The following is a 41,497-nucleotide window of genomic DNA, read 5'->3' as shown; positions in this document are numbered from 1 at the left end:
TTAGTTAGTAAACTTTCGAGAAAAGTTGCTAACCAAAGACAGAACTTTGTTCACCAAGAAACTACACGAATAATCAGCGGTAATAGCACGGTAGTTACTGAAAAATTAGAAGTCAAAAACATGAGTGCCAAAGCTAAGAAAGGTAAACGTAAAAAACAAAAAGCGGGTCTAAATAAATCAATTCTTGATGTGGGAATGGGGATGATAAAGGATGCTCTAAAAGCGAAATTATCAGACATTGGTGGCTTGTTTGTAGAAGTACCTACTCGCAAAGCGAAACCATCTCAAACCTGTCCAAAATGCGGAAATCAAGAAAAGAAGAGTTTAGCCGCAAGAACTCATGTTTGCCATAACTGCGGGTATACCCAACAGCGCGATATCGCCGCCGCAGAAGTAATGCTACTTTGGTACTCAAATAATCTACAGGGGTTAGGAACTAGCCTCTCAGACGTAGATGATTCTAGCTCTACTTCAAATACCAGCAAACGCAAGAATGCTGGAAGTATGAAGCAACTCGGTCAAAAGAAACGTCAAAAATCTCAACTTACTGACGGGGATGTAGAAACCCCATCTTCAACGAAGTAAGATAGGGTAGTTCATATCACTATGTTGTATATTAAATCTGGAGAAAAAAATTAGAATAGACAATTACCAAAAACCAGCAGGAAATAATAATGGATAATTTTTCGTTTTTGACCAATGTATTCCCATCAGTTGATATTTTTATAGGATTTAAACCAGCTTTAAAAAGAAATACAAAAGGCAAAACAATTTTTACTTTTTCTGATGTTGATGACAATTTATTAGGGAGTCGGGTATTAAAAGAAGCAAGAGGTCTAAAAAAACTCGCAGTTCCTTCCATAACTCATAAGATACATATTAAATCATTCAATGAAGATTACTATCTCGCTGATGTCAAATTAATGATTGAGGACTGCATTAAAGATAAAATTGCCTATGTCAAGAGAGATTATGGGTTAACACCTGAAGAATATTATCAAGAAATACTAGAAACTCGTGCAAAAGCAAATTTAATTAAAGAGGCTGCTTTAAAAATTGATAGGTCTAAATTTCCCAGTGGTGAGGAATTTGAAGTTGAAACTGAGTAGTTGACACTCTCAAGGTATTGTCTCTATGCTGTACTGATAAATCCAAACTAAATAGTTGCCATAATTACACGCCCAAAGAGGGTGCTAGGGCTAATGTTTTTGTCAGATCAGCAAGGAGAACGAGATCGCAGAGGTTAAACAGTTCTACCTCAGTCTGCGCCCGTCTCATCAGCCGCAGGAAATTACCTTCAGTGTCAACACTTAAAGCAATATAGTTAAGGAACATTTTCAGGTAGCCTACCCGCGCTCGCTCTGGCATAGTTGAGGCTGTGGGAGTTTGACATAAACGATCAATATAATTGCGTACATCTACTAAAGGAACAGGTGTGATCTGTTCTCCTCGCAAAGCCTGGCGAATTTGATTAAACAGCCAAGGATTGCCAATTGCCCAGCGTCCCACCATCACACCCGCTGCACCCGTTTGCGAAAGCACTTCCAGGGCAGTTGTCGCCGAGTTGATATTACCATTGGCAAGCACTGGACAATCCACCCGTCTTACCGCTTCCGCAATCAAATCATACTTAACTTCCCCGTGATACATATCTTTCACCGTGCGACCATGTAAACTGAGCAAATCAATATTGTGGCGATTGATTATATCGAGAATTTCGGAAAAGTTATCTGTATTTTCAAAGCCTACACGCATCTTCACGGTTAAAGGTTTATCATTCACAGCAGCACGCAGTTCTCCCAAAATCCGCTCGACTTTTTCCGGTTCTCTCAGCAATCCACCGCCAACATTTTTGCGATAGATTCTCGGCGCGGGACAGCCCATGTTTAAATCTACTCCCGCGATATTATATTTGCAGAGTTCCTTTGCTGTTCTCACTAAATCGGGAATACTTTCGCCAATCATTTGTGCAAAAACAGGGCGACCGGTATCATTTTCGGTAATTGCTGCCAGAATTTTAGAATTGAGCCGTGAGGTATCATTGACGCGGAAATACTCGGTAAAGAAGTAGTCAGGACTGCCGTAGTGGGCAATAACTTTCATGAACCACAGGTTTGTCACATCTTGCATGGGCGCAAGAGCAGTGAAGGGTAGGTTTTTCTGAAGCGATTGGGGGAGCGATACCTGGAACATAGAGATGAAGAGCTTTCAACAAAGCATCACTGGATCAAAAAATGGTGACTTAGCTTCTTCAACATAACGCATAAAAAAAATTAAAATAGATTATAGTTTCCCAATTCGGTTAAGCAGTTGACTTTTAATTCTTCAGTTATCAACAAGCCTACATTCATCTTAATTGATGGACACTCACTAGCTTTTCGTTCCTATTTTGCTTTTGCTAAAGGTAGAGATGGTGGACTTCGTACAAAAGCTGGCATTCCTACCAGTGTTTGTTTTGGTTTTTTTAAATGTTTGTTAGAGGTAATCGCTACACAACAGCCCCAAGCAGTAGCTGTGGCTTTTGATTTAGGTTCACCTACTTTTCGTCATCAAGCTGATGATACTTATAAAGCTGGACGTGCAGAAACTCCAGAAGACTTTATTCCCGACTTAGAAAATCTCTATGAGTTACTGCAAAGCTTGAATTTGCCTATACTTACTGCACCTGGTTATGAAGCAGATGATGTATTGGGAACATTAGCACAAAAAGCCGCAGCGTCTGGGTATCGAGTTAAAATACTTTCTGGGGATAGAGATTTATTTCAATTAATTGATGCTGATAAAGAAATTACAGTTTTAAATTTTACTCCAGAAGCCTTAAAACGTTCTACAAATAGTATTGCTGAATTTAAAGCAGAAGAAGTTAAAGAAAAATTAGGAGTATTCCCGACACAAGTTGTTGATTTTAAAGCCTTATGTGGTGATAAATCAGATAATATTCCGGGAGTAAAAGGAATTGGTGAAAAGACAGCAGTACAACTATTAAATACTTATAATTCCCTGGAAGAAATTTATGCAGCTATAGATGATATTAAAGGTGCAACTCAGAAAAAACTAATTACTGGTAAAGAAGACGCGGAAAAATCTCGCTATTTAGCCAAGATAGTTTGTAATGTTCCTTTAGAAATTGATTGGGAAGATTGTCAATTAACAGGTTTTGATAATAGCTTACTCATCCCAATTTTAGAGAAATTAGAATTTAAAAGATTTTTAGAGACAATTAATGAGATTCAACTAAAGTTTGGTGGAGAAGTTGTAGAAAATAAAGTATCGGAAATAATCGCCGAAACAGACGATGATTTGTGGTTTTTTAGTGCAGAAGACACAGCACAAGAAATAAAACAAAATGCTTCACCAATTCAACCACGCATTATTAATACAGAAGCTAAATTAACGGAATTGGTAGAACTTTTAAGAAAGTTCACAAATCCAGAAAATCCCGTTGCTTGGGATACAGAAACTACTGCACTAGAACCACGAGATGCAGATTTAGTGGGAATTGGTTGCTGTTGGGGAACAGAACCAAATGAACTTGCTTATATTCCTATTGGTCATAAAAACGGTGATAATTTAAATCGAGATTTGGTATTAGCAGCACTGCGGCCAATTTTGGAAAGTGCTGATTATCCTAAAGCTTTACAAAATGCTAAATTTGATCGGTTAATTCTGCGGTGTCAAGGCATTAATTTGGCTGGAGTGGTGTTTGATACTATGTTAGCCAGTTATTTGATTAATCCCGATAGCAGTCATAATTTAACTGATTTATCTTTGCGATATTTGGGATTAAGTGGAAAAAGTTATGGAGATTTAGTTCCCAAAGGGAAAACTATTGCTGATATTAGTATTTCTGCGGTTGCTGATTATTGCGGAATGGACGTTTATTCCACATTTGGCTTAGTACCAAAATTACGGGAGAAGTTAGCAGAAACGCCAACTTTATATAAACTGTTGAATGAAGTTGAACAACCGTTAGAAGCAGTTTTAGCGGAACTTGAATATACAGGAGTTCGCATTAATTCAGCTTATCTCAAAGAACTTTCACAGCAGTTAGAAATAGAATTAGCAAGGTTAGAAATAACAGCTACCGAAATTGCTGGGGAAAAATTTAATTTAGGTTCTCCTAAACAACTGAGTCATATTCTCTTTGAGAAATTAGGTTTAAGTACGAAATATTCTCGCAAAATTCAAACTGGTTATTCTACAGACGCTGCAACTTTAGAAAAACTTCAAGAAGTTGATAATACTGGTTTTGTAGAAGCGATTATTGAAAATCGGACTTTATCAAAATTAAAATCTACCTATGTAGATGCTTTACCAGCTTTGGTACATCCCAAAAGCCAAAGATTACATACTGATTTTAACCAAACTGCAACTTCTACGGGTAGGTTATCTTCTTCTCATCCCAATTTACAAAATATCCCCATTCGGACTGCTTTTAGCCGACAAATTAGAAAGGCGTTTTTACCGGAATCAGGTTGGTTAATGGTAGCTGCTGATTACTCACAAATTGAGTTAAGGATTTTGGCGCATTTGAGTCAAGAACCTGTATTAATTCAAGCCTATCAGCAAAATGAAGATATTCATACTGTAACGGCAAAATTAGTCTTTGAGAAAGAAGATATTAGTTCAGATGAAAGACGTTTTGCGAAGACGATTAATTTTGGGGTAATTTATGGTATGGGAGCGCAAAAGTTTGCCAGAGAAACGGGAATAAATCCGATAGATGCGAAATTGTTTATTGAGCGATTTAATGAAAGATACGCCAATGTTTTTGCATATTTGGAGAAAGTGAAAAAAGAAGCTATTGCTTATGGTTATGTGGAAACTATTTTGGGTAGAAGACGTTATTTTGAGTTTACTAGTAATAGTTTACGGCAGTTAAAAGGTAGTAAGTTAGAAGATATTAATTTGCAGAAATTAAAGAATTTAGGTCAATATGATGCTGGGTTACTCCGTTCTGCTGCCAATGCACCAATTCAAGGTTCTAGTGCGGATATTATCAAAATAGCAATGGTGCAATTACATGAAGTTCTGAAGAACTATCAAGCGCGGTTATTGTTACAAGTTCATGATGAATTAGTCTTTGAAGTTCCTCCCCAAGAGTGGTCCCAATTGCAACCACAAATTAAGTCGGTAATGGAAAATGCTGTTTCTTTATCTGTTCCTTTAGTCGTTGATATTCATGCGGGGGATAATTGGATGGAAACTAAGTGAACTACCTATATCCCACATTCCGTAATCTCACTTTCACAATTGGTAATTATTGCCGAAAAAATGTAAATCAAGCATAATTAACCCTCAATACCTTGGCCATTTTTCTGCTTTGTTGGGTTTGATGCTATTGCTTTGTAAACGTTCCACAACCCAATCCATAAATCAATATTTTTTTCAATTTGGCAAAGGTATTGATATAATAGTAGTTTTATCTGAAAATTTAGGTTTATGCCGCTTTACTAAACTAACTATGAACACACAACCAACAAACCAACCTATTCGCGTCGGAGTTCTGGGATTTGGTGGACTCGGACAAGCAGCAGCAAAACTCCTCGTCAGCAAACGAGAAATGATCTTAGTTGCAGCCGCAGACCAAAAGGGCTACGCTTATTCCACCCAAGGCTTAAATACCCAAGCTTGTATTACCACTTACCAAAATCAAGGGACAGTCGGTTATTTAGAACCAGTTGGGACATTAAGCAATAGCAGTATTCAGGATTTAATCGCCACCGGTCAACCTGTAGATGGTTATTTTCTGGCTTTACCCAACCTTCCTAATGACTTTATTCCCTCGGTAGCCAAAGAGTTCATTAAAGCAGGTTGGCGCGGTGTTCTGGTAGATGCCATTAAACGCACCAGTGCAGTCGAACAACTCCTGGCCATGAAAGACGAACTGCAAGCAGCGGGAATTACATACATGACTGGCTGTGGTGCTACTCCTGGACTGTTAACCGCCGCCGCCGCTTTAGCTGCCCAAAGTTACGCCGAAATTCACAACGTGGAAATTACCTTTGGTGTGGGAATTGCTAACTGGGAAGCCTACCGCGCCACTGTTCGGGAAGATATTGGTCATATGCCAGGTTATAGTGTAGAAGCCGCTAGAGCCATGACTGACGCAGAAGTAGAAGCATTACTCGATCAAACTAATGGTGTGTTAACTTTGGTAAATATGGAACACGCCGATGATGTCATGCTAGAAGTCGCGGGAATTTGTTCACGGGATAGAGTCACAGTTGGTGGTGTTGTTGATACCCGCAACTCCAAAAAGCCCCTAAGTACCAATGTGAAAATTACAGGACGTACCTTTGAGGGGAAGATATCCACTCACACCTTTACATTAGGCGATGAAACCAGCATGGCCGCTAATGTCTGTGGTCCTGCCTTTGGTTATCTCAAAGCCGCTCAGGAATTGCATCAACGCGGCATTTCTGGCTTATTCACGGCTGCGGAAATCATGCCTAAATTTGTGAAATAGGTCAGTTGTCAGTTGGAGAAATCTACCATCTACTCCCTGCGGCTGCTTCTGCTTCTTTCTCTAAGGGGGTGTTTGAAAAGTCTAATTTATTACACCCCTAGGTGTAGTAGCGATTTATAATCGCCGGCAACTTTTCAAACACTTTCCGGTGTGATGAGTTAGTTATGTAGCGGGCAAGATGCCCGCACTACAAGAGTTTCATAATTCAAGTTTGTATCTCATTAGAGTGTCAATCAGCAGTTACCAATTCAGTGCTACCTTTTGTCCGTTTCCGAGTCATGGCATTGTAAACCATGATGCCAATCGCTTTAATCAAATTACCTTCCAACTCTTGGAACATCTTCATGTTCACACCAAAAGCGGCATTTGCTTCTTCAGTAATGCGATCGCCTGTAGTATCATCAATAGGCATAGCATCTAAATTGGCTCTATACTTAGCCTTAAATGCCTTCTCATCGGTAATATCTGCAAATTCATAAAAAGCAGTTCCTTCACCTTCACCCAATTTCATCGCCGTTTGGGCAATATTTTTGAGGATTTGTCCCCCGGATAAATCACCTAGATAACGGGTATAGGAATGAGCAATTAATAATTCTGGTTCAGTCGCAGAAATTTCCCGAATCCGGTTTACATAAGCCGCACCCGCAGCAGATAATTTGATTTCCTCTCGCCAATTGTAACCATAGTAGTAAGTTAAGTCTTGCTCCAAGGTATGCTTGCGGTTAAGTTCAGGAAAGTAAATTTTGCTCAAAATTGGGTGATGCTTGTGTTTTTCCATTTCCTCTTCCATAGCCGAGTAAATGAAGTAAAAGTTAGCAACCAACTTGCGGTAGGAGTTTTTTTCCACAACTCCCTTCAAAAAACACTTGACAAAACCCACATTTTCTGCCATTGTGTGTGCTTTCTTCGTACCCACGCGTAATTTGCTTGCTAAATTGCTGTTCATATTATTAAAATTCTCAACTGTAAAAAAATTAACTGTGGGAGTTTTTTGTCCGTAATGGTGAAAAAACCCCATTAAAACGTAAGATTAAAACTATTTGATGAGAATTTATATTAAAAATAATTAAGCAATGAGTTTCTTTGGCGTTTTATTAACGTCAAGGATAATGGAAGAAAGTGCTATTGTCCTGTGTGATTGTGTGGAGTTTTTAAATTTATGGTTTCATCAATGGCTCGAACTCAAGACTGCATTTCCGAAGTTGAAAATAGTGGGATGTTCAATTCCATACCACTACCAACCAATGCTTTATTTGGTACAGATGGCATTCGCGGCAAGGTGGGAGACTTACTGAATGCGCCTTTGGCTTTACAAGTGGGTTTTTGGGCGGGAATTGTCCTCCGTAATTATGCCACTGATCTAGGACCAATTATCCTAGGACAAGACTCCAGAAACTCCAGTGATATGTTAGCCATGGCTTTGAGTGCTGGGTTAACCGCTGCTGGTTTAGAAGTGTGGTATTTGGGATTATGTCCCACTCCTTGTGTAGCCTATCTGGCCAGCATCACTAATGCCATTGGGGGAATCATGATTTCCGCCAGCCACAATCCCCCAGAAGACAATGGAATTAAGATATTTGATGCCCAGGGTGGAAAGTTATCCAAAGCCCTACAAGGGGAAATTGAGGCGGGATTACGAGGTCAATTATCCCCCGATTTGAACATAAATAATTGCGGCAGACATTATTCACGAACAGAGTTAATTAAAACATATAGCCAGTCTATCCAAACACCTTTAGCATCTGGACTGACTCTCCAAGGCATGAAGATTGTTTTAGATTTAGCTTGGGGTGCAGCGGTGGGTTTAGCACCGGCGGTATTTACGGAAATGGGTGCGGAGGTGATTTGTTTACATAATCAGGCAGATGGCGATCGCATTAATGTCAATTGCGGTTCTACACATCTGGATATTCTCCAAGCCGCTGTAGTCGCCAATCAAGCCGATATGGGTTTTGCTTTTGACGGCGATGCAGATCGGGTTTTAGCTGTGGATAATACGGGCAGATCCGTTAATGGTGATTACATTCTTTACCTTTGGGGTCGCCATTTACAACAAAAACAACAACTCCCAGATAACTTGATAGTTTCCACTGTTATGGCTAATTTAGGCTTTGAAAGAGCTTGGCAACAAATAGGTGGTAAATTAATTCGTACCGCTGTGGGTGATCAATATGTGCAAGCGGAAATGCAGAAAACTGGGGGAATGTTGGGAGGAGAACAGTCAGGACATATCCTGTGTAGTCATTATGCCATGACTGGAGATGGTTTATTAACAGCTTTGCATATTGCAGCGGTGGTGAAAGAGGCTAATCTTTCCTTGGGAGAAATGGTAGATCAAAGTTTCCAAACCTATCCCCAAATCTTACGGAATGTGCGAGTATTAGATCGGGAACGACGCTTAGGATGGGAAAGTTGTCAACCTGTGCAACAAGCGATCGCTAAAGCCGAAGTAGCAATGGGTGATCATGGTAGAATCCTAGTTCGGGCTTCGGGAACAGAACCCGTAATTAGAGTTATGGTAGAGGCCGCTAATGCTGAACTTGTCCACCATTGGACAAATGAATTAGTCTCAAAAGTTCAACAACACCTGGCTTAAACTTAAAATTTTGTTGCAAACCGCGACAGCCCGATGGGGTAATCGGTCTTTTGTGTCATACTGTGACGGTAGAATATAGATGTTTTCTTAAAATACAGGGAATCTTACATGACTCTTCGTCTTGGTGATACAGTACCTAACTTTACTCAAGCCTCTACTCATGGGGAAATTGACTTTTACGCCTGGGCTGGTGATAGCTGGGTGGTACTATTTTCTCATCCTGCTGACTTTACACCAGTTTGCACCACCGAACTCGGAACTGTTGCCAAACTCAAACCAGAATTTGATAAACGCAATGTGAAAGCGATCGCTCTCAGCGTTGATGATGTAGACTCTCATAATGGCTGGGTTGGTGACATTGAAGAAACCCAAAGCACCACTCTCAATTACCCAATTTTGGCAGATCCAGATCGTAAGGTTTCCGAACTTTATGATATGATTCACCCCAACGCAGCGGCTACTGTCACTGTGCGTTCTGTGTTTGTCATTGACAATAATAAAAAACTCCGTCTGACTTTCACCTATCCTCCCAGCACTGGCCGCAACTTTGATGAAATCTTGCGCGTCATTGACTCTCTGCAATTAACCGATAATTACAGTGTTGCTACTCCCGCAGACTGGAAAGATGGTGAAGATGTGGTGATTGTCCCTTCTTTAAAAGATCCTGAAGTCCTCAAAGCCAAGTTTCCTAAAGGTTATGCAGAAATTAAGCCTTATTTGCGGATGACTCCTCAACCTAACAAGTAGGTTTTCATAACAATGAATATGTCTCACGCAGAGGCGCAGAGGCGCAAAGAGTAAATATTACAAAGTAGGGGCGGGGTCTCCCCGCCCTCCATTGTATTGCTTTAATTTACAAGGTTGATGACATTAATATTTAAGCCTGTAACGCCACTCAAGATAGCTAGAGTTCTGTTACCAAAGATGATATCAGTATCGCCAGCCGTTTGATTCAATACTAAATTAGTGGCAGAAATACCAAGTGCTTTAGCACCAAAGATACTTATAGTATCAATACCTGTCTGAAAATCTAAAATCCTATTAGGAGTTTTAGGGAGTTCAAGAGTCACAATCTGGAAATTATCAGCGCCAGCACCACCACTGATTAAATTATTACCACCTGTTTGGATAAAGAAGGTGTCGTTACCATCACCACCCAAAGCGCGGTCATTACTACCCAAGAAAAAGGTATCATTACCAGCGCCACCGGACATCCGATTACCACCTTTACCATCAGTAGCATAAAAAGTATCATTACCTAAATCGCCAAAAGTGCGATCGCTTTTACTGACATCTATCACGTCATTACCACTACCTAAGAAGACGTTATTATCACTTGCATAGGTTTTGATAGCCAGATCAACTTTGTCATCACCAGCACCAGTAAATACAATATCTGCAACTGCTTCTAAATCTTTACCCGCAACCAAGTCATCGTTTCCAGTAGTTCCAGATACCAACTGATTTTCTGTAGGGAAAAAAGTTATCCCCACAGGACGTTCAAGAACCGGGTTTGTAGGAACTAAAACCTGAAATGGACTAACAACTGAACTACTCTCACTTTCATAGCTGAGAATAGCCCCCTGTGTAGTGCTAACATTAAAACCCACAGTGAGTAAATTACCATTAGGCGCAAAAGCAAGTCCGCCAATAAAATTATTACTGGGTGACTGACTAGTTGTATAATTTGTAGAAAGAGTATTGACTAAATTCCCAGTTTCCAAATCATAGCGTTGAATACCGTTAGCAAAATCACTCACATACAAATCATTATCTTCACCCACCGCTAAACCCAGCAAACTGACAAAGTTAAAACTATCAGGTGATGGTGTGGGAGTAGCAAAGACTGTGGGAGTTGTTCCCGCTGCTAGGGAGTCGTAACGTAAAACTTGACTAGACAAACCTGCACTAAAATCAGCCTTAACCTCTCCAGTTTGAGGATTAACAGTGGCTACACTTCCTTGGGTGGTAACATAAAGACTATTTTTGATAAAGAGTAGCCCATTTGGTCCATTTAAGCTATCTTTTTTACCATTTCCTTGGGCAAAAACATCAATAAATGCCCCCGTTGCGCCATTATAGCGTAATATTTGGTCGGTTAAGAAGCTGGAAACGTAAAAATTACCATCTGATCCATAAGCAAGACCATAGGGACGAATTAAACCACCACTTTCATCTAAACTTGTATTGGGATTATCTCCCACAAATACATCAATAAAACTACCAGTTTGTCCGTCAAACCTCAATATAGAGGAACTGCCTTTTTTTGTACCACTGGCTATGTAAAGGTCACTTTTACCATCACCATTTCCGTCTGGTCCGAAGAGTAAGGTGTCAGGGTTATCAAGTCTACCCTTTTCGATAAATGTCCCCAGGGGACTGCCTGTATAGGCATCAAACATCAGAACGTTATTGCCTCTGGTGTTACCAACTAGAAACCGACTATTTTTGTTTTGCATATCTCTATAAAACTATCATGGGCTACCTCTGTAAGAATTTACCATGATATTACTGAAAAATAGGTAAATTAGTCATTAGACTCTGATATTTGATGATTTGAAAATTTTATTGCTAATCTATTTATTAAATTTAGTAATACTAATTCATCTTTGATTTTTTCTTTGTCTTCAGATTCTTGCATATTAATTTCAGTAAATTTTGTATTCGATAATAAAGTTATATAATCTGTTTTATCTGGTAATAAATAATTAATATAAATCCCTTTTCTATCCCTCTTAATTACAAAATTTCTGGAATAATAGTCATCTTCTATACGTTTTGGTAATGCTATTTTTGTTAAAATCTCTTCAATCAATAAAGCCATTGATTCAGTAATTTCTTGATGATTATATTTGTCTGTTATTTTATTTGGCTTTGAAACATAAGGATATAACTCGGCTTTATGATCATATTGAATAGGTAAAATAATAAAACCATTTGCAGCTAACTCCGCTATTTTTTTAAATGGAATTTGTGAATTGTAGGGAGTTAATAAAATTCCTTGACATTTAATTTTGAATTTAGTTGGTAAATGATCAGATATTTCATTTTGTAAAATTTCTTTCAATTTTAAAATTTGTTCAATTCCATTTTCTAAAGAGTTGTGATTCTTTCCTTTCATTTCAATAATTGTGCAAATACAAGAATTAGAATCAATATAAACAGACATATAATCTGGACGCTTTAATGCTTGATTTCTAATAAGAGGATCATTTCTTCTATCTATTTCAAACAAAATACATATAGCTTGATTTTCAGAATCTAAAGTTATCCGAAAATGTACTCCACTTTCTTTAGGAACACTTCTTCCTGGTACTGTACAGAAAACTAGGAGATTTTCTAAAAAGTTAAAATTTTGCCAGTCAAGTTTATCTTTTTTATCCTTAAGATTAGAACTATTCTTCTGTTTCATCTGCTTTTTCTTGTCCTGCTTCATAAATTTCAAAAAACTTTTGTTGAATATCTACAGAAACATCACTTAAAGTATCCCATCTAATGCCATAATCTGGATCATTTAATGAAACTAATTTATTATCTTTCATTTCATAGGCACTAACTTTATCTATAGGTAAAAATGCTCTTTCATCTTGAAGGTATAAAGATGAAGATTGACGTTTTAATATTTCAGGATTTTCATGATTACCATTAACTAAATTATTCAGATGTGCCATAACATAAGGACTATGGGTTGTGAGTAAAATTCTCACACCAAGATTGACAAGAATAGATAATGCTTCCAGCAGCTTTGCTTGTGATTCTGGGTGTAAGTTCATCTCTGGTTCATCTATTACCAGAAAATGACCTTTACTTGCACGATATCTTAAATATAACAGTAATGGTGCAAGTTGTTTAATGGAAGAAGAAGCATTATATATATCAATTTCCAAACCTTTTTTAACTAAAACTTTTATTTCTTTTCCACCTAATTTAGTAGGTTTTAAATTAGTTTTATTTTTGTTTTGTAGCTGTTTTTCAATCTCATCTGCTAACTTCTGAAATTCATTTTTATTGCTGGAAGTTATTTTTACTGTTTTTTCAAGTTCTATCTCAGATAAAAAATCTAAGAAATCTTCTACTGGTTGTGGATAACGAATATCACCTTGTTCTTTTAGTAGTTCGAGTCGTTTTTCTGAACTACTACTAAATAATTCTCTTTGAGTTTGCTTAAGAAGTTTATAACGTCTATTCGCCAGCATTTTATAGGTATTTATAAACGCATTTCTTTCGGCAGGAAATGGAAAAACATCAGAAAAAAGTATTTTTTTTACAATCACTGTAAATAATAATTTTATTTTTTCATCGTTTTTTACATCATTTAAGAAATCCTCAAATAAATCAACGAAATTACCATCTATTATTATATTTTCTCCTATTCTTTCTTCACTATTTATCTTCAAAAATTCAAAAAACAACCTATTGTCTTCGCGATTAATTTTTAGAGAAGTTCCACCTATTACAATAAAAGATTCCCGTTGAGTTAATTGATTTATGGCATTTTCCACTTCTTGACGGGAAATTAATATTTCAAATGACGTTTGCAAAAAAAGCTTGCGACTTGAATCTTGAGAAAATGATTCTAAAGCACTTGCTTGAAAGTTTTTTGCTGCTTCTTCCGCATCTTTTACAAATAAATCAAGTAGATCATTATCTATTATCAAAGACCAATTACCTTCTCCTTGTTGAGTAACTCTTAATTTGCTGATTATAGCAAATGAGGCACTTAATATTGTACCAGCACACTGCCACAAACCGTAGGTAGAATAGGCAATATAGGTTTTATTTGAATTATTCGGTCCAATAATTACTGTCAGAGGACGCAAATCTAACTCTGTTTCTTGAATACTACCTAAATTTGAGAATTTGATTTTCATTTTTCGCCTATATTCCAAATAGAAAATACCATTTTAGTATTAACAGCGTTCATGCAGCATCTCCCGTGTGAAACGAGGTGCATTTAATGGAATCGGATTTTGTTGCATTCGTGAAATTAGAGATTTGAGAAACCGTTGTTTACTTTCTACATCGGAAATAGGAGGTGAAACCACAGAACTTGATTGAATGAGTAATTCCACCTTAGAACCTTCAGATAAATTACAGGCTGTTTCCAAAATGAATGTGCCGTTACGATAGATTGCTTTTAGTGTAGGGGGCATAATAGAAAACTTCATAATTTAATTATTGTAGAGCAAGTTAAGCCAATAATCAGAATCACCCATCAATTAACAAGTTAATATTGCATTCAAACACAACCATTTCTCTCCTACCTATCACATTGTCCCTAGCAGTAATAGAATAATACGATATCCTTGTAAAGCCTACCAAGAAGAGAAGGTAGAGGTTAAGTAGCAGATTTGACAGAATTGGATCACCAAAACTCTGTATCCAGAAGACATTAGTAGCATTTTAGAAGTTAGTAAGATTTTTATGGTTTCCCAAATTCGGTTTTTGATGTGCGCTCCTGACCATTATGATGTGGATTATGTGATTAATCCTTGGATGGAAGGGAATATTCATAAGTCCTCACGCGATCGCGCCGTAGAGCAATGGAATAAATTATACAATGTCATTAAAAATCACGCCATTGTTGATTTAGTGCCTCCCGAAAAAGGCTGGCCTGATATGGTATTCAGTGCCAATGCGGGTTTAGTCCTTGGTGAAAATGTGGTTCTTAGCCGCTTTTTGCATAAAGAACGCCAAGGAGAAGAACCGTATTTTCAACAGTGGTTTGAACAAAATGGTTTTAATGTTTACACACTTCCTAAAGACCTCCCCTTTGAAGGTGCTGGTGATGCACTCCTCGACCGAGAAGGACGCTGGTTATGGGCTGGATATGGTTTCCGGTCAGAATTAGATTCTCACCCCTACCTGGCTAAATGGCTGGACATTGAGGTGATTTCTCTGCGCTTAATGGATGAGCGTTTTTATCATCTTGATACCTGCTTCTGTCCTTTGGCGAATGGTTATTTACTGTATTATCCTGGTGCGTTTGATTCTTACTCTAACCGCGTGATTGAAATGCGCGTCGCACCGGAAAAGCGGATTGCTATTGAAGAAGCTGATGCTGTTAACTTTGCTTGTAATGCGGTGAATGTGGATAGCATCGTGATTATGAACAAAGCCAGTGAGAGTTTAAAATCACGATTGTCTGAAGTTGGTTTTCAAGTCATTGAAACGCCTTTAACAGAATTTCTCAAAGCCGGTGGGGCGGCTAAATGCTTGACTTTGCGGGTAACAGAACCTATTGGCGAGGAAATTCACGCTAATGCTTCTGTAGAAAGTCGTGTCATTCGCATGGAAGGACACTTGCTAGATGCAGGTTTAATTAACCGCGCTTTAGATCTAATTGTGGAAATGGGGGGAAGTTTCCAAGTTCTCAAATTCAACTTGGGAGAACAACGTCAAAGTACATCTGCGGCTGAGGTGAGGGTATCTGCACCATCTCACGAAGTGATGGAAGAAATTATCTCCCAGTTAATTGATTTGGGTGCGGTGGATTTACCCCAAGATGAGCGCGATTCTAAGTTAGAACCTGTGATTCAAGCGGGTGTTGCTCCTGATGATTTCTATGTCAGCACGATTTATCCTACTGAAATTCGTGTAAATGGAGAATGGCTGAAGGTGCAAAATCAACGCATGGATGGGGCGATCGCTATTTCCACAACTCCTAATGGTATAGTAGCAAAATGCAAACTCCTTCGGGATTTAGAAATCGGTGACAAAGTAGTTGTTGATGTTTTAGGTATCCGCACTGTCCGCAAAGCCGAATCCCGTGAACAACGTAACAGCCAGGAATTCAGCTTTATGTCTTCTGGTGTTTCCAGCGAAAGACGGGTGGAATTAGTTGTGGAACAAGTGGCTTGGGAATTACGTAAAATTAAGGATAGCGGCGGTAAAGTAGTTGTAACGGCAGGTCCTGTGGTGATTCATACAGGTGGGGGTGAACATCTCTGTCGCTTAGTGCGAGAAGGCTATGTACAGGGTCTTTTGGGTGGAAATGCGATCGCTGTTCATGATATGGAACAAAATATCTTGGGTACATCCCTGGGTGTGGATATGAAGCGGGGTGTAGCTGTGCGTGGTGGACACCGACATCATTTAAAAGTCATTAATACCGTCCGCCGTTTTGGTAGCATTGCTAAAGCTGTAGAAGCGGGAGTGGTGAAAAGTGGGGTGATGTATGAATGTGTGAAAAATAACATTCCCTTTTCCCTCGCTGGTTCAATTCGGGATGATGGTCCCTTACCCGATACCCAAATGAACTTGATTTTAGCACAACAGGAATATTCCCAAATCATCCAAGGTGCAGACATGATTTTGATGCTGTCTTCCATGCTGCATTCTATTGGGGTGGGAAATATGACTCCCGCAGGTGTGAAGATGGTTTGTGTGGATATTAACCCGGCTGTGGTGACAAAATTGAGCGATCGCGGTTCAATAGAATCTGTAGGTGTGGTGACTGATGTGGGTTTGTTCCTCAGTCTGTTAACTCAGCAATTGGATAAGTTGACTAGTCCTTATGTTGCTAATGTAGGATAAAGAATACATCCTTTAAGATTCTCAATCTTGTGGTGCGGGCATCTTGCCCGCTAACATTTCAATATAATTGTTATTGAGGTAGGAATTATGGGAAAAATACAAATAATTGACTCTAATCAATCCTACACATTTGCTGATTATTTCAAATTGAATTATGAACCAGATGAAATTATAGGATATTTTGGCTATAACTTTCAATCACAATCTCTAACTTTACCAACAACTCAACAAAACTTAGAAAGATTAACAGACCTAAAAAATCGTATTGAAGAAAGTTTACCCTATATTAGTTTAACCAGTGAAACCGCCAGAAGAGAATTTTTAATTGCTCCTGTAATTATGGAACTAATTCACTATACCCATGCTAAAGTTAGAGTAGAGTATGGGTTAAATATCAATAATCAATTAAAAGGAGTTGTTGATTATTATATTAAAGCTGATAACCAATTATTAGTTATTGAAGCTAAAAATGCCGATTTAGAAAGGGGAATTGTCCAATTAGCCGTAGAATTAATTGCCTTTGATAATTGGTCTCCTATTGATAATCCTATCCTGTATGGTGCAGTTTCTATTGGTAATATTTGGCAATTTGTAATTTTACATCGGGAATCAAAAGAAATTACTCAAGATTTAAACCTTTATCGTGTCCCCAATGATTTAGAAACTTTAATGAAAATTTTAGTAGCTTTAATGAAAAATTTATAATTATAAAATAGGTTGGGTTGCAAAACCCAACACCACAAATTATTAGTTCTGATGATCTTGTTGATTTAACCAAATTACTAAATCAGCAACTTCAGAAATATTAAACAACGCAGCCCCTAAATTTTCTAGCTGTTCTACAGGTAAACCTTTGACTTTTTCAACTATTAAAGAGTCAATTTCTCCAAACCGTTGATTAAGTAAAAATAAGCAAAATTTCAGTTCTCCTTTCAGTTCTCCTCTTTGTTCTCCTCTTTGTTCTCCAATTCTTTCTCCCTTCTGCAAAATATCCTGATAAATGACTGATTCTTGCATAATATCCTCACTTAACAATTGACGAATAAAGTCTTTCTCAAATCGCAAACCTGCTAAAATCTCTGTGTAAGCTGCAATATCCTGTTTAGTCTCCCTATCTGCAATTTTAGCAACATTATTGGCAATCTGGGATAATAGGCTTTGAGGTGAATTTGTCTGTGTTAATGGTGCTAATGGTAATAATGTTTGTTTGAGTTGTGTTTTTAGGGTTTAAGAGTTTATGATTAATGTTAATATATACGATTTTCAACATAAAATTTTCAAAATACAAATTATAAATACTTAATTCATTTAAACTAATTTAGGGATAGGAATATGGACATGACAAAAATCCTGATTCAGACAATATTCAGTTTCGCGCAAAGATGCAAAGCAGCAAAGACGCAAAGGAAAACCAGCAATTTATCAATAACATCCTGTAAATCCTCAAATCCTGGAAATCCTGATTCTGACAATATTGAATATTCATTTTCACGCAAAGACGCAAAGGAAAACCAGCAATTTATCAATAACATCCTGTAAATCCTTAAATCCTGGATATCCTGATTCTGACAATTTAAAAAATGTGTGCTATCCTAAGCAAAGACACCACAATCGGCTTTATTGTCGAAAGAAAAAATTTTATTTTTCCGCCTAACGGCAGGGGTTAAGAAGGGGAAGGAGAAAGAAGGGAAAAGGGCAAAAGAGCAAGAGTACAAAGTGGCACTAAGTCTTCATTGCACTAGCACAAGCAATCCGAAAACCAATACCGTTGTAACCGATGCTTGAGTTGTTACGATCTGCTGATCTACAGTTTTCCGAATGATACTTCCAAGAACCGCCACGCAGCAGCTTCCGTTTGCTTTGTCTTGTTAAAGCACGACCATCTTTGGGCGTAACATAATAATTGTCTATATAATCATCCAAACACCACTCCCATACATTACCGTGCATATCATACAAACCAAAAGCGTTAGGAGGAAAAGAACCTACATCTGTGGTTTGTTTACGGTACTGGCCTTTTGGTGCAGAAGCATAAGTATAATAACCATTATAGTTTACCAAGTCAGTGGTTATGCTTTCACCAAAATAAAATGGTGTGGTAGTTCCTGCCCTACAAGCATACTCCCATTCAGCTTCACTGGGTAATCTGTAGTTTTTTCCTGCCTTTTGGCTTAACCGTTGACAAAAAGTAACTGCATCATTCCAACTAACGCCTTCAACAGGACGATCATCACCTTTGAAAGCAGAAGGGTTAGTGCCTATGATAGCTTGATACTGTGCCTGTGTCAATTGATATTTCCCCATACAGAAACTAGGAACAGTAACTTGGTGTTGGGGACTTTCATCTGAACCTCTTTGTGCTTCACTTTTCGGTGAACCCATCATAAATGTTCCCCCTGGTATTTCCACCATTTCCAATGTCACACCATTTCCTAAGTCTTCTGTGAAATATTTTGCACTTTCATTCCGTCGGTTAATAATGTTTCCTGATGCGTTGGTACGGACAACTTCAAAACTAAAGGTTTTCAGGTTATTTGTAGAAGTTGTATTTTTAGGAGTTGATGTATTTTCAGGTGTTGGTGTATTTTCAGGAGTTGGTATATTTTCAGGTGTTGGTGTATCTGAAATTGAGGTTTGATTTTTCTTCCCAGAAAATAAATTTTGTCCCACAAATGCGACAGTTACACCACCTAAAAATAATCCTCCATAGATAAAACCGCGACGATTTATTGTAGTTGGAGAATTTCCCAAAGATTGATTTTTATTTCCCCCTGAAGATACAACAAATGTAGGAGAAATTTGTAAATCTTTGATAACTTCATCCGCAGATTGATAACGTTTTTGAATCTCAATTTTCAGCAACTTATCTAAAACTTTCCCTAAATCCTGATCTACAGGATTAGGTAAATGTTGTCGCCAATTATTCACCCAACTAAAACCATTTATTGTCCATAAATTAAAAGGATGAACCCCTGTTAATAAATGAAAACAAGTTGCACCTAAAGCAAATAAATCACTGGCTGGATAAGCTTCACCACCTTGTATTTGTTCCAATGGACTATACCCATAAGAACCTATTTGTGTTCCTATTTGGGTGTGAACTGTGGTAGTTAATTGTTTAGAAGCCCCAAAATCAATTAATACCAATTTACCATCATTTTTCCGGCGCATGATATTCTGTGGTTTAATATCCCGATGAATAACCTGGCGCTCATGAATAAACTTTAAAGATGGTAATAAATCTAGTAATAATTCCCGAATTTGGGTTTCCTTGTATTTTCCCTTTTGTGCTAATTCATCTAATAAATTTTCCCCTTTAATAAACTGTTGTACTAAATAGAGAAAACCATTATCTTCAAAATAAGCAAACAGCGTTGGTATTTGCGGGTGTTCTCCTAAATCTTGTAAGCGTTTAGCTTCTTCAATAAATAATTCTGTGGCTTTTTTTAAAGCGTAAGTTCCCGACTGTTTAGGTGCAAGTTGCTTGATTACACAAATTTCATTGAGTTTCTGGCTATCTTCCGCTAAATAGGTTCTCCCAAAACCACCTTCAGCAGAAAGCACCCGCAATACTCGAAAGCGATTGATTAATAATGGTATTAACGGGGTTCTGCAACTTTGACAGAACTTGTTATGATCAGGGTTGATAGGCTGGGAACAATCCGGGTTTAAGCAGCAGATCATAATCTGTGATAGATGACTGTATAACCTTTATAATACAATATTCAGTAATTCCGCGCTTCCTGTTCTCTGATATAATACTAAACTAACAACTGCAATCTTTTAAACAGTATGAGTGAAACCCTGGCTGATATTGCTATACCACCGCAGTTTCCTGATCATACTCAACTACCAGAGTCTGATGGTACTTTCGTGAAAAACTTTCAAGAACATCCTCAAAGTATAATTATCACAGATTCAATAATTCAAACTTTACAAATATTACATCCCGATGGACAATTTTGTATAGGTCAAGATTGTGGGATTTATTGGCGCGAAACAGAACCACCAGAAAAAGGTACAGTTGCACCAGATTGGTTTTATGTCCCTGATGTAGCACCACAATTAGCAGGTAAAATTCGCCGTTCTTATGTATTATGGCGGGAATATATTCCCCCATTAATTGCTATAGAATTAGCTAGTGGTAATGGTGAAGAAGAAAGAGATACAACTCCTCTACCGGGTTTAAAAGAAGGTGAAAAACCTGGTAAATTCTGGGTATACGAGCGCATTATCCGCATTCCCTACTATGCTATTTATGAAGTGAATAATAGCAAATTAGAAGTTTATCATTTGGTTGATTTTTCTTACCAAAAAATGCAGCCTAACGAACGTGGACATTATCCTATTGCGCCATTAGCTGTAGAATTGGGACTATGGCAAGGAAGTTACTTAAATAATCCTGAACAACTTTGGCTACGCTGGTGGGATTTAGATGGTAATTTGTTATTGGTAGGTCAGGAAGAAGCCCAATTACAAAAATTAAGGGCTGAAAAAGCAGAAGTTAAAGCTGCACAATTAGCAGCACGTTTACGGGCAATGGGGATAGATCCAGATGATGATTTATAATCATTTTGGGTATTTTCTACCCTATAATACTAATTGCAGAAAACGAACCGCAGAGGCGCAGAGGACACAGAGAGAATATGGAAAGGGTAGTTTTGTTAAGAGGGTTACAAGTTAATTGGGTGAGTTTTTTTGCGGATTTCTTGTTAGCTGGGATGGTTTTTGGTCCCCCTATTGCACCTTTTTTGGCTGCTTCTGCTGTGTTTTTACTTCCGGGGATTGCGGACATTATTTACTTTATGGGTAATCATGTATGTCCGCAGCCTACTATGGGTTTGGAGTTATCTCCACCTTTTATTATGGCGGTTTGTATGCGCTGTTATGGAACGGTAACGGGATTATTAATTACGCGAATTTTGTATGGTTTAACTAATGGCAAAGGCGTTTTTTGGTTAAGTCAATATGGTTGGACTGGTGTGGCTTTTGCTAGTGTATTAATGATGGCTTATCCGTTGGAGTTAGCAGCGCAGATTTTCGGTTTATGGGATTTTAATAATTATATTGTTACCCCTTTTGGTTTGATTACGGGTTTGGCTTGGGGTTTATTTGCTATGCCAATTTTGCATTTTCGCAGATAGGAAGAGGGAGATTTACTCCCTATTTATCAGTAGTATTCTTTGAGGAATTAGGTATCAATAAATTAAATGAAAATTTATCTAACCTACCAATTTTTGCCAAGTAATTGCCCCAATAATACCATCAGCAGTTAAACCGTTTTGTTGTTGAAGTTTCTTGATTGCTGCTTGTGTTTGTGGACCATAGATACCATCAGGATCAGCACCGACACGATATTGTAGATATCTGATAATTACACCACTAGCATGAGTTCCTTGCACAACTCGTTTAGCTAATATTTGATTGAGGGCATCCCAGGTGGTATTACCTGCCATTCCTGTGGGTAAAAGTCCCACAATTCTCTGAAATTTTTCCGTTGCGGAAGATGTAGCTTGTCCCATGCCATTATCTTCGACTAGGGGCTGATTATTTTTATCAGTAATTTTCAGCCGATTTAAAGCTTTTTGTAGTCTGAGAATGCTCTTATCTTTATTCTGTTCTTCATCTATAACAGTATTTACAGAAGCATTAGGAACAGGAACAGCAATAGGAATAGACACACCAGGAACAGGATTTACAGGAGTTTTAGCGACTTCTTTACCTGTTAAGCCGGCAACTATGGCATTAGCCATTGTTTCACTATCATATAGTTGTATATCTTTGGCAGAATCAATGAAGCAACATTCTACAAGAATTCCTGGCATATTTGTTCTTCTGAGAACATACAGGTGAGAACCACTTTTAACACCACGATTAAAAAAGCCCAATTTGACAATTTCATCTAATACTTTTTGGGCAACTTTTTTGCCAGCGTCGCTAATAGCAAATACTTCTGTTCCATTAGCTTGTCCATTAAAAGCATTAAAATGAATAGATACAAAAATATCTACTCGGTTACTATTGGCTTTTTCGCACCGGCTACCTAAAGATTGATTTACTGTACTAGCACTATTCGGTTTACAGGCAATTACTGTATGTCCTAAATTTTCTAATTTAGCTATAACCTTATTACCCACTTCCATTGTTAACTTATTTTCGGATTTAATTCCCTCTGCACCACTATCGGGAGGGCAATTGTGACCAATATCAATACCGAATTTCATTTGTATCTCCTTAATTGACTTTTTTTAATTGACTTTTTTACTATGCCAAGAGTCTGCTACTGGTTAATATAGTTCCAAAAAGCATAGACATTATTTTAATCTCTAGGTAGAGATTCCCCCATTAATCTCCAAAAATGTTTAAGATCAATGTAAAGAAATATTTCGTAGCAAAAGCGCATGAAACGCATTGTCTTGATTGCTGGGTTTGAATCGTTTAACGCGGACTTGTACCGAAAAGCGGCTGATTTGGCTAATTCCCGGTGTCCAGAGTTGGATATTCGAGTATTTAGCGATCGCAATATTACCACCAATAGCACGGAAGTAGCAGCGGCACTTAAAAACGCAGATGTATTCTTTGGTAGCTTACTCTTTGATTATGACCAAGTTGTATGGTTGCGGGAGCATGTCGCTAACATCCCTATCCGGCTCATTTTCGAGTCAGCACTGGAATTAATGAGTTTAACCAAAATAGGAGCATTTGCGATTGGTGACAAACCCGCAGGAATGCCCAAACCCATTAAATTCATCCTGGACAAATTCAGCAACGGTAAAGAAGAAGACAAACTTGCCGGTTATATCAGTTTCCTGAAAATCGGACCAAAGTTATTAAAATTCATCCCCGTCCAAAAAGTCCAAGACCTTCGTAACTGGTTAATTATCTATGGTTACTGGAACGCCGGCGGTTCAGAAAACGTCGCTTCCCTATTTTGGACAATTGCGGAAAAATACTTAGATTTAAAAGTTGGAGATATACCCCCACCCATGGAAACCCCCGATATGGGGTTATTACATCCTGATTATCAAGGATTTTTTACATCACCCAAAGCATACTTAGAATGGTATCAAAGAAGGAGTCAGGAGTCAGGAGTCAGGAGTCAGGAGAAAGAAAGGAATAAAATTACCCAGTCCCCAATTATCGGTATTTTACTTTACCGAAAGCACGTCATCACCAAATTGCCCTATATTCCCCAACTAATCCGCTATTTTGAAAAAGCGGGTTTGACTCCCTTACCCATCTTTATCAACGGTGTAGAGGGACACGTAGCCGTCAGAGATTGGATGACCAGCGACTACGAAACCCAAGAACGTCAAAGAGGTAAAATTGCAACCCTTTCCCTTTCCGCAGAATCGGTAAAAATTGATGCCATAGTTTCTACCATTGGTTTTCCCCTGGTTGGTGGTCCGGCTGGTTCAATGGAGGCCGGAAGACAGGTGGAAGTAGCTAAACGCATTCTCACAGCTAAAAATGTCCCGTATATCGTCGCTGCACCCTTATTAATTCAAGATATTCATTCTTGGACAAGGCAAGGCGTAGGCGGTCTGCAAAGTGTTGTCTTATATGCCTTACCAGAATTAGATGGCGCAATTGATACAATTCCTCTCGGTGGTTTAGTTGGGGAACAAATTTATTTAGTTCCTGAACGAATACAGCGATTAACTAATAGAGTTAAAAGCTGGATTTCCCTCCGCCAAAAACCTATTTGTCAACGGAAAATTGCCATTATTTTATATGGTTTTCCCCCTGGTTATGGTGCTGTAGGAACTGCTGCATTATTAAACGTTCCTCGCAGTTTAATTAAATTACTTCATGCACTGAAAGCACAGGGTTATACAGTTGGTGAAATTCCCGAAGATGGTGAAGAATTAATTCGCCAAATTAAAGCAGCAGATGAAATTAATCCCCTGGTAGAAAATAACATAAAAGACATCACAACTGTTAATGCTAGAACATTAGAAAAATGGTTAGGCTATCTTTTTACATCTCGCATTGAAAAACAATGGAAATATCTCACTGGTAGCGGCATTAAAACCTATGGAGACGAGTTTAATATTGGTGGTGTACAATTAGGAAATGTGTGGATAGGTGTCCAGCCACCTTTGGGAATTCAAGGAGATCCCATGCGGTTAATGTTTGAAAGAGATCTAACCCCCCATCCTCAATATGCAGCTTATTATAAATGGTTACAAAACGATTTTCAAGCTGATGCAGTTGTTCATTTTGGAATGCACGGAACTGTTGAATGGTTGCCCGGTTCACCATTAGGAAATACTGGCTATTCTTGGTCTGATATTCTCTTAGGAAATCTGCCCAATCTCTACATTTATGCCGCAAATAATCCTTCAGAATCAATTTTAGCCAAACGTCGCGGTTATGGCGTGTTAATTTCTCACAATGTCCCTCCCTATGGACGCGCTGGTTTGTATAAGGAATTGGTAAATATCCGCGATTTAATTGCAGAATATCGAGAAGATCCAGAAAAGAATTATCTGTTAAAAGAAGGCATTTGTAAAAAGATAGTTGATACTGGTTTGGAGGTGGATTGTCCTTTTGATGATGCGAAAAGGTTGGGTATTCCCTTTACGCCGGAAAATGTGAGGATGTTTAGTAATCACGCTTTTGATCATTATTTGGTGAAGTTGTATGAGTATCTCCAAGTTCTCGAAAATCGTCTTTTTTCCTCTGGTTTACATACTTTAGGTGAAGCACCAAATCAGGAGGAGTTAACTGGTTATTTGGATGCTTATTTTGGAAACGAACCACAGAGGCACAGAGAACACAGAGAGGAGGAGGAAATTACAAGGTTATTAAATCAATCTACTGATGAGTTAACTAATCTTTTAAGGGGTTTAAATGGTGAGTTTATTCCTCCTGCACCTGGTGGGGATTTGTTAAGGGATGGTGCTGGAGTGTTACCTACGGGTAGGAATATTCATGCTTTAGATCCTTATAGAATGCCTTCTCCTGCTGCTTTTGAACGGGGTAAGGAAATTGCTAAGAAAATTATTTCTCAGTCTTTAGATGAAAATAAGAAATATCCCGAAACTGTAGCAGTTTTATTATGGGGTTTGGATGCTATTAAGACTAAGGGTGAATCTTTGGGAATTCTCTTGGAATTGGTGGGTGCTGAACCTGTGAAGGAGGGAACTGGACGCATTGTTAGATATGATTTAAAACCTCTTGCTGAGGTGGGACATCCCCGTATTGATGTGTTAGCAAATCTATCGGGTATTTTCCGGGATAGTTTTGTGAATATCATTGAATTATTGGATGATTTATTTCAACGGGCTGCGGAAATTGATGAACCGGAGGAAATGAATTTTATTAGAAAACACGCTTTGATTTTAAAAGCCCAAGGTGTGGAAAATTCTTCCGCAAGATTGTTTTCTAATCCCTCTGGTGATTTTGGTTCTTTGGTTAATGATAGAGTTGTTGATGGTAATTGGGAATCTGGAGAAGAGTTGGGGGATACTTGGGAAAGTCGCAATGTCTTTAGTTATGGTAGAAATGATAAAGGACAAGCCAGACCAGAAGTATTGCAGACATTATTAAAAACTAGCGATCGCATTATTCAAGAAATAGATTCGGTAGAATATGGTTTAACTGATATTCAGGAATATTATGCCAATACGGGAGGTTTGAAAAAAGCTGCCGAAAAGCAAAGTGGAAAAAAAGTACAAGCCAGTTTTGTCGAAAGTTTTTCTAAAGACACCACACCCCGCAATTTAGATGATTTATTGCGAATGGAATACCGAACTAAGTTATTAAATCCCAAATGGGCTGACGCAATGGCTAATCAAGGTTCTGGTGGTGCTTTTGAAATTTCCCAACGCATGACGGCTTTAATTGGTTGGGGTGGTACTGCTGATTTTCAAGATGATTGGGTTTATGATCAAGCCGCAGAAACTTATGCTTTAGATCCAGAAATGGCGGAAAAATTACGCAAAGCCAATCCTGAAGCTTTTAGAAATATTGTGGGGAGAATGTTGGAAGCATCGGGACGCGGTTTATGGCAAGCTGATGGAGATAAGTTGGATAAGTTGCGAAAGTTATATGATTTGACTGATGAGGAATTGGAAGGAGTGACGTAAAAAATCTCAATAATCACCCACTTCTTAGGGCAACAATTGGGTCTAACATTGCTGCTTGTCGGGCCGGAAATACACCAAAAATCAAGCCTATACTCCCGGATATTCCCACGGCGACAACAATCGCATATAGAGGAAATTGAGGAGTCAAAGGCGTGAAGAAGGCTAACGGCATAGTTCCCCCAACTCCTACAATTATGCCTAGCAGACAGCCAGAGAGAGAGAGAATAATTGCCTCAATTAAAAATTGCGCTAAAATATCATTCTGAGTTGCCCCAACTGCCTTACGCAACCCAATTTCTTGAGTACGTTCAGTCACAGAAACTAACATAATATTCATAATACCAATTCCCCCCACTAACAAAGAAATAGCCGCAATTAAAGCTAATAATAATGACAAAACACCAGTTACCTGAACTACCAATTCTTGAAACTTCTTATTAGCAAAAACAGCCACATCTTTTTTCCCATGTAGTCGAGCCAGAATATTAGTAATTTGAAAACCTGCGGCGCGAATACTATCTCTATTTTTGGCAGTCACTAAAATATAACTGAGAGGAATATCAGATATTGATCTGCGTCCCACTAACCTATTAGCAAATGTTGTGAGGGGAACAATAGCAGTTTGATCAGAATTCTCCCCACCAAATGCACCCTTTGATTGCAATAAACCAATCACTTGAAACGATATATTATTAATAAGAACTTCTTGCCCTACAGGATTTTCATCGCCGAAAAGTTTCCGACTAGTTTCTGCACCCAAAACAGTAACTTGAGCCTGTTCTTGCTGTTGTATTTGGTTAAACATTCTGCCAGTGACAAGAGTAAGATTCTGCACAGCAAGCAAATCAAAGGTAGTGCCTTTAACAGTTGTTGATGTTAACTTGTTATTAAAACTAATTGACATTTTTTGCTCATCTATAGGCGCAACTTTGCTCACACTAGGAACTTGAGCTTTAATTGCTTCTGCATCTGATAACACCAATTGAGCATCAGGAAATTTCATGCCTTCATCATCTTCAAAAGTGCTATATACCGTCAGTTGATTTGCTCCAAACGCCTCAAGTTTACCCAACACAAGATTCTGTGCGCCCTGTCCAATCCCAATCATACTAATAACTGAAGCATTGCCAATAATTATTCCCAACATAGTTAATCCGCTACGGAGTTTATTAGCAGCGAGAGTTGCAAAAGCCATATTCACACTTTCCAGCAAATTCATAATTTAAAACGATAAAAAGAGAAATTCACACCAACAGACCTTCAAATAAAAAACACCCAACCACCTAACACAAAAAATCTCTTAAACTCTCATTCCTCCGTGTCCTCTGTGCCTCTGTGGTTCGTTTATTTAAATATTTTTTATTAGAAGTCCCTAAGATCCTGTAATACGATCAATACCATCAATTAATTGATTAGCTGGTGGTTGAATAAAAACTCGTTCACCTTCCGAAAGTCCGCCTAAAATTTGCGTTTTATCACCAGAAGTAATTCCTACCTGTACAGGATGAAATTTTGCTTGATTATCTTTGTCTGGTAACAGTACACCCACCTGCCCTCCCTTTCCAGAAACCACCGCAGCCGAAGGAATAACCAAGGCATTGCGAATATCATTCACTAAAAAAGTTAACTTCACATTTAGCCCTACCTTGAGTTTATCTTGACCCGTTGCCAAAGCAATCTTGACTCGCATAAAAGTGACATTTTCTTCCTTAACTCCTCTAGGAGCAATCAAACGGACTTTCCCTTGAAAAACTTGATCAGGAAAAGCATCAAGGCGAATTTCTACAGGTTGATTTTTCTGAATTTGCGCCATATTCACTTCGGGAACTTTAGCTTCTATTTCCAAACCACTGGATAATTCAGCAATGGAGGCACTAGTTCCCCCTTCATTGGTAGAAACAGAAGTATTTGGAGTTACGAAGTCACCTGCTTGGGCAAAACGTCGGGTAATTAAGCCAGCAAAAGGGGCGCGAATGAAAGTATTTTCTAATTGATTTTCGTAAAATTGTAATTGGGCAGTTGCTTGAGCTACTTCAGCACCAGCTTTGGTAATTTCCTCAGTTTGATAACCGGAAAGGAGTTTTTTCAGTTGTTGTTGAGCAGATATCAGACTAAATTTAGCTTGTTGTAAGTTATCCCTAGCGCTTTTTTCCTCGTTCAAGACGGCATCTAAATCATCATGGGATACTGCTCCTTGAGATGTAGGATATTGCCTGCGCTTGACTCGTTGAGAGGCTAATGCCAAGCGAGATTGAGCTTCCCTCACTTGCGCCGTGTACTTACGCACATCAGCTTGAGCGATCGCAATTTCTTCCGGTCTGTAACCCTTACGCTTTTCTTGTAATTCGGCTTTTGCCTTCCATAACAGCGCTCGATACTGATTCACCTGGGCTTGAAAGGCTTGACGCTCCATTTCTGCGATTAATTGTCCTTTTTGGACAGAACTACCTTCATCTACATAGAGTTTGGCAATTCGACCGGCTTCTCTTGGGCTAATATTAATTTTGCGAACTGGTTGGACAACTCCATTGGTTTTGATTTTAATGTTTAAGTTGCTGGTAGTGACAGGGACTGTCAAATCTGTAATATCATTTTTGCTTGGTTGATACCAATGGCTGAAGTAAGCAATACCCATTCCAGATAAACCAAATGCAGTCAGCCCAATTAGCCAAGGAATCGGATTTTTGATCTTCATAGCTGATGTGTACCTTGCATACTGAGGAATCTAAAACTTTGCGTCTTTGCTCCTTTGCGTCTTTGCGCGAAACATAATTCTGTGCAGCCTCAGATAACATTGGTATTACACCCCATATTGTTCCACTTGCATATTCCATAGGGATGTATATTCTCCTCCCAGTTGTAAAAGTTCTTGATGAGTACCATCCTCAATTAAATGACCATCTTTGAGGACTAAAATCCGGTCAGCCATTCGCACCGAGGCTAATCTGTGGGTAATCAGAATGGTAGTTTTGCCTTCCGCTAGTTCCACAAACCGCAGGTAAAAATCACACTCGCTGCGGGGGTCAAGGGCTGCGGTAGGTTCATCTAAAAGTAGTAATTGGGCTTCTTTGCGAACAAAAGCACGAGCTAGAGCTAATTTTTGCCACTGTCCTCCAGAAAGTTCTGTACCGCCAAACTGTTTACCCAATTGTGTATCTTCCCCACTGGGAAAATCATCAACTAGTTTGACGATATCGGCTTTTTCTACTGCATATCTAAGAATCTCTCGATGTTCTAACGCTGCTAAATTTCCTAATGCAATATTTTCTCCCAAGGTGAGTGCGTAATGGCCAAAGTCTTGAAAAACCCCCGCAATTTGCCGCCGCCACTGTTCTAAATTTAAATCTCTCAGGTCTATCCCATCAACAATAATCCGTCCTGTGGTGGGGTCGTAAAGCCTCGTTAATAGTTTGACTAGAGTGGTTTTACCTGCGCCATTTTCGCCAACTATGGCGACTGTTTGTCCTGGGTAAAGGGTAAAAGAAATGTCCTTGAGTGCTAATCTACCATCTGGATAGTGAAAATCAACTTGCTCAAAAGTAATACCTGCACGAATCGGAGTGGGGATTTTTTCTCCAGGTATGTTCAATACCATGGGGGTAGGACTATCAAGAAAGTTGAAAAACTGCTGCATATAAATAATATTCTCGAACAAATCCAACCAATGACTGACAAATCTTTCTAAACTATTCTGGAAGTAAGTTAATGATTGTACGAACAGAAGTACACTTCCTGGGCTTAACAGTCCTCTAAAAGCTTGCTTGACTACCCAATAGAAAGAAAATCCGTTTCCTAATGTACTCAAAATAGCTAAACTAGATGACCAAAATGCTTGTTTACCTCGCAAATGACCCATGGATTGATGTAAAGATTGAAATGCTTGTCCGTAAAGCTGCATAAAAAATGCACCTAGCTGAAATAATCTAACTTCTTTGGCATAGGTGTCAGTCAGCATTAAAGAGGTGTAATACTGCATTTTTCGGGCTTGAGGACTGTTTTCAAATAAAGTGATCCAAATCTCTCTACCATATTGGGAAGAAACTACTATTTGGGGTATAGTAGCGATCGCAATTACCAATGGTATCCAAAAAGCCAGGGGAATTAATAGCCCAATTACTACGATTAAAGTAATCAATGAGCGACTTAATTCCACCAAGTTCTCAACTAAATTTAAGGGTTTATAGCTAACTTGTTGTTGCAGAATTTGTAACTCATCATAAAATTCAGCATCTTCAAAACGGCTCAAGTCAGCAAAACTATCAGCTTTTCGCATTAATAATAAACTAATATGAGCCGCTAATTTATCATTGAGATTTCCTTGAAGTGCCAATATCCAAGGATAGAGAAGGTTTTCTAATAGCAAAGCTCCCACCCATGCTGCTACCAAATACCACAAAATTGAATCATCTAATGCTTGACCAGTTGTTAAGGCTGTAGCCACAGTATCTACTACCAGTTTGGTAATCCAAACACTAACCCCAGGAAGAAACCCTTGCAATAAAGTCACAGCAATTAAAAACACCATTTCTTGAGGTGCTGCTGTCCATAATAAGGGTAAAGAACGAAATAAAATTCTAGTGTAGTCTCCAGCCCAAACTCTTAAATCGCTCATTAATTAAACCTGAATTCTTATAAAGGGTTAGATAATTCTCTGATTTCCAAAAGTTTGATATTTTCTGAGTAATAACTAGATTTATCACTTGAGAGAGTTTATTTTTCAAGAATCAAATTTTATCCTTTTCCAACTTAACCAGCAATTAGTCGCTGCAAAGTTGATCAGGAATTTTTTCGGATTCTGCTATCTATTACTTTAATATTCTACTTTTGAAAAATTTTGTTCTCCACTTCTTAGGGATGAATATTTCAAAAATTTTCAAATGTCTGTTGTTCAGAATTTTCACGGATATCAAAACAGCCTAGAACCAATATAACCTCGATCATTAAAGGATGATCAGATATTTGATTTGCTATTTTTAGATAAATCCTGAAAAGTAATCAAGTCTGATAACCTTACTAAAGGAGTAATTATAAAGAAATAGAGCTACGCTTTTAAATCGGTCATAAGCATTATTTTAAATTCGCTTTAACTATAAAATTATTCTCTGTTACAAGAATTTTCATTCACTATTAGCACAATTTCATAAATTGATTCCTCCTCTATCAAGAGATAAAATAATACTACTTAAGAAAGAAGAAAATTATCTAGAAAAAGATATTCTTGTAAGAATCGGATAAGCAAACAAAGACATAATTGGCGACTCTGAAAAGAGCAATTTTCATAAAAGACAAGGTTTCACAGAATATAAATCCCATCTGATAGTTCCCCACACTAATCAGAAAGTGGTTTTGCTCTTTTGTGGACTAATACCGCAGGGCGGAATTAAAAATTAACAATTAAAAATTAAAAAAGCAGATTGTATAAGCTTTTCATGAATCTTTAATGGTTAGTTGACTTACGCCGTTGTGGACTAGTGTAATTTTGAAGAATTTGTGAAAACTGGTTGATTGAAAAATATCATTCCAGCTTTTTATCAACTCGAATAGAGATTTGCAAACAGGTTATTAAATTTAAGTTGAAAGGAGTAGGTGACAATGCTTGCAGAAAAAACACTCGACCAACCAATATATGTAGAAATGCGTTTGGTAGATCAAGCAGACAAACTAGAAAGACTTCTGTTGTCTGAGGAGGAAATAGCAGCTTTAGAAAAATTAGCAATGTCGGGAGAATTCGACTCTGAAACGACCCAAAGATGGTTTGCTAATTGCGGTGGCTGTGGTGGCTGCGGCGGCTGTGGTAGACCTTGCGGTGGCTGTGGTAGACCTTGCGGTGGCTGTGGTAGACCTTGTGGTGGTTGTGGTAGACCTTGTGGTGGTTGTGGTAGACCTTGTGGTGGATGTAATGTAACAGTATCAGGTGTGTTGGAAGACATTGATGAGGTTGGATTTGGATACTAATTAACCCTAGAGATAGAAAAGTGACTTAGTAATTTGAGAAACCGAGTTTCTTAGGTTTGAAATCATTAAATTTAGCTAGAAAAATCAACAGAAACCCTGTTGTTACTCAATATTTTCTGTTGACAAAAACAGGGTTTTTAATTTTCTTGATTGCTATTTATAGCAGGATTAAATTTTTGCAATAAAGTCTATGAAATTAAATGATGGTCAGCGGCTCCGACTACTAGAACACGTTGTTATTAACGTGATGCCGGCAGATTGTAGTGGCGAAGAAAGTATGATATTTAATACAACACGACGAACCCTGAGAGTCCAGGGTCAAGCTCTGCATAATGTGGAAAACATTGTTTTACCTTTACTAGACGGCTCTCGAACCATAGGAGAAATCCGCAATGCAATTGGCGAACAATTGACAGATTCTTCCCTAAATCAATGTTTAGAGTTTTTGATGGACAATCGCCTAGTAGAAGAGTCTCTAGAAAGTACAAATGATTTAGATAGTCGTGCTTATTTACTTCCTCAAATCAGCCTTTATCATGAATTAGGCTTTGACCAAAAAGATGCTCGAAAAAACTTAGCCAATGGGAGAATTGCTGTTTTTGGACTGGGAGGTTCGGGACTGATAGCAGCAATTAACCTAGCTACTGCTGGGATTGGTTTTGTCCGTTTGTGTGATGATGCCTGTATCCTGCCGGCGGATTCCCTGATGATGTCAGGTTCGGGATTGAATAAAATTGGCACTTTTCGGAGTGTGGAAGCAGCGCGACAGATTGAGTCCATTGGCGGAATCACCGAGGCTGAGATTGTCACAGATGGTTTAAATGACGACGCAACCATCACTTCTTTGCTGGAGGACGTTGACCTGGTAATTGTCGCTACTGATGCCGTATCTGTGAATCTAGCCTATCGTCTGAACAGACTATGCTTGAAGATGCAGCGCCCATTGCTACCGGGTGGAGCGGCTGGGGTGGAGGGAACTGTCGGTCCGTTGGTTTTTTCCCAGGACAAACCCTGTTATCTATGCTATCGGATGCGGTCTATGGCTTGTTCCAAGTTTCCAGAGGCGGAATTGGCGGTTGAACAGTTGCTCAACCGAGAACGACGTTCTCAACCACGGCTACGGGAAAATTTACCGATAGGTCAGATGTTGGTGGGTAGCTATTTAGCTCTTGAGGCTGTGAAAATGATGCTCGGTTTGGCGATCGCTACTGACGGAAAACTACTACATATAGACTTACTTGGCACAAAACTTACTCATAACGTTGTCCTCAAAAAACCAGGTTGTCCCCATTGTTCAGCCAAGATAGGGAACGGAAAAAGATAGGAGAGAACACAGTGAATACAGCGATTGCAAGTCCCCGTTGGCAAGATCTAGTCAGCCCCCATACTGGCGTTATCCGCTCCTTAGATAGATTCACCAAGCCTTATACAGAGTTCGATTTTCCCGTTTTGTGGCAAGCCGAATTAGCCAATTTTCAGCTTCGTAAACAGTCTGATGATTTACGCTACGGTGTCGGTAGGGGCATGACGGATGAACAAGCCATTTTTGGGGCTGTGGGCGAAGCTATAGAAAGATACTGCGGTGGTATTGTTGATTATCGGCAAATAATTGTTAGTAGCTACGAAGAATTAGGTAATCGTGCCGTCCCTTCGACCGTTTTTTCTCCTTTTTCTGACCAACAATACTCTCACCCAACTTTCCCTTTCCCGGCCTTTAATCCCACAACGCAGACTTCGTGGATGAATGCCCTTTCCTTAACCAGTAAGCAACAGGTTTTAGTTCCAGCCTTCTTGGTTTATTTAGACTGGGGTGGCGACCAACCAGGAGATCATATTTTACCTATTAGTTCTAACGGTATGGCTAGTGGACCATCTTGGGAGTTTGCTGCCTACCGGGGTTTGTGTGAATTAATTGAGCGTGATGCTTTCATTATTACCTGGTTAAATCGCCTCCCTGCCCCACGCATCTATTTTGACCACCTACCAGGAATTGAGACGGAAATTGCTCGCCACTACGCCCGCTTTGGCATTGAGTTAGTCGTCTTCGAGTTAACTACTGATATTCAAGTCCCGGTTTTCATGGCCATGTTAATTGACCGTTCGGGCAAAGGTCCCGCTGTGTCCACTGGTATGGGATGTCATCTTGATGCACCAACGGCTTTCCACAAGGCAGTTTTTGAAGTTTGTCAAGCTCGCTTTGGTGACATAGAACGGATGAAAACTGGCGCTGGGGCTAATCTCCATCAATATAGTGATATTCAGAATTTAGATGATCACAACGCTTTTTTCTACACAACGGCTCGGCTAGGTGAGTTGGATTTTCTATTTCACCATGACCAATCTTGCCAAGTTGAATATTTACCAACTTACGAATCTGAGTCTGAAGCAGAGAATTTGCAATCAGTAGTTGCCAAGTTAAATTCAGTAGGTGTTGAACCTTATGTAGTGGAAATTACTGCCCCTGATATCGCCTCTCTTGGTTTTCGAGTGGTGCGGACTTTAGCCAGTGAAATAGTCCCTATATATTTTGGTTATGGACAAGAACCACTGGGGACTCGGCGGTTATTCGAGGTCCCAGAAAGGTTGGGTTATGGTGGCGGACGGACCGAAAATGACTTAAATCCCTGCCCACATCCTATGGCTTAAAACAGCCGTCAGCGGGTTGTTGATTAAACCCAGAATTAGCTTACTATACTCAAAACGGTTGGGACATGGACTTTTGTAAAATCACGAAAAACCTAGTAGTCTGTCAAATTTATTTTGACGGGTTTTTGGTAGTGCGGGCATCTTGCCCGCGTAAGCAAGACGCTCCCACTACAGGACTATTGCCCGCGTAAACAAGACGCTCCCACTACAGGACTATTGCCCGTGCAAGCGAGACGCTCACACTACAGTCCGTCATTTTTGGATTGACAGACTACTAGATTTGTAGGGGTTTAGCAATGCTAAACCCCTACCCGCTTAAATCAAATAATCAAGCCGTGTTGAGTATAGTTGAATGCTGATAGGTGATAGTTTGTTAAAACGAGGAAATTAGCACAATGCACACAGCCAATGAACCTCTGGAGTTAGCTCTTCTCTATCATTTAAACTCTCCAGTCCCTAAAAGTTATGTTAAGCGGGTTCCGGCGACTGAACTGCGATATCTGCCAGAAGCTCCTTTTCTGGAATTGCCAAAAGCACCACGTGATAACCCGCTGTCTGAGCTTTTAGCGCGACGTACTTCTGTGCGATCATTTGAGCGTCAGGTAATGCCACTTGTCTCCTTAGCTCAACTGCTCGACTCAGGATGTGGACTCAACGGACTGCGGGAAGTGGATGGTCAATGCTATGAGGCTCGTAACTCTCCTTCTGCGGGGGGACTTTATCCTCTGGAGGTGTTCGTATCCACACAAGCGGTAGCAGGTTTGGTTAGCGGACTATATCACTATGAACCTCGCGGACACGGGTTACATTGGGTGAATGATGCCGTCCCAACAGATTTTGTAGAACCATTATTGCAGCAGGATTACATTCTCAATGCCAATGCTCTGTTTGTATTCACATCGGTTTTTATGCGCTCAATGGGCAAATATGGGGCGCGGGGCTACCGCTTTGCTCTTTTAGAAGCTGGTCATCAAGCCGAAAATATCTGCTTAATGGCTGGGCAATTGGGACTGGATAGTCTTTGTATTGGTGGATTTGATGATATGAGTTTAAACGCTATGTTGGGTATTGATGGAGAACGTCATGCTGCTCTTTATTGTGTTGCTGTTGGGAGGAAGGGATAATTTTTTTAGGCTTCGCCCCGCTTCGCTAACACGCAGAGTCTCAGAGGCTCAGAGAGGAGGAGTTTGAGGAATTTTTCTTTACTGTCATTAGGGACTTCCAAATAAAAAAATGTCCCAAAACTAACGCAAAAACCCTCTCTATTTCTTCTCTCTCTGTGTTCTCTGTGCCTCTGTGGTTCGTTTGTTCATTTATTTATTGGGATAATTTATTTCCCGGAAGTCCCTTAGCAGCTATGACTTAAATATTGCTAAATTAACAAAGGATGCAACTATCTCATTCAATATGGTATCTAGTTCTATAAGATTCTCGGATATTCAAGGTCATTGGTCCCAAGGGTTTATTGAAGCTTTAGCAGCACGGCGAATTCTCAGCGGGTATTCTGATGGAACTTATCGCCCTAATAACCCTGTGACTCGTGCTGAATTTGCAGCTATTATCGCCGCAATTTTTTCCCTGCCTGTCAAACGGGAATATGTACCTTTTGTAGATGTTCCCCAGACGCATTGGGCGATAAACGCGATTAAAAAGGTCTATGAAACTGGATTTTTAACGGGTTATCCAAATCGGCGGTTTGGGATAGATGAAGGTATTGCTAGAGGTGATGCTTTAGTAGCAATGGTCAATGGCTTAGAACTTGCTGGTCAAGTTGACCTAGATTTAGTAAGTAAACTAGCAGAAATTTATCAAGATGGATCTTTAATTCCTTACTATGGGATTAATCAAGTCGCGTTAGCAACTCGTGCTGGTTGGGTAGTTAGTTATCCGAACAGAAAAATACTTAATTACAAAAAAGCCGCTACTCGTGCAGAAATCGCAGTAATGGTTTATCAGGCTTTAGTATATTTAGGAAAAGCGGAAAAAATCCCGACTGATTATATTGTTGTTCCTCCAACCATCCCTAAACCTACCACTGCTCATACTGTTAAGCTAAATCATCGGCGGGAATTTCGGGGGGCTTGGGTTGCGTCTGTATGGAATAGTGATTGGCCTTCTCGACCGGGACTGGCTGTGGAACAGCAAAAAGCGGAATTATTAGCGATTATTAAACAGTTACAAGCTTTGAATTTCAATGCTTTAGTTTTGCAGGTAAGACCAGAAGGTGATGCTTTATATGCTTCGGAATTAGAACCTTGGAGTGCTTGGATAACGGGAACTCAGGGAAAAGCCCCATCACCATTTTATGATCCTTTGGAGTTTGCGATCGCCGAATGTCATCAACGCAATATTGAATTACACGCTTGGTTTAATCCTTATCGTGCTAGAGCAAATAGTCGAGTTTCTACCGTTCGTCCCCACATTGCAGTTACAAACCCCGAAGTTGTTTATCAATGGGGTACTCAACAATGGATGGACCCCGGTGCAAAAATCGTTCAGGACAGAGCATACAACGTCATTATTGATGTTGTCCGTCGTTATGATTTAGATGCTATTCATTTAGATGATTATTTTTACCCCTATCCCATATCTGGTCAACCTTTTCCTGATCATAAAACCTACGCAGCATATCAAACCAGTGGGGGTAAACTAAATATAGAAGATTGGCGACGCGAAAACGTCAATCAAATGGTATTGCGACTTTCTCAAGGAATTAAAGCCACCAAACCTCATGTAAAGTTTGGAATTAGTCCCTTTGGTATTTATCGTTCTGGAGAACCTGGGGGAATTGTCGGTTTAGATGCCTACAGTGTCCTCTATGCAGATTCTAAAAAATGGTTACAGCAAGGCTGGATAGATTATATTGCTCCTCAACTCTACTGGCGTACTGACCAAACCAAACAAGCCTATCAAACTTTACTGCAATGGTGGACCGAAATCAATACTAAACAGCGTCACATCTATGCAGGTAATAATCTCGGACAATTAGATGGTAAGGAATGGAAAAATAGCGAAATTGCCAAGCAAATTCAGATTTCTCGGAATTTAGCAGGTAATTTGTCTTTAGGTAATATCTTTTTTAGTATGACTGGCATTCGGGAAAATCGCCAAGGCATCGCTGACCAATTTAAAACCTATTATCCCACACCTGCCTTAATTCCCACTATGTCATGGCAAAGTTCCATTACGCCACCACCTCCCAAAAACCTCAAGTTTATGGATGGTAAATTAAACTGGGAACCAGGAGATGATCAACTTGTGCGTTCTTGGACTCTGTATTTGCAAAATAGCAATAATTGGCTAATTCAACGCATTTTATCCGCTGGTACTACCTTTGCGACAGTTATACCAGGAACTTATGCAGTCTGTGCTGTGGATAGATTAGGGAATGAAAGTGCAGGTATGATGATTACCGTAACTTGATAATTAGCAAGTTGGGTTTTCTCCTGTCAACCCAACTACTTTTTAACTTATGGTTTTTCCCAAAACCTATAAGTTTTTTCAATCAGATTTTCAAAAAAAAGCGCATTCCTCTATATTGTCAATAATCTTGAGAATATTCTCAATAATTGCCCCTAAAAACGTTCATTTCAGGACTTGATATTCTCAACTATTTTTTTTACAATAATTTTGATTATGATCCAAGGGTTATTTTTTATTTAATTTATTAATACATCAAACACCCTCTTAGCAAAATTCTCAAAATAAATATGAACTCGGTAGATATATAATTAGTCTACTGAGTTTTTTTATTTATTGGTACTGAGTAATTATATGAATGAAAGTAGTTCTTCTATTCCTCATAAAATTATTGGTGTTGCTGTTATTTGGAATGACCAAAAACAGATTTTAATTGATAGACGACTTCCTACTGGGACAATGGGTGGTTTATGGGAATTTCCAGGGGGAAAAATTGAAATTGGTGAAACTATTCAAGAATGTATTAAACGAGAAATTTCGGAAGAGTTGGGTATAGAAATTGTAGTTGGAGAACATCTGATTACTATTGACCACACTTATGCTCATTTGCGGGTGACTTTGATAGTTCATCATTCTCAACATTTAGCGGGTGTTCCTCAAGCCATAGAATGTGATGAAATTCGCTGGGTAAGTTTGGATGAATTGGATAATTTTACTTTTCCAGAAGCGAATGGGGAAATTATTGCGGCTTTGAGGAAAAGGTGAAAACAATAATTAATGAGTTATGTCCATACATACTAATTATCTCAACCCAAAAAACCTAATATTCCAGATAAATCTATATTAGTCGCGTTTGATGTTTAATTATTTTTTAAGAAATGTATAAAACAATACTTTTAACCATAATATTAGGTAAAGGGAATTTGGGACATCGAATTGGTGTTGCATTTCCAGAGAAGTTGGATAAGATACAAAATTTTACAAGTATTTAGCTTGATATTTGTATTTACATCATTTAGTGTAAACAGTATAAACTGTAAACTAATGATAAATGCTAGACACAGTTCGTCAGTGGCAAGGTACAGCAGAATCACTAACAGAAGAACTTAACCATCAAATTAAGGAACTGAAGCTATCTGTAGAAGTTCCAGCAGTGAGAACTGTAAGGTTATGGAGAAGTAAAAATATCTTTTCCCAACCTCAAAAACAAAGGTTTGGTTTTCGACAAATCTTAGAAGGTTTAGCGACTGTACTATTACTAAAAAAAGGTTGGACATTAGCAGCGATTTCACAAGTATTACCTTCCTTATCTGATATAAATTTAGAACGGCAAATTTTAGCAGAATCCGAAGATCAAAAAATAAGTTGGCTACCTGAAAGTTTAGTTAAAAATCATCGTCAACAGCTAGACATGGCGGAAAATGCCGTAACCTTATTAGCACAGGGAATTATTCGTCTTTATACCCAACTTTTATCAGGTGAAAAGATTGTTAAACAGAATGATAGTCTTCCTTATGAATTACATCAAGCAATGTGTAAACTCGGACGTTTATATATTGAAAATGGACAAACAGATCAAGCTGCTTCTGTGCATCAAGTCTTAGATTTAGCTCGGTTTCCTCTTAAACATGAACAATGGAATTTAGCGATTTTTCAACAACCTGAATTTTCTCATCGAGATGTTATTCTCATTGATTCTCAAATGTGTGTTCCTACGGCTGACTGTGGTGAAATTGCCCGTCATTATGGTGGTTTTGGAGAAAATAATCTCATTGAACATCGTCTTTATGAACAATTATGTCAAGCTACAGAAAAATTAGGTACGCGTCGTCAACATCTAGCTTATACAGCAATTCGAGAATTATTAGGACGGTTTTCATTAATAGGAGAACATCAATTAATTGTTTATTTAGAAGCACATAATCTTACCCCATTGCAGAGAGTAATTTTAGATTTTTTTACGTCAATTCCTGATATTTGGCTAATTAAAAATTTAGCTCATCGTTGTGATTATTGTGGTACGTTAATGCGTCCTCATCCTCACAAAAATAAATACCCTGATGGTCAATGTCCAATTTGGCAATGTCAAGGTAATTTAGAACCCAAGATAAGAGAAAAATTAGACCCAAACCAAGATCGTTTATTAGTTGCAAGACCGCAAATTTTGACATATTGGACTGCTCCAGCAATTGATGAATTAGCTATTTATGATATAGCAAAACAAGAAGGATTAGAAGTAGAGCTTTATCCTAATTCTGATTTATGTGATATTGCTATTAATGATCGTTTAATTGGGATAGATGCAAAATCTTATAGTAGTCCTGTTGCTTTAGCAGCTAAACTTAATCATAGTATTGGTGGTTTAATTCATTATCGTCATCGAATTATTGCTATTAGCGATCACTTAATTATAGATAATCCTTATTATCTTGATATTCTCAGAGAACAATTAGAATCAGAAAATCCTCAATCAACTCTGGAAATTATGTCAGTTTCAGAAATTATCCAAAAATTAAAAGAGAGATATTATGAGAATTAAACAAGAGATTTTTACAGGTATCAACCGTATTTGTTGGTTATGCGTTTTCATGGAAGAATTTATGGGCATTAAAAGTTTAAAAAACGCTCCTTTAATTCTTTCAACCTGAGTTCGATGTAAGAAAACCAGCTAAAAATGAGTATTCAAAAGGGTTAGAGGCTTTTCTGGAAAGAGCCTATATTCTCAATAAACATTAATTATTGAGAATTAATAGGAAACCAGCCTAGATTTAAGTAAATTTT

The 41,497-nt window shown here is 38.6% G+C and carries 30 protein-coding genes; 18 read left to right on the top strand and 12 right to left on the bottom strand.

Annotation, left to right across the window (positions count from 1 at the left end; genetic code table 11):
* Together PN450_RS23095 and PN450_RS23090 are read left to right on the top strand one after the other, a co-directional pair.
* On the top strand, positions 1-585 hold a 585-nt coding region (locus tag PN450_RS23095), incomplete at its 5' end, for an RNA-guided endonuclease InsQ/TnpB family protein (RefSeq protein WP_271837687.1).
* Between the two features lie 89 nt (positions 586-674).
* On the top strand, positions 675-1,109 hold the full coding sequence (locus PN450_RS23090; RefSeq protein ID WP_271837686.1) for a hypothetical protein: 435 nt from the start codon (positions 675-677) through the stop codon (positions 1,107-1,109).
* Between the two features lie 64 nt (positions 1,110-1,173).
* On the opposite strand, the gene PN450_RS23085 is transcribed toward PN450_RS23090, so the two are convergent.
* Positions 1,174-2,193 carry a tRNA dihydrouridine synthase gene (locus PN450_RS23085; RefSeq protein ID WP_271837685.1) on the bottom strand — a complete coding sequence of 340 codons (1,020 nt, stop codon included), beginning with the start codon at positions 2,191-2,193 and terminating at the stop codon, positions 1,174-1,176.
* 117 nt (positions 2,194-2,310) lie between these two features.
* Here PN450_RS23085 and polA point away from each other — a divergent pair, with 117 nt between their 5' ends.
* A complete protein-coding gene (gene polA, locus PN450_RS23080; protein ID WP_271837684.1) occupies positions 2,311-5,214 on the top strand; it encodes a DNA polymerase I in 2,904 nt (967 codons plus the stop codon).
* A 121-nt stretch (positions 5,215-5,335) separates the two neighbouring features.
* A complete protein-coding gene (bioU, locus tag PN450_RS23075) occupies positions 5,336-6,469 on the top strand; it encodes a (S)-8-amino-7-oxononanoate synthase BioU (protein WP_271837683.1) in 1,134 nt (377 codons plus the stop codon).
* A 229-nt stretch (positions 6,470-6,698) separates the two neighbouring features.
* Here the strand turns inward: bioU and PN450_RS23070 are convergent, their stop codons facing one another.
* Positions 6,699-7,415 carry a biliverdin-producing heme oxygenase gene (locus PN450_RS23070; RefSeq protein ID WP_148764406.1) on the bottom strand — a complete coding sequence of 239 codons (717 nt, stop codon included), beginning with the start codon at positions 7,413-7,415 and terminating at the stop codon, positions 6,699-6,701.
* A 213-nt stretch (positions 7,416-7,628) separates the two neighbouring features.
* On the opposite strand from PN450_RS23070, the gene glmM reads away from it, so the two are divergent.
* A complete protein-coding gene (gene glmM / locus PN450_RS23065) occupies positions 7,629-9,065 on the top strand; it encodes a phosphoglucosamine mutase (RefSeq protein WP_271837682.1) in 1,437 nt (478 codons plus the stop codon).
* 108 nt (positions 9,066-9,173) lie between these two features.
* The gene (locus PN450_RS23060) at positions 9,174-9,812 is read left to right on the top strand and encodes a peroxiredoxin (RefSeq protein WP_271837681.1); all 639 of its coding nucleotides are present in this window, start codon (positions 9,174-9,176) and stop codon (positions 9,810-9,812) included.
* Positions 9,813-9,913: 101 nt separating this feature from the next.
* On the opposite strand, the gene PN450_RS23055 is transcribed toward PN450_RS23060, so the two are convergent.
* The 4 genes from PN450_RS23055 to PN450_RS23040 all read right to left on the bottom strand — a co-directional run bounded on the left by PN450_RS23055 (position 9,914) and on the right by PN450_RS23040 (position 14,233).
* Complete coding sequence (locus PN450_RS23055) at positions 9,914-11,524, bottom strand: hypothetical protein (protein ID WP_053538478.1); 1,611 nt, start codon at positions 11,522-11,524, stop codon at positions 9,914-9,916.
* Positions 11,525-11,592: 68 nt separating this feature from the next.
* Positions 11,593-12,477, bottom strand: a complete 885-nt coding sequence (locus PN450_RS23050; RefSeq protein WP_271837680.1) for a hypothetical protein — start codon at positions 12,475-12,477, stop codon at positions 11,593-11,595.
* Complete coding sequence (locus PN450_RS23045; RefSeq protein WP_271837679.1) at positions 12,461-13,936, bottom strand: AAA family ATPase; 1,476 nt, start codon at positions 13,934-13,936, stop codon at positions 12,461-12,463. The genes PN450_RS23050 and PN450_RS23045 overlap by 17 nt, the downstream gene beginning before the upstream one ends.
* Before the next feature lie 39 nt (positions 13,937-13,975).
* Positions 13,976-14,233, bottom strand: coding sequence for an antitoxin family protein (locus PN450_RS23040; protein WP_233466947.1), 258 nt, complete (start codon positions 14,231-14,233; stop codon positions 13,976-13,978).
* A 256-nt stretch (positions 14,234-14,489) separates the two neighbouring features.
* Here PN450_RS23040 and argZ point away from each other — a divergent pair, with 256 nt between their 5' ends.
* The gene (gene argZ / locus PN450_RS23035; RefSeq protein ID WP_271837678.1) at positions 14,490-16,601 is read left to right on the top strand and encodes a bifunctional arginine dihydrolase/ornithine cyclodeaminase; all 2,112 of its coding nucleotides are present in this window, start codon (positions 14,490-14,492) and stop codon (positions 16,599-16,601) included.
* 87 nt (positions 16,602-16,688) lie between these two features.
* The gene (locus tag PN450_RS23030) at positions 16,689-17,306 is read left to right on the top strand and encodes a hypothetical protein (protein ID WP_271837677.1); all 618 of its coding nucleotides are present in this window, start codon (positions 16,689-16,691) and stop codon (positions 17,304-17,306) included.
* Between the two features lie 42 nt (positions 17,307-17,348).
* On the opposite strand, the gene PN450_RS23025 is transcribed toward PN450_RS23030, so the two are convergent.
* Positions 17,349-17,618 (bottom strand): DUF4351 domain-containing protein, encoded by a 270-nt coding sequence (locus PN450_RS23025; RefSeq protein ID WP_271837676.1) that lies wholly within the window; start codon positions 17,616-17,618, stop codon positions 17,349-17,351.
* Between the two features lie 705 nt (positions 17,619-18,323).
* A complete protein-coding gene (locus PN450_RS23020) occupies positions 18,324-20,285 on the bottom strand; it encodes a bifunctional serine/threonine-protein kinase/formylglycine-generating enzyme family protein (protein WP_271837675.1) in 1,962 nt (653 codons plus the stop codon).
* Between the two features lie 108 nt (positions 20,286-20,393).
* Here PN450_RS23020 and PN450_RS23015 point away from each other — a divergent pair, with 108 nt between their 5' ends.
* Both PN450_RS23015 and PN450_RS23010 read left to right on the top strand, forming a co-directional pair.
* Positions 20,394-21,170 carry a Uma2 family endonuclease gene (locus PN450_RS23015; protein ID WP_271837674.1) on the top strand — a complete coding sequence of 259 codons (777 nt, stop codon included), beginning with the start codon at positions 20,394-20,396 and terminating at the stop codon, positions 21,168-21,170.
* 77 nt (positions 21,171-21,247) lie between these two features.
* Positions 21,248-21,745 (top strand): DUF2085 domain-containing protein, encoded by a 498-nt coding sequence (locus PN450_RS23010; RefSeq protein WP_271837673.1) that lies wholly within the window; start codon positions 21,248-21,250, stop codon positions 21,743-21,745.
* A gap of 78 nt (positions 21,746-21,823) precedes the next feature.
* Here the strand turns inward: PN450_RS23010 and PN450_RS23005 are convergent, their stop codons facing one another.
* Positions 21,824-22,825 (bottom strand): N-acetylmuramoyl-L-alanine amidase, encoded by a 1,002-nt coding sequence (locus PN450_RS23005; RefSeq protein ID WP_271837672.1) that lies wholly within the window; start codon positions 22,823-22,825, stop codon positions 21,824-21,826.
* 177 nt (positions 22,826-23,002) lie between these two features.
* On the opposite strand from PN450_RS23005, the gene bchH reads away from it, so the two are divergent.
* Positions 23,003-26,695: a magnesium chelatase subunit H gene (gene bchH, locus PN450_RS23000; RefSeq protein WP_271837671.1), complete on the top strand. Its 3,693-nt coding sequence runs from the start codon at positions 23,003-23,005 to the stop codon at positions 26,693-26,695.
* Positions 26,696-26,708: 13 nt separating this feature from the next.
* Here the strand turns inward: bchH and PN450_RS22995 are convergent, their stop codons facing one another.
* From PN450_RS22995 to PN450_RS22985, 3 genes are all read right to left on the bottom strand, one after another.
* The gene (locus tag PN450_RS22995; RefSeq protein WP_015080050.1) at positions 26,709-27,914 is read right to left on the bottom strand and encodes an ABC transporter permease; all 1,206 of its coding nucleotides are present in this window, start codon (positions 27,912-27,914) and stop codon (positions 26,709-26,711) included.
* Positions 27,915-28,067: 153 nt separating this feature from the next.
* Positions 28,068-29,390 (bottom strand): efflux RND transporter periplasmic adaptor subunit, encoded by a 1,323-nt coding sequence (locus tag PN450_RS22990; RefSeq protein WP_271837670.1) that lies wholly within the window; start codon positions 29,388-29,390, stop codon positions 28,068-28,070.
* Positions 29,391-29,495: 105 nt separating this feature from the next.
* Positions 29,496-31,307 (bottom strand): ABC transporter ATP-binding protein, encoded by a 1,812-nt coding sequence (locus tag PN450_RS22985; RefSeq protein WP_271837669.1) that lies wholly within the window; start codon positions 31,305-31,307, stop codon positions 29,496-29,498.
* Positions 31,308-32,287: 980 nt separating this feature from the next.
* On the opposite strand from PN450_RS22985, the gene PN450_RS22980 reads away from it, so the two are divergent.
* From PN450_RS22980 to PN450_RS22950, 7 genes are all read left to right on the top strand, one after another.
* A complete protein-coding gene (locus PN450_RS22980) occupies positions 32,288-32,650 on the top strand; it encodes a hypothetical protein (protein ID WP_271837668.1) in 363 nt (120 codons plus the stop codon).
* Positions 32,651-32,840: 190 nt separating this feature from the next.
* A complete protein-coding gene (locus PN450_RS22975; RefSeq protein WP_271837667.1) occupies positions 32,841-33,974 on the top strand; it encodes a TOMM precursor leader peptide-binding protein in 1,134 nt (377 codons plus the stop codon).
* An 11-nt stretch (positions 33,975-33,985) separates the two neighbouring features.
* A complete protein-coding gene (locus tag PN450_RS22970) occupies positions 33,986-35,296 on the top strand; it encodes a YcaO-like family protein (protein WP_148764370.1) in 1,311 nt (436 codons plus the stop codon).
* Between the two features lie 395 nt (positions 35,297-35,691).
* A complete protein-coding gene (locus PN450_RS22965; protein ID WP_213719626.1) occupies positions 35,692-36,420 on the top strand; it encodes a SagB/ThcOx family dehydrogenase in 729 nt (242 codons plus the stop codon).
* Positions 36,421-36,703: 283 nt separating this feature from the next.
* Positions 36,704-38,719 (top strand): glycoside hydrolase family 10-like protein, encoded by a 2,016-nt coding sequence (locus PN450_RS22960; RefSeq protein ID WP_271837666.1) that lies wholly within the window; start codon positions 36,704-36,706, stop codon positions 38,717-38,719.
* 351 nt (positions 38,720-39,070) lie between these two features.
* A complete protein-coding gene (mutT, locus tag PN450_RS22955) occupies positions 39,071-39,481 on the top strand; it encodes an 8-oxo-dGTP diphosphatase MutT (protein WP_271837664.1) in 411 nt (136 codons plus the stop codon).
* Between the two features lie 286 nt (positions 39,482-39,767).
* Complete coding sequence (locus tag PN450_RS22950) at positions 39,768-41,255, top strand: restriction endonuclease-related protein (protein WP_271837663.1); 1,488 nt, start codon at positions 39,768-39,770, stop codon at positions 41,253-41,255.
* Positions 41,256-41,497: the final 242 nt, after the last annotated feature.

This window comes from Dolichospermum lemmermannii CS-548, assembly GCF_028330815.1.
Taxonomy (GTDB): domain Bacteria; phylum Cyanobacteriota; class Cyanobacteriia; order Cyanobacteriales; family Nostocaceae; genus Dolichospermum; species Dolichospermum lemmermannii.
The sequence above is the reverse complement of the archived record's forward strand: the minus strand, read 5'-3'. Positions and strand labels throughout refer to the sequence as shown.

Bases quoted from the DNA above. Each gene is read 5' to 3' on its own strand.
- PN450_RS23085 (WP_271837685.1), bottom strand. From the start codon at position 2,193: ATGTTCCAGGTATCGCTCCCCCAATCGCTTCAGAAAAACCTACCCTTC.
- PN450_RS22950 (WP_271837663.1), top strand. From the start codon at position 39,768: ATGCTAGACACAGTTCGTCAGTGGCAAGGTACAGCAGAATCACTAACA.
- mutT (WP_271837664.1), top strand. From the start codon at position 39,071: ATGAATGAAAGTAGTTCTTCTATTCCTCATAAAATTATTGGTGTTGCT.
- PN450_RS23090 (WP_271837686.1), top strand. From the start codon at position 675: ATGGATAATTTTTCGTTTTTGACCAATGTATTCCCATCAGTTGATATT.
- PN450_RS23030 (WP_271837677.1), top strand. From the start codon at position 16,689: ATGGGAAAAATACAAATAATTGACTCTAATCAATCCTACACATTTGCT.
- PN450_RS23040 (WP_233466947.1), bottom strand. From the start codon at position 14,233: ATGAAGTTTTCTATTATGCCCCCTACACTAAAAGCAATCTATCGTAAC.
- PN450_RS23010 (WP_271837673.1), top strand. From the start codon at position 21,248: ATGGAAAGGGTAGTTTTGTTAAGAGGGTTACAAGTTAATTGGGTGAGT.
- PN450_RS22965 (WP_213719626.1), top strand. From the start codon at position 35,692: ATGCACACAGCCAATGAACCTCTGGAGTTAGCTCTTCTCTATCATTTA.
- bioU (WP_271837683.1), top strand. From the start codon at position 5,336: ATGCTATTGCTTTGTAAACGTTCCACAACCCAATCCATAAATCAATAT.
- PN450_RS22980 (WP_271837668.1), top strand. From the start codon at position 32,288: ATGCTTGCAGAAAAAACACTCGACCAACCAATATATGTAGAAATGCGT.
- PN450_RS23045 (WP_271837679.1), bottom strand. From the start codon at position 13,936: ATGAAAATCAAATTCTCAAATTTAGGTAGTATTCAAGAAACAGAGTTA.
- PN450_RS23055 (WP_053538478.1), bottom strand. From the start codon at position 11,524: ATGCAAAACAAAAATAGTCGGTTTCTAGTTGGTAACACCAGAGGCAAT.
- PN450_RS22985 (WP_271837669.1), bottom strand. From the start codon at position 31,307: ATGAGCGATTTAAGAGTTTGGGCTGGAGACTACACTAGAATTTTATTT.
- PN450_RS22975 (WP_271837667.1), top strand. From the start codon at position 32,841: ATGAAATTAAATGATGGTCAGCGGCTCCGACTACTAGAACACGTTGTT.
- PN450_RS23050 (WP_271837680.1), bottom strand. From the start codon at position 12,477: ATGAAACAGAAGAATAGTTCTAATCTTAAGGATAAAAAAGATAAACTT.
- PN450_RS23060 (WP_271837681.1), top strand. From the start codon at position 9,174: ATGACTCTTCGTCTTGGTGATACAGTACCTAACTTTACTCAAGCCTCT.
- argZ (WP_271837678.1), top strand. From the start codon at position 14,490: ATGGTTTCCCAAATTCGGTTTTTGATGTGCGCTCCTGACCATTATGAT.
- PN450_RS23005 (WP_271837672.1), bottom strand. From the start codon at position 22,825: ATGAAATTCGGTATTGATATTGGTCACAATTGCCCTCCCGATAGTGGT.
- PN450_RS22995 (WP_015080050.1), bottom strand. From the start codon at position 27,914: ATGAATTTGCTGGAAAGTGTGAATATGGCTTTTGCAACTCTCGCTGCT.
- glmM (WP_271837682.1), top strand. From the start codon at position 7,629: ATGGTTTCATCAATGGCTCGAACTCAAGACTGCATTTCCGAAGTTGAA.
- bchH (WP_271837671.1), top strand. From the start codon at position 23,003: ATGAAACGCATTGTCTTGATTGCTGGGTTTGAATCGTTTAACGCGGAC.
- PN450_RS23025 (WP_271837676.1), bottom strand. From the start codon at position 17,618: ATGCAAGAATCAGTCATTTATCAGGATATTTTGCAGAAGGGAGAAAGA.
- PN450_RS22990 (WP_271837670.1), bottom strand. From the start codon at position 29,390: ATGAAGATCAAAAATCCGATTCCTTGGCTAATTGGGCTGACTGCATTT.
- PN450_RS23015 (WP_271837674.1), top strand. From the start codon at position 20,394: ATGAGTGAAACCCTGGCTGATATTGCTATACCACCGCAGTTTCCTGAT.
- PN450_RS23020 (WP_271837675.1), bottom strand. From the start codon at position 20,285: ATGATCTGCTGCTTAAACCCGGATTGTTCCCAGCCTATCAACCCTGAT.
- PN450_RS22960 (WP_271837666.1), top strand. From the start codon at position 36,704: ATGGTATCTAGTTCTATAAGATTCTCGGATATTCAAGGTCATTGGTCC.
- PN450_RS23070 (WP_148764406.1), bottom strand. From the start codon at position 7,415: ATGAACAGCAATTTAGCAAGCAAATTACGCGTGGGTACGAAGAAAGCA.